47 protein-coding genes (1 of these 47 running past the window's edge) are annotated in these 57,671 nt (G+C 42.4%); 24 read left to right on the forward strand and 23 right to left on the reverse strand.

Annotated features, from left to right (window positions below):
• The first annotated feature begins 549 nt into the window (after positions 1–549).
• A complete protein-coding gene (locus CW749_RS24020) occupies positions 550–2,604 on the forward strand; it encodes a hybrid sensor histidine kinase/response regulator (RefSeq protein ID WP_180958483.1) in 2,055 nt (684 codons plus the stop codon).
• 194 nt (positions 2,605–2,798) lie between these two features.
• Here CW749_RS24020 and cqsA read toward each other — a convergent pair whose 3' ends face one another.
• Entirely contained in the window at positions 2,799–3,971 is a 1,173-nt protein-coding gene (gene cqsA / locus CW749_RS24025; protein WP_101114995.1) for an alpha-hydroxyketone-type quorum-sensing autoinducer synthase, read from the reverse strand.
• 220 nt (positions 3,972–4,191) lie between these two features.
• On the reverse strand, positions 4,192–5,157 hold the full coding sequence (locus tag CW749_RS24030) for a TDT family transporter (protein WP_237322566.1): 966 nt from the start codon (positions 5,155–5,157) through the stop codon (positions 4,192–4,194).
• Between the two features lie 746 nt (positions 5,158–5,903).
• On the opposite strand from CW749_RS24030, the gene CW749_RS24035 reads away from it, so the two are divergent.
• The gene (locus CW749_RS24035) at positions 5,904–6,908 is read left to right on the forward strand and encodes a GTP-binding protein (RefSeq protein ID WP_101114996.1); all 1,005 of its coding nucleotides are present in this window, start codon (positions 5,904–5,906) and stop codon (positions 6,906–6,908) included.
• A gap of 45 nt (positions 6,909–6,953) precedes the next feature.
• On the opposite strand, the gene CW749_RS24040 is transcribed toward CW749_RS24035, so the two are convergent.
• The 3 genes from CW749_RS24040 to CW749_RS24050 form a co-directional block, all read right to left on the reverse strand.
• Positions 6,954–7,745, reverse strand: coding sequence for an EAL domain-containing protein (locus tag CW749_RS24040; RefSeq protein WP_180958484.1), 792 nt, complete (start codon positions 7,743–7,745; stop codon positions 6,954–6,956).
• Positions 7,746–8,203: 458 nt separating this feature from the next.
• Positions 8,204–9,139, reverse strand: a complete 936-nt coding sequence (gene ylqF / locus CW749_RS24045) for a ribosome biogenesis GTPase YlqF (RefSeq protein WP_101114998.1) — start codon at positions 9,137–9,139, stop codon at positions 8,204–8,206.
• A gap of 147 nt (positions 9,140–9,286) precedes the next feature.
• Positions 9,287–10,327, reverse strand: coding sequence for a LacI family DNA-binding transcriptional regulator (locus CW749_RS24050; RefSeq protein ID WP_101114999.1), 1,041 nt, complete (start codon positions 10,325–10,327; stop codon positions 9,287–9,289).
• Positions 10,328–10,550: 223 nt separating this feature from the next.
• Between CW749_RS24050 and CW749_RS24055 the strand changes: the two genes are divergently transcribed.
• Genes CW749_RS24055 through CW749_RS24075 form a run of 5 tightly spaced genes read left to right on the forward strand, consistent with a single transcriptional unit; the run spans position 10,551 to position 16,672 of the window.
• Positions 10,551–11,855, forward strand: a complete 1,305-nt coding sequence (locus tag CW749_RS24055) for a Xaa-Pro peptidase family protein (protein WP_101115000.1) — start codon at positions 10,551–10,553, stop codon at positions 11,853–11,855.
• Positions 11,856–11,871: 16 nt separating this feature from the next.
• Entirely contained in the window at positions 11,872–12,861 is a 990-nt protein-coding gene (locus tag CW749_RS24060; protein WP_101115001.1) for a thiamine pyrophosphate-dependent dehydrogenase E1 component subunit alpha, read from the forward strand.
• On the forward strand, positions 12,849–13,829 hold the full coding sequence (locus tag CW749_RS24065) for an alpha-ketoacid dehydrogenase subunit beta (protein ID WP_101115002.1): 981 nt from the start codon (positions 12,849–12,851) through the stop codon (positions 13,827–13,829). Before CW749_RS24060 ends, CW749_RS24065 begins: the two co-directional genes overlap by 13 nt.
• Positions 13,826–15,289, forward strand: coding sequence for an NAD-dependent succinate-semialdehyde dehydrogenase (locus CW749_RS24070; protein ID WP_101115003.1), 1,464 nt, complete (start codon positions 13,826–13,828; stop codon positions 15,287–15,289). Before CW749_RS24065 ends, CW749_RS24070 begins: the two co-directional genes overlap by 4 nt.
• 9 nt (positions 15,290–15,298) lie before the next feature.
• A complete protein-coding gene (locus tag CW749_RS24075; RefSeq protein ID WP_101115004.1) occupies positions 15,299–16,672 on the forward strand; it encodes a dihydrolipoamide acetyltransferase family protein in 1,374 nt (457 codons plus the stop codon).
• A 76-nt stretch (positions 16,673–16,748) separates the two neighbouring features.
• On the opposite strand, the gene groL is transcribed toward CW749_RS24075, so the two are convergent.
• On the reverse strand, positions 16,749–18,359 hold the full coding sequence (gene groL, locus CW749_RS24080; RefSeq protein WP_101115005.1) for a chaperonin GroEL: 1,611 nt from the start codon (positions 18,357–18,359) through the stop codon (positions 16,749–16,751).
• 444 nt (positions 18,360–18,803) lie between these two features.
• On the opposite strand from groL, the gene CW749_RS24085 reads away from it, so the two are divergent.
• The 8 genes from CW749_RS24085 (at position 18,804) to CW749_RS24120 (ending at position 26,910) form a co-directional block, all read left to right on the forward strand.
• Complete coding sequence (locus CW749_RS24085) at positions 18,804–19,607, forward strand: SDR family oxidoreductase (RefSeq protein WP_101115006.1); 804 nt, start codon at positions 18,804–18,806, stop codon at positions 19,605–19,607.
• A 91-nt stretch (positions 19,608–19,698) separates the two neighbouring features.
• On the forward strand, positions 19,699–20,634 hold the full coding sequence (locus tag CW749_RS24090; RefSeq protein ID WP_101115007.1) for a sugar ABC transporter substrate-binding protein: 936 nt from the start codon (positions 19,699–19,701) through the stop codon (positions 20,632–20,634).
• A gap of 263 nt (positions 20,635–20,897) precedes the next feature.
• Positions 20,898–21,938, forward strand: a complete 1,041-nt coding sequence (locus CW749_RS24095; protein ID WP_237322568.1) for an ABC transporter permease — start codon at positions 20,898–20,900, stop codon at positions 21,936–21,938.
• A gap of 16 nt (positions 21,939–21,954) precedes the next feature.
• Positions 21,955–22,905, forward strand: a complete 951-nt coding sequence (locus tag CW749_RS24100) for an ABC transporter permease (protein WP_101115008.1) — start codon at positions 21,955–21,957, stop codon at positions 22,903–22,905.
• Positions 22,902–24,452 (forward strand): sugar ABC transporter ATP-binding protein, encoded by a 1,551-nt coding sequence (locus CW749_RS24105; protein ID WP_101115009.1) that lies wholly within the window; start codon positions 22,902–22,904, stop codon positions 24,450–24,452. The genes CW749_RS24100 and CW749_RS24105 overlap by 4 nt, the downstream gene beginning before the upstream one ends.
• Positions 24,453–24,572: 120 nt before the next feature.
• Positions 24,573–25,463: an NAD(P)-dependent oxidoreductase gene (locus CW749_RS24110; RefSeq protein WP_101115010.1), complete on the forward strand. Its 891-nt coding sequence runs from the start codon at positions 24,573–24,575 to the stop codon at positions 25,461–25,463.
• A complete protein-coding gene (locus tag CW749_RS24115; RefSeq protein ID WP_101115011.1) occupies positions 25,463–26,170 on the forward strand; it encodes a ThuA domain-containing protein in 708 nt (235 codons plus the stop codon). Before CW749_RS24110 ends, CW749_RS24115 begins: the two co-directional genes overlap by 1 nt.
• A complete protein-coding gene (locus tag CW749_RS24120; protein WP_101115012.1) occupies positions 26,167–26,910 on the forward strand; it encodes a sulfite exporter TauE/SafE family protein in 744 nt (247 codons plus the stop codon). Before CW749_RS24115 ends, CW749_RS24120 begins: the two co-directional genes overlap by 4 nt.
• A 1-nt stretch (position 26,911) precedes the next feature.
• On the opposite strand, the gene CW749_RS24125 is transcribed toward CW749_RS24120, so the two are convergent.
• The 5 genes from CW749_RS24125 to msrP all read right to left on the reverse strand — a co-directional run bounded on the left by CW749_RS24125 (position 26,912) and on the right by msrP (position 31,337).
• Complete coding sequence (locus tag CW749_RS24125; RefSeq protein ID WP_101115013.1) at positions 26,912–27,688, reverse strand: EAL domain-containing protein; 777 nt, start codon at positions 27,686–27,688, stop codon at positions 26,912–26,914.
• Positions 27,689–28,145: 457 nt separating this feature from the next.
• A complete protein-coding gene (locus CW749_RS24130; protein WP_101115014.1) occupies positions 28,146–28,937 on the reverse strand; it encodes a lipase in 792 nt (263 codons plus the stop codon).
• A 107-nt stretch (positions 28,938–29,044) separates the two neighbouring features.
• On the reverse strand, positions 29,045–29,683 hold the full coding sequence (locus CW749_RS24135; protein ID WP_101115015.1) for a hypothetical protein: 639 nt from the start codon (positions 29,681–29,683) through the stop codon (positions 29,045–29,047).
• A 38-nt stretch (positions 29,684–29,721) separates the two neighbouring features.
• Positions 29,722–30,321, reverse strand: coding sequence for a protein-methionine-sulfoxide reductase heme-binding subunit MsrQ (gene msrQ, locus CW749_RS24140; RefSeq protein ID WP_101115016.1), 600 nt, complete (start codon positions 30,319–30,321; stop codon positions 29,722–29,724).
• Positions 30,321–31,337 carry a protein-methionine-sulfoxide reductase catalytic subunit MsrP gene (gene msrP, locus CW749_RS24145; RefSeq protein ID WP_101115017.1) on the reverse strand — a complete coding sequence of 339 codons (1,017 nt, stop codon included), beginning with the start codon at positions 31,335–31,337 and terminating at the stop codon, positions 30,321–30,323. The genes msrQ and msrP overlap by 1 nt, the downstream gene beginning before the upstream one ends.
• Positions 31,338–31,472: 135 nt before the next feature.
• Between msrP and CW749_RS24150 the strand changes: the two genes are divergently transcribed.
• The 3 genes from CW749_RS24150 (at position 31,473) to CW749_RS24160 (ending at position 33,047) form a co-directional block, all read left to right on the forward strand.
• A complete protein-coding gene (locus CW749_RS24150) occupies positions 31,473–31,709 on the forward strand; it encodes a DUF2164 domain-containing protein (RefSeq protein WP_101115113.1) in 237 nt (78 codons plus the stop codon).
• Positions 31,710–31,941: 232 nt separating this feature from the next.
• Complete coding sequence (locus CW749_RS24155) at positions 31,942–32,481, forward strand: cytochrome b (protein WP_101115018.1); 540 nt, start codon at positions 31,942–31,944, stop codon at positions 32,479–32,481.
• Positions 32,478–33,047: a YceI family protein gene (locus CW749_RS24160; protein ID WP_101115019.1), complete on the forward strand. Its 570-nt coding sequence runs from the start codon at positions 32,478–32,480 to the stop codon at positions 33,045–33,047. The genes CW749_RS24155 and CW749_RS24160 overlap by 4 nt, the downstream gene beginning before the upstream one ends.
• A gap of 103 nt (positions 33,048–33,150) precedes the next feature.
• On the opposite strand, the gene focA is transcribed toward CW749_RS24160, so the two are convergent.
• Positions 33,151–34,599: a formate transporter FocA gene (focA, locus tag CW749_RS24165; protein WP_101115020.1), complete on the reverse strand. Its 1,449-nt coding sequence runs from the start codon at positions 34,597–34,599 to the stop codon at positions 33,151–33,153.
• A 252-nt stretch (positions 34,600–34,851) separates the two neighbouring features.
• On the opposite strand from focA, the gene CW749_RS24170 reads away from it, so the two are divergent.
• Entirely contained in the window at positions 34,852–35,757 is a 906-nt protein-coding gene (locus CW749_RS24170; RefSeq protein ID WP_101115021.1) for a LysR substrate-binding domain-containing protein, read from the forward strand.
• Positions 35,758–36,064: 307 nt separating this feature from the next.
• Complete coding sequence (locus CW749_RS24175) at positions 36,065–36,535, forward strand: DUF1097 domain-containing protein (protein WP_101115022.1); 471 nt, start codon at positions 36,065–36,067, stop codon at positions 36,533–36,535.
• Here CW749_RS24175 and CW749_RS24180 read toward each other — a convergent pair.
• Positions 36,532–38,166: an ATP-dependent endonuclease gene (locus CW749_RS24180; RefSeq protein ID WP_101115023.1), complete on the reverse strand. Its 1,635-nt coding sequence runs from the start codon at positions 38,164–38,166 to the stop codon at positions 36,532–36,534. The genes CW749_RS24175 and CW749_RS24180 overlap by 4 nt on opposite strands.
• A 180-nt stretch (positions 38,167–38,346) precedes the next feature.
• Between CW749_RS24180 and CW749_RS24185 the strand changes: the two genes are divergently transcribed.
• A complete protein-coding gene (locus CW749_RS24185; RefSeq protein WP_101115024.1) occupies positions 38,347–40,044 on the forward strand; it encodes a bifunctional metallophosphatase/5'-nucleotidase in 1,698 nt (565 codons plus the stop codon).
• A gap of 403 nt (positions 40,045–40,447) precedes the next feature.
• On the opposite strand, the gene CW749_RS24190 is transcribed toward CW749_RS24185, so the two are convergent.
• The 4 genes from CW749_RS24190 to CW749_RS24205 all read right to left on the reverse strand — a co-directional run bounded on the left by CW749_RS24190 (position 40,448) and on the right by CW749_RS24205 (position 46,527).
• Positions 40,448–42,106, reverse strand: coding sequence for an ABC-ATPase domain-containing protein (locus tag CW749_RS24190; RefSeq protein ID WP_101115025.1), 1,659 nt, complete (start codon positions 42,104–42,106; stop codon positions 40,448–40,450).
• 386 nt (positions 42,107–42,492) lie between these two features.
• Positions 42,493–44,400, reverse strand: coding sequence for an EAL domain-containing protein (locus tag CW749_RS24195; protein WP_101115026.1), 1,908 nt, complete (start codon positions 44,398–44,400; stop codon positions 42,493–42,495).
• Between the two features lie 297 nt (positions 44,401–44,697).
• Positions 44,698–45,828: an enoyl-ACP reductase FabV gene (gene fabV / locus CW749_RS24200; protein ID WP_101115027.1), complete on the reverse strand. Its 1,131-nt coding sequence runs from the start codon at positions 45,826–45,828 to the stop codon at positions 44,698–44,700.
• A gap of 78 nt (positions 45,829–45,906) precedes the next feature.
• Positions 45,907–46,527, reverse strand: a complete 621-nt coding sequence (locus CW749_RS24205; protein ID WP_101115028.1) for an arylesterase — start codon at positions 46,525–46,527, stop codon at positions 45,907–45,909.
• Between CW749_RS24205 and CW749_RS24210 the strand changes: the two genes are divergently transcribed.
• The 3 genes from CW749_RS24210 to CW749_RS24220 all read left to right on the forward strand — a co-directional run bounded on the left by CW749_RS24210 (position 46,526) and on the right by CW749_RS24220 (position 51,420).
• A complete protein-coding gene (locus CW749_RS24210) occupies positions 46,526–47,200 on the forward strand; it encodes an ABC transporter ATP-binding protein (protein WP_101115029.1) in 675 nt (224 codons plus the stop codon). The genes CW749_RS24205 and CW749_RS24210 overlap by 2 nt on opposite strands.
• The gene (locus CW749_RS24215) at positions 47,200–49,671 is read left to right on the forward strand and encodes an FtsX-like permease family protein (RefSeq protein WP_101115030.1); all 2,472 of its coding nucleotides are present in this window, start codon (positions 47,200–47,202) and stop codon (positions 49,669–49,671) included. Before CW749_RS24210 ends, CW749_RS24215 begins: the two co-directional genes overlap by 1 nt.
• Before the next feature lie 288 nt (positions 49,672–49,959).
• Complete coding sequence (locus CW749_RS24220; protein ID WP_101115031.1) at positions 49,960–51,420, forward strand: FAD-dependent oxidoreductase; 1,461 nt, start codon at positions 49,960–49,962, stop codon at positions 51,418–51,420.
• A 96-nt stretch (positions 51,421–51,516) separates the two neighbouring features.
• Here CW749_RS24220 and phnE (CW749_RS24225) read toward each other — a convergent pair whose 3' ends face one another.
• The 6 genes from phnE (CW749_RS24225) to CW749_RS24250 all read right to left on the reverse strand — a co-directional run.
• On the reverse strand, positions 51,517–52,320 hold the full coding sequence (phnE, locus tag CW749_RS24225) for a phosphonate ABC transporter, permease protein PhnE (RefSeq protein ID WP_101115032.1): 804 nt from the start codon (positions 52,318–52,320) through the stop codon (positions 51,517–51,519).
• Complete coding sequence (gene phnE, locus CW749_RS24230) at positions 52,320–53,105, reverse strand: phosphonate ABC transporter, permease protein PhnE (RefSeq protein ID WP_101115033.1); 786 nt, start codon at positions 53,103–53,105, stop codon at positions 52,320–52,322. The genes phnE (CW749_RS24225) and phnE (CW749_RS24230) overlap by 1 nt, the downstream gene beginning before the upstream one ends.
• Entirely contained in the window at positions 53,093–53,863 is a 771-nt protein-coding gene (gene phnC / locus CW749_RS24235) for a phosphonate ABC transporter ATP-binding protein (RefSeq protein ID WP_101115034.1), read from the reverse strand. Before phnC ends, phnE (CW749_RS24230) begins: the two co-directional genes overlap by 13 nt.
• A gap of 110 nt (positions 53,864–53,973) precedes the next feature.
• Positions 53,974–55,014 (reverse strand): phosphate/phosphite/phosphonate ABC transporter substrate-binding protein, encoded by a 1,041-nt coding sequence (phnD, locus tag CW749_RS24240; RefSeq protein ID WP_101115035.1) that lies wholly within the window; start codon positions 55,012–55,014, stop codon positions 53,974–53,976.
• 232 nt (positions 55,015–55,246) lie between these two features.
• Complete coding sequence (locus CW749_RS24245) at positions 55,247–56,458, reverse strand: glycerophosphodiester phosphodiesterase family protein (protein ID WP_101115036.1); 1,212 nt, start codon at positions 56,456–56,458, stop codon at positions 55,247–55,249.
• A 202-nt stretch (positions 56,459–56,660) separates the two neighbouring features.
• A protein-coding gene (locus CW749_RS24250) for a sigma-54 dependent transcriptional regulator (RefSeq protein ID WP_101115037.1) crosses the window boundary here: on the reverse strand, positions 56,661–57,671 show its 3' portion. Its footprint extends 348 nt past the window's final position; the window shows 1,011 of its 1,359 coding nt (coding positions 349–1,359); its start codon lies off the right edge, out of view — the gene reads right to left on this strand; it ends in the stop codon at positions 56,661–56,663.

The raw sequence follows: 57,671 nt of genomic DNA on the forward strand, positions 1-57,671 counted from the left end.
GGTTCGTCATCAATCTGAAAGCCCCTATTATTAGGGGCTTTGTTATTGGTGCCGACTTTGCTGTGATGGTTAATGAATCGATGAATAGAGTCGTTTTATATATTTGATTGAGCTCAGGTTTAACAAGTACCTACTTCAAAGTAACTTTTAGTATTTGAAGGCATGACACTGAAAACCAGTTAGGCTGAATAAGTGATGACAGGTGAATTTCGCAACGCTTTGTTTCGACAACCACGAAATGGTTGTCGATTTTGTAATGAAATTTAATCTCATTTTTGGGAACTGGCGTACAAACAACAGAGATATATGAATGAGGTTTGTATTTCGGCTCTATGGTTGGTCAATTTCCAATCGGTGGTCTCAATATTTGTAGATTATTGGTCACAGAACCTTTACTTAATTACCCAATTTAACAATGAGTTATTCAATTTTTTGAAGAAGTTTGGCGTGGATCATACTTCACTCAGTTTCAATGAATCGAGTATTATTCTGTGCTATAACTAATCCGACTATATGATAAGAATAATCGTGCTTTGGCTAGGGACACTAATGCAGTTCGATCGTGCAAAAAAGATCTATGAATACGCGGAACCTAATCTGACCATTGTGGCTTTAATGGGGATTATTGGTTTTCCAGCTTATTACTTCGTTTGGACATGGCTAGCGCCTGAAAGCTACGAGAATTTAGGCTTTCGAATTGTATGCGGACTATTACTCGTTCCTATTTTACTTCGAGATGTTTTGCCAATCTATTTAAAGCGCTACCTGCATATCTACTATGTCATTTCGTTAGGCGTGTGCATCCCTTATTTCTTTTTCTACATGCTTTTGAAAAACGATTGGTCAATGATCTGGAGCATGTCGTTAATGTCGGGGATTTTCCTTCAGATTTTGCTGATATACGACACGAGAATCGTATTCTTACAAAGCCTTACTGGCTATGCAGCAGCTTATGCGACAATATTTGTCCAAGGTGATCCTGTAACGTATTTTGAATGGACGCTGATGCCCGTATTCTTCTTTACATACGCATTTGGCACGCTCTTTTATTATCGAAACTTTACAGAAAATGAATCTAAAGTTTCGCTAGCTAAATCATTTGGAGCTGGTATTGCGCACGAAATGAGGAACCCTTTAAGTGCGGTTTACAGTTCCATTGAGGTAGTAAAACATTTGTTGCCGGAGCGCAATGCACAGCAACTATCCGATTTTTATCCTCTCGATGCCAAAAGCTTAGACGAGATTAATGGCATTCTTGACGACTCTCTTAATGTCATTGAAAGGGGCAATGAAACCATTAGCCTTTTATTGACATCCATTGATGAGCACAAACTTTCCACATCTAGTTTCCGACGACATTCATTAGGTGAAACGCTAGAAAGTTCAATTGAAGGGTTCCACTTCAATAATGCTGCGGATAGAAGTTTGATCCGACTGACATTTGACGAATCCGAACCCTATTTTGGTAGTGATGTACTGCTACGCTACGTTATCTTCAATTTGTTAAAAAATGCACTTTATTACAAACACCGAACGGATTTCCAAATTGATATCAAACTTGTCATCGGAGAAGAGTTTAATTCAATATTTGTCGAAGATACGGGACCAGGTATCGACAGTGAAAACATCGAAAACATATTCAGTGATTTCTATACTTCCGGTAAAAAAGGTGGCTTTGGGCTAGGTCTGCCGTTCTGTCGTAAAGTGATGAAAGCGTTTAAAGGAACTATCGTTTGCAAAAGTGAAGTAAACAAAGGAACACAGTTTGAGCTTAGATTCCCTAAATACGAATCTGAGCGCGTCTTTTCTTTAAAGAGTAGTGTGGTTAAAGATAAGTCTTTGCTTTACCTCGGCGGAGCAGGGGAAACACTCAATGCGCTTCAATCCCATGCTTTCTTCACTGGGTATGAACTGAGCCACAGTGAACCTACAAGCCTGGATTTGAACGCGGGCAAACTTATTCAAGATGTAATATTGGTAAATCTTTCGAGCTATCAAGAAGATAAAACACGCTTCATTTCTCTTGAGAAGGAACTTTGCAGCTTTGAAGGAAAAATTGTCTACCTTTACTCTGGAAACATACTGAATTACCTAACATTAAATCGAATACTATCCTATGAATTACTAGAGGTAACTGCGTTCACAAAAGGGTTAGCGACAAAACTCGATAAGTTATTTTTTGAAAAGGCATCGAAGGGAAGCGAGATTACAAGAGTACCTGAGGGCTATAAGGGAAATACAACCATTTTAATTGTTGACGACAACGCGTCACTTCGGCTTTATTCATCCACTCTTTTGGAAAGGCAGGGCTATAAAGTACTCCAAGCCGAGAATGGCAGAGAGGCGCTGCTTTTGCTTAACTCTAACGATGTAAATCTCATTCTAATGGATTTAGAAATGCCCGAGATGGATGGCATAGAGACCACTGTCGCCATTCGTGACCAAAAATATCAGCACAATGGGAAAGATATACCGATCATCTGCTTCACTGGTGAAAAATGCGAGAAAACGCTTAAATCTATTTCAGAAAGCGGTATGAACGACTACATATTAAAACCCGCATCCAAAGATGTGTTGATACAAAAAGTGTCTACTTGGATATAAAGTGAGCCCCAAACATAAATAGTTACAAAAGGCTTAGCTAGACCAAAAAATGTAGGGCTATAGCATCGGTAAAAAACAAAATGTTTTATAAATTACCATGCATATAGCCCTATTCATTTTATTGCTTATTTATTTATCAACTAAACCGATATACTGGATATATAAATTAACCAATTAGCTAATTAAATTTCATATTAAGCTAACAAACCTTGCTCTTTAGCTAAACTGCAAACAGTCAATACTTTGTCTAATTGTGCATCACTCACTTCACTATTTACAGATAGACGAATAACACTTTTATTTTTTGGTGTTGCAGGGCTACAAAATACCGCACCAAAAATTCCGTTTAATTCGAAGAAGTCACGCACTTTTTCTGTGTTCTCCTCGGTTCCTGTTTCTATTGCAACAATTTGTGAGTTGCTGTCTGTGCGAATATCCAAGGATTTCAACCCTGAAATAAGTTTATGAGATTTATTGAATAAATCCTCACGTCTATGGTCACTCTTTTTAATGAGCTCTAATGTTGCTTTTAGTGCTTCCATTTCATAAGGAATAATGCCTGAGCTAAAAATTGCGGGTAACGAGATAAAAGGTAGACATTCATGTACCTTGTGGTGGCACAAGATTGCGCCTGCGCGGTAGGAGAACGTCTTAGCTAGGCTAGTTGTTACGAAGTCCACCTTGTCGGTTAAACCAAGCTCAGAGAGCAAGCCAGCGCCGTCTGGGCCGTGTGTTCCAATCGAGTGAGATTCATCAACAATGATGGCACAGCCTTGCTCGTTGGCTACTTCTACAAATTCCTTAAGTGGTGCGACGGTTCCGTGTGTACTGTACACCGAATCAATAACGACGATACCAGGGCCGTATTTCTTTATTTGTTTAAGTAAATTCTTTGGTTTGTTGTGAAGGAAAGGGTGAATTTTACTGCCGGTGTTTTGTGCACCGTGCCATAAAGACATATGGGCAAAAAAGTCAATGTAAACATGGGTATCTTGGTCGGCAATGGTTTGAAGCAAGCCGACGTTCGCTGCCCACCCAGACTGAGTGATAATGCAATGGTCGAATCCTAAGAAATCTGCAAATTTCTGTTCAAAAGAGCTTTCATCTACCGTTTGGCTTTGGAATACAGCAGACATGATGGGTTCGCGAGTCGCATTACTCAGTGCGTTGATTTGCCGAGCCTTAATGAAATCGTGATTGCATATGGCCAAATAGTCGTTGCTTCTGAGTACTATCGAATCGTCGCTAGGTTGTAAGCCTTGTACTATGTGTTTACCGTTATTTCTGGAATAGATGTGCTTTTCGAGATATGTCTCGAGTTTATTCTCAATAAAAGACGGCAGTGGTTTAGCGGTAAAATTACTCATGATATTTCTCTTATGTGGATATTTGTGAGGTCAGCTGACCCTTTTATTAATATCCAGAGAAATAGATACGTCATTATGCAATATTTATGTTTTTGGCGCTTATTGCAAAAAAAGCTATCCTTTATTTATCTATTTATTATCTAAATTACCCTTTAGGGAGTGCGGCTTAAATAGATTTGTTGAAATAAACAAGCATTATTCCATTAGTTTCATCTATAAATTAATCGGGCTTAGTTAACTTTAATGATAGCTCAGGCCAGTACATTTTTAGATAATTTGCCGATACCCAAACCACCAAAACAGTCGCTATTGTAATTTCGAAGAAGCCAAACCAATGTAACCATACCCACTGAGTGTGTTGTTCTGCAAACCATGTGGTTAATCTTTGCATAGCAATTGCACTGATTACGGAAGGAAAGGTAACAGCTGCAATGGATGGCTGAAATTTTAGCCTCATCAGTTTGAAGTAGCAGAGATAGATGAGAAGAGTCATTGTGATCGCAATACCAGATAATGCCCCAGCTAAAATGGGGTCTGGATTTGGGAAATTGACGAGATAAGCGGCCAGAGAAAGGTTTACAGGTGCCGCCATGATGGCAAGGGTTGGGCGAGCAGGTCGGGGAAGTTTGCCTGCGAAAACCAAACGGTACAGAACCATAGGCAGCATAACAAAATAGATAGCAATGCATACCATCGCCATATTTTGCGAAAATACAGTGTGACCTAATGTGCTTCCGGCTAGCGTTGAACTGATCACACCTACAGGATAGAGAAACCAACTTGGAAAAATATTGGTGAACTTAAAGTTACTTATCTGAAATGAAAAGAACAACACCATCATGGTGATATGTAAAGTTAGCGCCGCAAACCAAAGTGGATGCGCAATCTTAGGGAGTAATATGGCGAGATAATCGCATAATACTAACAACGCCATGCTCATCGGAGCCATTAGGCTTCCTCGGAGCGGGTGCTTGATATCATGGAGAAACAACCTGGGAGAGGTAACATATCTAATTAGGACTGGAGCAAGGAGCAAAGAACCGACAATAGAGCAAAAGGGACGAATTACATCACCAAATAAAGGAAAATAAAGTGCCCAAGCTTGACCAAGACCAATAAATCCAAGTGCGAGCGACGCTTGTGCTGTTGGGACATGTTGGAAGTAGATAAAGCGTTTCCAGTCCAATGATGTGATTCCTTCTACTGCAAAATTCTACCGCGTGACGGATTTAGCGTGATGCATACCCTAAATGTCACCGACAAGGAGTTACATTTACTCTATTGAATGACTATTCAAAGGTGCATAAATTAAGTGCGCGTATTATACCGAAGGGCTTTTAAGATGCATTGTCTTCGAAGAAATAATGCGAAGTGTGCCGTTGTCGTACTGATTGTTTTCTCCAATTAGCTATTTGAAAAGCGAAAGTGTGACATTGGCAGGATCTTTAAACGATCTTTTTCTAGAATCGATTGCAAATTAGCCGATATGGACGATACTAAAAATGTAGAGCAAGCGTGACACTTCATTGAAGGGAGAAAATTGGCTCTACATAAAAATTTGGTAGGAAGACAAGTAAAACACAGGAAATCCTCGTAAGTTGTTAGTACCCGACTGGTAGCTAATTCGCAAACTCACGATTGAGAACGAGGTCTGAGGCGTATCACTTTATGTGGTGCGCCTTTTTAGTTTCTAGCGCTTATTTTTTCTAAAACATAGAGTTTAGATCTTTCTCTGGCTAGCGGTCTCTAAAGCCCTTAAGTTCAAGAGGTTGGCGTTTATTGAGTAATGGTTAGTTAACGACCTAAAAGATGAGTAAATCGATTTGCTGTCGAGAGAGACTCTTTTGAGAAATGATAAGTGTAATAATATAACAATATGGTTATAATGCCGCGCTGCTTAAGACTAAACAACGCTTGCCCAAAGGAAATACGATGGTTCCAACGAATATTATCACTGGCTTTTTAGGTGTAGGAAAAACAACAGCAATTCTTAACTTGTTAAAAAATAAGCCAGAGAACGAATCATGGGCTGTTTTAGTTAATGAGTTTGGAGAAATTGGCATCGATGGAGCGCTCTTGACCGACCAAGGAGCGTTGATTAAAGAAGTTCCTGGTGGTTGCATGTGCTGTACGGCAGGTGTTCCGATGTCTGTAGGAATTACGGCATTGTTACGTCAGAAACCCGATCGCTTGATCATTGAGCCGACGGGGCTAGGTCACCCTAAGCAGGTGATTTCAACATTGCTTTCCGAGCAATACGCGAATTATGTCGATTTAAAAGCCACGTTTGCTCTTGTTGATCCTCGAAACCTCCAAATCGAAAAGTATTTAGAAAACAAGAATTTTAACGACCAACTCGCTAGTGCAGATGTTGTAGTAGCAAACAAAGCAGATGAGTGTAGCGAGTCGGAATTATTGTATTTTGAAGACTGGGCTAAACGACAAGAAAGCATAAAAGTATCTATCGTTACCGAGAGAGGCATTCTGGATATTCAATCCCTAGATATTGAAAGGAAAGAGCGAGTTGAATCATCTTCCAAATCGAGTCATAACCCCTCGTCGCTCGATGCAGTGAGTGATGACCAACATGACCATGCGATAGACTTACCTGAATTCATCCTATCTCCTGATCAAACTTATGTTAGAAAGGAAAATAGAGGGCAGGGCTTTTATAGTTGTGGTTGGGTTTTTGGTTCGGAATGTATCTTCAATTTTGAACTCTTAATGAGTATGTTACGTGACTTAACGGCAGAGCGAGTAAAAGGCGTGATTAATACGGACAAGGGCTGCTACTCCATCAACAATGCCAATGGCGTCATATCTGTAAATCAGATAAGCCTAGAGGGATTTGAAACTCGTATAGAGGTTATCGACACTCAGCTTATGCCATGGGAACAGCTAGAATCTGTTCTTTTAGGGATTTGCGGGCTCAATTAAGAAAAAGCACACTGTATTAAAATGCGTCCCAATTCCAATTGGTGACTATTTTACTTTTGCAGTACACATAAGGGGTTCTGGCATTGAGAACAGATACCCTTGATAGAAGTCTATACCTAACGCTTTCATAGCGTTGTATTGGGCTTCTTCTTCAACTCCTTCAGTGATAATCTTTGCATCTATTCGTCTTGCTGCGCGTACTATATCTGTTAGTGCACTTCCGTTTCCCGACATGTAATCAAGTAATAGGGAGCGATCAATTTTTACTATTTCTGGATTAAGAAGGTTGAGACGTTCAAAGTCGGATGATTTTACACCAAAATCATCCATTGCAACTTGAAAACCAGCATTCTGCATTGAACGAGTGGCATCAAGCAGTAATTGATCGTCGAAAGCCGCACTTTCTACAATTTCCATAACAACTTGTTTTGTATCCATTCCAAGCTCAGCAATTCTCTTTTCAAGCAAGCTGGCTTTAATTGCCATAAAAGCATTGTATTCGCCAGAAACAGGGAGAACGTTTAAAAACAATTTAAGATTTGCCTTATTGGATTGAGCAAAATTTCTAACGTGAATTGCGCGAGTAAGGCGATCTAAATTGATCTTTTTGGAGATAGAAACCTGCTCTGAGTCAAATAGAATATCGGGGCGGATATTTTCTCTTGTCGTTTCACTACTGAATCTCGCGAGGGCTTCATAGGCGAAAGGCTGCATTGCCGGCGTCATGATTGCCTGAAAAGCACTCGTAATGATCAAATTGTCGTATTTTGCATAATGCTTCCCCTCATCGTCTATAAAACAATGTGCATTAAACTCTTCACGATTATTTAAAATCATAAGCAACCTAGTAAGCATTAAAGGTTAAACGGCAACCATTAACAGACATGCAATTTGAGGCTATATCCATGCTTGTGTAGCAAGTACTATAACCTCATTCACTATGCGTAACCCTAAGTACTATATCAAATTAATAGCAAGCTATCACTTTGTCTATTGGATGGTTTTATCAATAGTTCATAGTGAAGTCCCAAAAATGAAAACCATTACATTAACCAACTGCAAGAGAACAAAGAATAAAATTTTCACAAACAGAATGATTTACACTACTATAAGTTGTGGTAAATCATCGATTTGAAGGCTAACTCTCGATATAAGCATGGCAATCAAATCTAGAAACTGCCAGTAAAAACGAGAATTACGCACCTAACATAGGTATTCTTTTGGAGGAATATTCACCTCACTTTAATAAGACCGGATGATCTGCTTAAAGTGAGGTGATGAATGAGATGAAGGGATTATCGCTTGTTTTTCAGGTAACGTTTACGGCGTTCTTCTTTTTTCTTAAGCTTTTGTTCTGCCTTTCGTTCTGCTTCTTTTTCTACTTCGATGAGCTCTTGCGTAATCATTTCTGGGCGTTCCAGAGTGATCTGACCAATGGTACCGCCTCGTAGCTCATGGAGGAGAATTTCTGATGCCTTATGTAGGTCGACTCGACCACCTGAGCGAAGTGCACCACGCTTGCGACCAATTTCTTCCATTAATTCAATGTCTGAAGTGGGCAACTCATCTAATTGGTAGCGTTCTTTTAGAAGGTCAGGGTACTGCTCAGCTAAGTACTCAACGGTGTAAAAAGCAACCTCGTCATATTCCATCGCGGTATCTTTTACCGCCCCTGTAGCAGCGAGCCTGAACCCGCTGTGAGGGTTCTCTACTTTTGGCCAAAGAATTCCGGGTGTATCCGACAACACAATGCCATTTTGCAAATTTATGCGTTGTTGCCGACGCGTCACCGCTGGCTGATTACCAGTTACGGCTATGGTTCGACCCGCTAAAGTGTTAATGATTGTAGATTTACCGACGTTTGGTATGCCCATAATCATCGTGCGAATGTTTTTACCCATCTGTTCACGGTGAGGCGCTAACTTACGACACAATTCCATTATCTTATGGACTTCTTGCGGGTTAGACGTAGTGATTGCCATGGCTTTTACACCTTTCTCTTTTTCTAAGTGCTCTATCCAGTGATCAGTCATGGCAGGATCGGAAAGGTCACGTTTATTAAGGACTTTTACGCAGGGCTTGTCCTTTCGAAGTGAAGAGATCATTGGGTTTTCAGAACTGAAAGGAATTCTTGCATCCAATACTTCGATGATAACGTCGACTTGAGGAATGACTTCTTCGATCTCTTTTCGGGCTTTGTGCATGTGGCCCGGAAACCATTGAATTGACATAGAGAGAACCTAGGGAAATAAAGAGTTTGGGCTCATTGTAAAGCCAAAAAATGAAGAGTAAAGGCAGATTGTATTGCTTAAAGCCGAATACGGCGTTAACAAAGTCGTAAAGGCTTAACCCTTAGTATGAGATCAAGTCAGAAAGCTCTAGCGATTGAGCTTTCTTGTTGATTGACGAACGACAAGTTTTGGCTGTAACAGAACCTTACGAGGAGATACTTCTTCCGTTCCTGCTTTAATTTGATTCACTAACATATTGATTGCTTCATTTGCCATCTCTACATTAGGGATAGACAACGTGGTTAACGGAATTCTAAACCAGTCTAAGAATGGCATGTCGTTGATACCAGTAATAGAAATGTCATCTGGACAGTGGACACCTTGGCTTTCTCGCTCACCAATGCAACCTAACGCCAACAAGTCATTACTTGCTATTACAGCGGTTGTTTCTGGGTATTTCTCAAACAGCTCTATAGAAGCATTGTGCCCAGCTTCTTCAGAGAACGCAGAAGCTTGCACTAATGCGGGTTGAAGATCGTACATCTCGGCAGCGGCTTTGAATGCCAACCTTCGATTAAAGCCAGAAGAAATCTCGCTTGGTCCAGCAATGTGAGCGATTTTTCTGTGCCCCAATTTGTATAGGTGTGATGTGAGCTGCTGAATTCCTTCATTGTCATCAACAAGTATTTGGTCGGTGACGAGTGAATCAACTGATCGTGTAAGCAGCACAAGTGGAACATGCATTTGCTGACAATACTCAACGGTAGGGTCTTCACGAAATGCCGATGCCATTATGATTCCATCAACGTTTCGGGAAACAAGTCGCTTTAACTCTTCCATTGCAATTAAGGAGTTATTTTCCGTATAAGCAAATGTCAGTGTATATCCCAATTTATGAGCGCGTTGTTGAATTTGATTGATGAGTGGGGGAAACATCGGGTTCAAGATGTCGGGGATCATAACGCCAATTGTTTTCGTTGAGCCCTTTTTAAGTGCTGAAGCGAGAGGGTTGACGCTGTATCCCATTTCTCGACTTTTCTTAATTACCTGCTCTACAACTCGATCGGATACTAAATGCTGTTTATCGGGGCTTAAAGCACGAGAAACTGTAGATGCGTTAATATTCAAGGCATTAGCAACATCTTTGACGGTTACTCGCTTCTTATTTGTACTTCGTGAGGAGCTCAATCTTTATCCCTTACTTTATTATTCGCACTTTGGCGAATAGAGAAAATGATGTAAACATAATGTTAATTACATGATTGACAATTAATCTACTATGTGCTGCAATCGTTTGCAAGCTGAAGCCTATCCAAATGCAGCCTGTGTTATAAGACATAGGATAGTACGGATACGGCTTATTATTTGGAATTTGTTTGCAAACGTTTGCATTAATAACAAAGGAATGTCTATGGAAATTGTCAAACCCACAGAACCAAGGATAGTTCGAGAAAGTGATATAGAGCCAGGTTGGGAATGGTCTAAGAAGATTCCTGCGCCAGGGAAGATGAGCGTGGATTTTGAGCAAAGAGTAGACTTCAATCGTTTGCATCGGTATCGGGTCGGACGTGTACAGACAGTTCTTGAAAAGTCGGAATTTGGCGCGGTTCTTTGCTTTGATAACAATAATATTCGATACCTCACGAGTACGGTAATAGGAGAGTGGGCAAGAGACAAAATTGCCCGATACTCTCTTTTCACGGGAAACTCAGATCCCTATTTATGGGATTTCGGCTCTGCTGCCAAGCACCACCAGTTATATCAACCGTTAATCGATGCAGAACACTTTAAATCTGGGATGCTTGGATTACGAGGTTCGATGGGTGAGGAGGCTGGGCTCTTTAAAAAAGCTGCCCGAGAAATTAAAGATTTGCTGGTGGCAGAAGGCGTTGCAGATATGCCTGTTGGTGTTGACGTTGCAGAACTCCCAATGCTTGAAGCATTAAAAGCAGAAGGGTTAGAAATCCGCGATTGCCAACAACTCATGTTGGAAGCGAGACAAATAAAATCGATGGATGAAGTCGTTCTTTTGAATATGGCTGCGGCGATGGTTGACGGCGCTTATCACGAATTGGCGTGTGAGCTTAAGCCGGGAAAACGCGAAAATGAAAGCGTTGGACTTGTTAATAAATTCTTATACGACAACGGATCTGATGATGTCGAAGCCATCAACGCGATTTCCGGTGAGCGAGGAAATCCGCATCCTCACAACTTTACTGACCGAATGTACCGCCCTGGCGATCAAGCCTTCTTCGATATAATTCATTCATTTATGGGCTATCGAACCTGCTACTACCGCACACTCAATGTAGGCAGCGCAAGTCAGGCACAAATGGATGCATATAAAAAAGCGAGAGAGTGGATAGATGCAGCGATTGATCTTATTCGTCCAGGAATGACGACAGATAAAATTGCCGCGGTTTGGCCAAAAGCGGAAGAGTTCGGCTTTGCTAGTGAAATGGAAGCCTTTGGTTTGCAGTTTGGTCATGGAATAGGACTAGCATTGCACGAACGTCCTATTATTAGCCGCTTAGTCTCTATGGAACATCCATTTGAACTTCAAGAAGGTATGGTGTTTGCCCTTGAAACGTATTGTCCTTCGGCAGATGGCAACGGCGCAGCTCGAATCGAAGAAGAAGTTGTCGTCACAGCGACTGGTTCTGAAGTGATTACATTGTTTCCAGCGCAAGACCTATTTATTGCAAATAAATACTGATTCAAGGAAGAAACAAATGCCCCTAGAAATTACAGAGGAAATTCAATGGTCGCTGTACAAGACCATGCTCAGAGCCCGCGGGTTTGAACAACGCGCTTCTGATCTGTTTTTACAAAATTTAGTGAAGGGAACGAATCACTTAGCTATGGGTCAGGAGGCGGTAGCTGCTGGCTTTGGTGTAGCGATGAAAAAGGGCGATTATACCTTTTGCACCTATCGTGGCCATACGCACACCTTGGTTCGTGGTGCTGATATGTCGGCATTGTTTGCTGAATTAATGGGTCGCGAAGGCGGGATTCTTAGTGGTAAAGGTGGCTCTATGCATTTAACGAGTGTCGAGCATGGTGCGATGGGTTCATACGCTATTATCGGAGCGCAACTGTGTATTGCCACTGGAAGTGCATGGAAAAGCCAATACAAAGAAAGCGGTGAAGTCACGGTTGTTTTCTTTGGTGATGGCACAACCAATATTGGTGCATTCCACGAGGCACTTAACTTCGCTGTTATTTGGTCTTTGCCCGTTGTCTTTGTGTGTGAAAACAACCTTTATATGGAATACACGCCAATCGGCAATGTAACAGCGGTTAAGCATCCAGCGGCTGATCGCGCTTCAGCGTATGGCTTAGAATCCATCATTGTGGATGGAAATGATGCCGATGCAATGTTTGAAGTGGCTCAGTCGGCGATTGAAAAAGCGAGGCAAGGCGGGGGTCCTAGTTTAATCGAAGCCAAAACCTATCGTCACCAAGGGCACTCACGTGCAGACCCCGGAAAATACCGCCCTAAGGAAGAGCTAGAAAAATGGCTCGCGTATGACCCAATTGATATCTATCGAGATCGTTTGCTTCAACAAGGGGTGGATAAGAAACGAATAGAACAGCTAGAAGCTGAAGTCGAAAATGAAATTGACGAAGCCACGGAAAAGGCAAAAACATCTCCAGCTCCATCGGAGGCGTTGTGTTTTAAAGATGTGTGGGCAAATGGAGGTTGGGAATGGCGAAGTTAATCAGCTACCGAGAGGCCGTTGCTGAGGGGATTGCCCAAGAGTTACGACGTGACAATGATGTCGTATTTCTAGGGGAAGACGTAGCAGCAGCAGGAGGCGTGTTTAAAGCAACGGTTGGTCTGTATGAAGAATTTGGTCCTGAGAGAGTTAGGGATACCCCTATATCCGAACAAGCCATATTAGGTGCTGCGATGGGTGCGGCGATGACAGGGCTTAAACCCATTGCTGAAATAATGTTCTCAGATTTTTTGGCCGTTTGTTGGGATATGGTTGCTAACGAAATTGCAAAAGCTCGGTACATGACTGATGGACAAATGACGATTCCGCTTGTGATTAGAACGGCAAACGGTGCAGGTTCTCGCTTTGGGGCGCAGCATTCACAGAGTTTAGAAAATTGGGCAATGATGATACCGGGAATTAAGGTTGTTGCACCTTCTAATCCAGCGGATGCGAAAGGGTTACTCGCTGCAGCTGTTCGAGATTCTGATCCGGTCATTGTGTTTGAACACAAATCTCTTTACGCGATGAAAGGTGAAATACCAGATGGCGAGCATGTTGTCGAGCTGGGGAAAGCTAACCAAATTCGCTATGGAAGTGACGTTACAATTGTTGCCTTAGCAGCAATGGTTCCAAGAGCAGAAAAAGCGGCAAAAAAACTTAAAGAAGAGGGGATAGATTGCTCAGTTATTGATTTAAGGTGCCTCGTCCCACTTGATGTAGATACCATTCTTAATGATGTAAAGAAGACGTCTAGGTTAGTCACCGTTGAGGAAAACCCTCAGTTATGTGGTTGGGGGGCGGAAATTGCCTCTATTGTTGGGAATGAATGTTTTTTTGAACTGGATTCACCGATAACTCGCATCACAACGCCCCATATCCCTTTACCTGCCGCTGATAATTTAGAAGACCATGTCATCCCTTCCGTTGATCGGATCATTGATGAAGTAAGAAGGGTGGTGTCAATATGATTGTCGACGGTATTAAGCTGCCAACCGGTGTATTTATTGGTGGAAAGTGGTTCAACAGCCAAAGTCGCGATATCCCTGTTTATAACCCTGCAAACGAAGAGCTTCTTACGTATGTCGCTTCTGCGAACGAAAAGCATGTAGAGGCAGCCATAGACAGCGCTGAAAAGGGGCTGAAAATATGGAAGAAAACCGCGCCCAGAGAGCGAGGAGAGATTCTGAGAAAAGCGTACCAACTGATGCAAGATGAAAAAGAACTCATCGCCAAGATCATCACTTTGGAAGAGGGGAAAACACTTGCCGAATCCAAAGGAGAAGTGAACTATGCGTCTGAATTCTTTCGCTGGTTTTCAGAACAAGCGATTCAACTGAATCAAACAATGTCACCCGCCCCCAATGGTGATAAAGCAATCATGGTGTGTCAGCATGCAGTAGGGATAGCCTATCTTGTGACACCCTGGAATTTTCCCGCAGCGATGGCGACAAGAAAGATTGCCCCAGCATTGGCAGCAGGGTGCAGCGTTATCCTCAAACCTGCTACAGAAACACCATTAACTGCTTTGTATATCGCCGATCTACTAAAGCGAGTTGGCGTACCTGATGGTGTTGTTTCTGTTCTACCCTCTATCAGCGCTAGAAAAGTATCTCAAGTTATGTTTGCCGATGAGCGAATCGCTAAGCTTTCTTTCACAGGCTCAACTGAGGTAGGGAGAACATTGCTTCACAATGCAGCGGATCGTGTAGTGAATACGTCAATGGAGCTTGGAGGTAACGCGCCTGTCATTGTACTTGATGATGCAAATCTGGTGAAAGCCGTAGAACAAACGCTTTTAGCGAAAATACGAAATGCAGGTGAATCATGTATCGCAGCAAATCGAATTTACGTCGCTCGAAACCTGTACAAATCATTCTACGAACTCTTAGCTACTAAAATGGAACAACTTATTATTGGCTCTGGAACGGATGCGGATGTTGATGTTGGTCCTATGGTGAATAAACAAACGCAGTCTAAAGTGGAACGTCTAGTTCAAGATGCCGTGGAAAAAGGAGCAACACTGGTTACCGGCGGAAACACATGGAGAGGCAAAGGGTTCTTTTGCCGACCAACCGTACTTTGCGATCTTCCGAGTAACTGTGAAATATTGGAAGAAGAAATCTTTGGACCTGTAGCCGTTGTTATTCCCTTCGATTCGGAAAAAGAAGTTGTCAAACTAGCGAATGACACACCATTTGGATTAGCAGCTTATGTCATGTCTGAAAATATTCCTCGCGCAGTCAATGTAGCGAAGCAAATCGAAGCTGGCGTAGTAGGAATCAATAAAGGCGTGATATCGGACCCTGCTGCCCCGTTTGGCGGGATGAAGCAAAGTGGCATTGGTCGGGAAGGTGGTGAGATGGGGATGGGTGAGTTTTTAGAAACCCAGTACATCGCTCTTGATTGGCCTGGCTCCCCAAATTTATGAGGCAATAATATGGATATTGTAATGCCCCAACTCGGAGAAACCGTGGCAGAAGGGGAAATCATTCTTTGGTGCAAAGAAGTTGGTGACGAAGTAAAAAAAGGTGAAACACTTTTTGAAATTTCAACCGATAAAGTAACAATGGAAGTGCCGTCGGTCGAAAATGGCACTCTTGTTGAAAAGCATGCTCAAGTGGGTGAGGTTATCGATGTTGGTTTACCTGTTGCGACTTTGCAGGTCGAAGGTGAGGAGGCTCATTCTTTGTGTACCGTCGAAGAAACCAGTGAAACTGAGCCGACTGAAGGTACCTATAAAGGCTTAAAATCACCTGCCTTAAAATATTTGTGTAAGCATAATAACGTTGATTTGGATGATATTGTAGGTTCGGGTTTAGATAATCGGATAACAAAAAAAGATGTACTTCAATGGATGTCATTGGAGCAAAAGCAGGTATCGGATGCGCTATCACCCGCCGTGCGGCGATTACTCGGAGAACACAATCTTCATGCTTCTGATATTGCGGGGACAGGTAAACACAGCCGAATAACAAAGCAAGATGTCTTAGACCACTTAGATAGTACGACCGCTGAAACCGAGCCTACTATTAACAACGACTTTCATCCCGCTATTGAAACACAGGCTGAACTTTCGGTATCGAATTCGTATTCAGAAATTGAGACGGTTAAACCTTTCAACCACATGCGAAAAATGATTGCCCATCAAATGTCGAAGTCGGTTGATGAAGCCGTTCATGTTGCACAAGGTATTGATGTTTGTTTTGACGCTGTAGAGCGGACTAGGCTTCAACATAAAGAAGCATTTAAGACAAAATATGGATGCAGTCTTACACCACTTGCATTTATCGCTCGTGCTGTTTGCATAGCGTTGACCGAATTTACTGACCTTAATGGTCGTGTAGAAGATCAAAGGCTTATTACGTCGAGAGATATCCACCTAGGTATTGCTGTTGATTTAAATCATAAAGGGCTTGTTGTGCCCGTGATTAAAAATGCAGCGGATTACAATGTAACAGGGTTGGCAAAGAAGATAGCTTACTTAGCGAGAAAAGCGAGGGACAACGAGTTGAGTGCTGATGAGCTTCAGGGAGGCACTTATACACTCTCAAATAATGGTGTTTATGGCACGGCTTTCACCACACCAATCATCAATGTTCCTCAAGTAGCCATTTTATCTGTCGATGCTATTACGAGGAAACCTGCTGTATTTGAATACAATGGACAAGAATCGGTCGGTATTTCGAGCCAAGGAATGTTAACTCAATCATTTGATCACCGCGCTGTCGATGGTGGATACTCCGGAGCATTCTTAAACAGAATCTCTGAAGTATTGATTCAACACCCATGGCAAGATGAGGTGAGGGTTTAAGAAACGCTTTATAAGAATATTGATCCTCAAAACGAATAGCCCAATCAATTCTCATTGGGCTATTCTTGCTTTTCCACTAATGTTCATGGTGATGTGAAGGTACATAGTCCGGATCGGTATCACCGATTAGGGCTTCCGTAGTTAACATCAATGCAGCAATTGAACTCGCGGTTTGTAAGGACATACGAGTCACTTTAGTTGGATCAATAACGCCCATTTCAACCATATCGCCGAATTCGTTACTTGCGGCGTTTAATCCGAAATTTGTATCTTTATTGCTTACTTTTTCTAGATGCACACCGGCGTCTAGACCTGCATTAGTAATAATCTGTTGAAAAGGAACCTTCATTGCGTCTAGCGCAATGTTCATTCCTGCTTGCTCATCGGGTGAACGAGGTGTTGGAAGCTTTAAATTTTCTACGACTCTAAGCAACGCTATACCACCGCCAGGCACTACACCTTCTTCTATTGCCGCCCTTGTAGCATGAAGCGCATCTTCTACTCTGGCTTTCTTCTCTTTTACTTCTGTTTCCGTTGCTGCGCCGACTTCAATCACCGCAATACCACCAGAAAGACGGGCGCGTCTTTCCGACATTTTTTGCTGATCATAATCCGATTCAGAGTCGATGATCTCGGCATTAATTTTTCCTATGCGTTCATTTATAGCGCTTTCGGTACCATTCCCCTTAATAATGGTGAATTGGTCTTTAGTCAGTTCTAGGCGTTCACACGATCCAAAATGGGACTCTGTAATTGCTTCTGGTGTAAATCCTGTTTCCGCAGATAGGACCGTTGCACCTGTTAGTGCGGCGATATCTTGAAGGATAGCAGAACGCCTTGGTCCAAAACCGGGCGAACGAGCGGCAACCGCTGAGAGTGTTTTTTGTATATGATTGACGACAATTGTTGAAAGTGCTTCACCTTCTATCTCTTCAGCAATGATAAACAGTGGTCGATTCTTTTTGGCGCATATCTCCATAGCGGGGACTACTTGGTCATAATCGAGTAACTTGCCATCGACTAACATGATTAACGGAGTTTTATGAAGAACTTGCATTTTCCCTTGAACGTTAACGAAATGGGGAGAAACGTAGCCTCGTCCAAATTGCATTCCTTTAACAACGGATAATTCAGTATTGAAACCACGACCTTCTTCTATGGTTACGACGCCATGTTGACCAACAGAACGTATTGCATCGGCAACAATTTTGCCAATGGTAGAATCATTATTAGCGGAAATGGTGGCAACATTCTGAATGTCGCTTTCGTTATTACAAGGTATTGATAGGGCTTTTAACGCATCAACAGCAGCGGACGTGGCTTTTTCAATTCCATATTTTATATCAATGATATTGAAGTTAGCGGCCTGGGCCTTGAAACCTCGATTCAAAATAGCCTGCGCTAAAACCGTTGATGTTGTGGTTCCATCACCTGCCTCATCGTTGGCTTTTGAGGCAACAGCGCGCATTAAGGATGCGCCCATTTCTTCCATTTGACCTTTTATGGCCACTTTTTCAGCGACTGATACGCCATCTTTAGTGATGATTGGTGGCTGATCGAAGTGTCTCATAACGACATTTCGTCCGCGAGGTCCCAAAGTTACCTTGACTGCATCCGCTAATAAGTTAGCGCCAGTAAGTAATCGTTGGCGAGCTTTCTCTCCAAACTCTAAATGATCCTGATCCATAATCTCCCTCATGATTTTTGTTGCTCTGCTTAGAAATATCTTGTTCCTATTTGCAAACGTTTGCAAATAATAAATCACATATTGATAACATAAATGAAGCATAATGAACGATGCAATGTGATCAGTTAGTCATTTTGAGTATTTTTTAATCATTAATAATAACAAATAATAAGTCCATTAACTATTTGATATATATTCATTAAATGAAGCTTGCAAACAAAGGAGGAAATAACATTCTTATAATTGAGTCAAAAAAGGGGATGTAAAAAATATGTAAATAGCTATTCTGTTTGTAACTTACTAAGCAAAAAATTTTTCAAAAGTAATGCAAACGTTTGCAAAATTGATATAAAAAATAAATTTAAAGGTTTGTGTGAAGTAAGAAGCCAGAGCTTTTGGTATGACTAAGATTAAAGTTGAGTTGACACAGAAAGGAGATGAATTGTGGATATAAACAGACTCAAAGGAAAGCATGTTTTGATCACAGGTGCTGCCAGAGGCATGGGCGCTGCTATTGCTGAAAATTATGCAGCACAAGGTGCCAAAGTTTGTGTTGCTGACCTAAACATTGATGGTTGCAAAGAAGTAGTGTCGAGAATTGAGGCCGCTGGTGGTGAGGCGATTGCGGTAAAGATGGATGTCACGAAAAGAGAAGACATCGCTGCCGGTGTAGAAGCGACGGTTGAGGCATTTGGCTCAATTAACGTGATGCTCAACAATGCGGGTATCAATAAGCCGCTTATGTTTATGGATATTACTGAAGAAAACTGGCATCAGATTATGACCGTTAACGGGCTTGGGTGTCTGATGGGAATGCAGGAAGCTGCTCGCCAGATGATTAAGCAAGGACCACAGAAAGAACCCTACAAAATTGTAAATGTCGGCTCAATTGTGTCTCGTATGGCTTTTGATGACGTTGTTCCATATTCGTGCAGTAAACACGCGGTACTTGCCATGATTAATGGTGGTGCTAAAGCACTCGTTCAGCACAACATTACTGTAAACGGCTATGGTCCGGGTGTGGTGAGAACTGAATTATGGGAGCAACTAGACAAGGATCTGGTGGCGATAGGTAAATTCGAAAAAACCGGTGAATCAATGGATAAGCTTGCTGAAGACATGATCTTACTGGGCAGATATTCATACCCAGAAGATGTGCTGGGTACTGCTGCATTTTTAGCAAGTCCGGATTCAGATTACATGACCGGACAGCTGATCATGATTGATGGCGGTATGGTGATGCAATAAAACGAAGAGATAAAGAAAGTGCCTGAGGACCGAATTATTGGGATGTATGCGGTAGAAGGCACTAAATAACGTAAACAAGGAGTAGTTAACAATGAAAACGGTAAAAATAACGCTATTAGCCTCAATGGCTGCTTCAACAGCATTTGGTGTTACTGCAAAAGATCTTGTTATTGGTATTACCCAAAATAATGTTGGGGTCGATTCTTACCAAACCACTTATGAAAAAGCGTTTAAAGAAGCCGCCGCGAATACGAGTAATGTAAAGACGGTAGTTCTGGATGCAGGTGGTGATGTTGCTCGTCAAATCGCTCAGATGCAGGATCTCATACAGCAAAAAGTCGACGTGATCATCATATGGCCGACCAATGGTAAAGCCGTTGTTCCTGTCATCCGAAAAGCAAAAAAAGCCGGTATTCCCGTTGTTGTGACTAACTCAAATGTCGCAGAAGAAGGTCAGCAATTTATTGCTTCATTTTCTGGTCCAAACAATATTGTTCAAGGCGCCTATTCTGCGGAAATGATGTGTGATGCGTTAGATGGTAAAGGCAAAATCGTACAGATTTCTGGGCAACCCGGTTATACCACTGCAATCGAGAGACAATCAGGCTTTGAGGATCGATTAGCTGAGGCGTGCCCTGGAGTAATGATTATGGAAACTCAACCTGGTGATTGGAATAGAGAAAAATCCCAGCGTGTAATGGAAAACTTCTTAACTAAATACGACAACATCGATGGCGTATATTCTGGCGACGATAACATGGGAGTCGGCGCGTTAAATGCTGCTAAAGCCGCAAATCGCAAAGGGATTACATTCATTGGTGCCACCAACTTTGCTGTTGGTTATGAGGCCATGGGACGCGGTGAATATTGGGGATCGGTATATCAATCTCCTGTCGATGACGCAAAAAACGCACTAGCGACGGCTATTTCGGTAGCGAATGGTGAAGAGGTACCTAAGCAGAACTACTTTGATACGCCAAAAATCACCCAAGACAACATGTCTCAATTTACCAAACCAGTTTTCTAATTGTGCAGATGGAAGCTATATAACAAATAGAAGCTATAAAAGTAGATGGTAATGGATGTGGCTTATTGAGCGCGAGACGTTTTGAGTTCCTATAAGCCACAGATTTTCCACGGTCTCACTTTGAAAACCTATGTAGGTAAATCAAGATAACGTTAAACAAATCTTGAGGACACCTCTTTAAGAACTTAATGGTTGATGAGTTTGTATTTTAGTTCTTAAAGTATCTATTCGGACCGTATCAATTTCATTTCTAAGGCAGCGGTATGACAATGGACTCTCCACCAGCACAAACCTATAAGAAAAATGACGAAAGTAAAAAACAACCATCGGTTGATGAACCCTTATCTCAGCATTCGTTGAGTAAGCTGATGGCCAAGCACGGAATCAGTGTGGCTTTCCTTCTGTCCATCGTGGTGTTCTCTGTATTTTCTGAACGTTTCTTAAGTACCGATAATTTTATGACGGTGATTCGCCAAGCGTCCATCATAGGAACGATTGCTCTGGGCGTCACAATTGTTGTCATTGGTGGAAACCTCGACCTCTCAGTGGGATCACTTCTGTCTTTTTCGACGGTTCTCGTCGTCGATTTACATGACAAGGTTGGTCCTTCTCAAGCCATTCTATTTATGTTTTTTTTTACGCTCCTTATCGGTGCAATTAATGGTTTTCTCATTGGATATCTTAGGCTTAATTCTCTCATCGTCACACTTGGTATGCTTTCGGCAATTCAAGGCATTATTTTGGTGTATACCGGCGGTCAAAATGTCGATATTGCTAACCAAGAAGATACATGGTTTGCATTTTTTGGCAGAGGGTTCATAGGACCAATTGCGGTTCCAATTATCATCTTTGCGGTTTTAGCGATTGTGTATGAGCTTTTATTAAAGAAAACATCTTACGGAAGAAAAGTATTTTCTTTGGGTGGAAATCCTCTCGCTACAACCTATTCGGGAATTCGCCGAAGTAAATTAGTATTTACTACTTACATGCTTTCAGCGCTTTCTACTGGCGTTGCTGCGCTCATCTTAGGATCAAGAGTGATGGGGTCACAGAACAACGTTGGTCAAGGGTATGAGTTACTTGTTTTGGCGGGCATCATTTTAGGTGGTACGAGCTTGCTCGGTGGTTCTGGAAGTATTGTGAAAACGGTCATTGGGGTATTGATGCTTGGCTTCATCCAAAATGGTTTACTGCTGATGGGATACCCATATTACGCTCAGTGGCTCGTGACTTGGGCTGTGATCATTTTAGCGGTTTGGCTCGACGTGGGCTCTAAGCGCGGAAGCTTGTTTACCAAATACTGAGTAAAAAGAGGGAAGCATGAATCAGCTAAAAACATTCTTAACCGCGCAGCCGATTTGGATTTTTGTACTTGTTTCAATTTTCGTATTCAGCTTTGCGTCCGAGCACTTCTTTGATGTGACCAACTTTCAGAACATTCTGATCCAAACGTCGACGATCGGTTTCATTGCGTTAGGTATGACTTACGTAATGATCAACGGAAATATCGACCTTTCTGTTGGTGCCGTGGTTGCACTTTCGGCGAGTTTAGCCGTCGATTTACAAGGAAGCATTGGAATTCCATTTGCTGTAATTGCTGCTCTAGGTGCCGGCGCCTTGTTAGGCTTTTTAAATGGTGTTTTGGTGTGGAAAACCGGTGTCGACGCTTTCATTGTGACTTTAGGGGCAATGATTGGTGTACGCGGGCTTGTGTTTGTATACACGCAAGAGCAGTCTTTTTATGCACTCGACTTTGCGTATTCAGATTTTGGCAGTAGCGATGTTTTCGGATTCCCCACGTTGGCTCTGCTGTTTTTAGTCGCCACTCTACTTATGCATATCGTACTTAAATATACGGTTCATGGACGCAATGTATACGCCGTTGGAGGGAATAGAAAGTCTTCGATTGATTCGGGGATTCGAGTCGGTCCTCACATGGTAATTAACTTTGTGTTAGTCGGCTTCTTTGCTGCATTTGCAGGTGTGACGTTATCAACTCAAATGGGGGCAGCAACCCCAAACCTCGGGCGAGATTTTGAATTGTGGACAATCACCGCTGTTGTTTTAGGAGGCACACGGTTAACAGGTGGTGCAGGGAGTATTATTGGGACACTAGGCGGTGTACTCGCTATTGGCATATTACGTAATGGATTGAACTTGCTCCAAGTACCTGCATTTTATGTGTTAGTCATTATGGGCTCAATTTTGATTTTAGTTTTGTTTATTGACAAGAAGGTGAATCAATCTGGCAGTAAAGGGGTAACGGCATGAATACGTTAATAGAAGAAGACGCAACAACATCAGCCGTAATAACATCCGAAAAAACGCAACCTAATACACCAACGTTAGAGCTAAAGGGTGTACGTAAAGAGTTTCCGGGTGTTGTGGCATTGAATGATGTGAGCTTTGATATTCGCTCGGGTGAAGTGCATGCGTTACTTGGGGAAAATGGTGCGGGTAAATCGACGCTGATGAAAGTCCTTTCTGGGATTTATCAGGCAGAACACGGACAAGTACTGATTGATGGAAAACCTGTTGTCCTTAAAACTCCAATGGATGCGAGAAATCAGGGTATTTTAATGATTCACCAGGAGCTTTCGCTTGTCGAAGATCTTACTGTAGCAGAAAACATTTTCTTAGGCATGTTACCGCGCTTTGGGCTTGGCTTTGTCGACAGCAAAACGCTGAATCGAAGAAGTTCAGAAATATTGTCTCGACTAAATTGTGATTTTAAAGCTAACGACAAAGTAGCAGATCTGACCATTGCAAAGAAGTACATGGTTGAGATTGCTAGAGCGTTGGTGTTCACCCCCAAAATAGTCATTTTTGATGAACCTACAGCGTCGTTAACGGACTACGAAAAAGTCGTGCTGTTCGACATGATCAACGAACTTAAAAAATCAGGAGTAGGGATTGCTTACATATCGCATCGGATGGATGAGATTTTTACCCTGTCCGATAGGCTCACCGTACTTCGAGATGGCGAATACCGCGGAACGCTAGAAACAGCCAAAACAAACGAGCAAGACGTAACCGCGCTAATGATTGGCCGGGAGCTTGATAAGAGTGGCTGTATTGACCCTCAATTAGGCGGAGAGACCGTTCTTGAAGTGAATAAGTTAACTCTGAAACCTTACTACGAAGACATCAGTTTCGACTTAAAAAAGGGAACGGTAGTGGGTATGTACGGATTAGTCGGAGCGGGACGAACTGAAATCGCAGAGACATTGTTTGGATTAAGAAATCCAGAGAGTGGCTACATTACCTTTAATGGCGAGCGAATCATTATTTCTGACAGTAAAGTAGCTGTTGATACGGGGATCGCTCTGGTTCCTGAAAATAGGAAAGAACAAGGTCTTGTTCTTGAAATGAGTTGTCGCGATAACATGACGATCGCTCAAGTCGATAGGCTTTCTGTGCTTGGATGGTTACTTCAGGGAAAGGAAGGGAAAATATACGATGATTACGCACAGCAGTTATCAATAAAATCACCTGATGGTTCTTATCCCGTAAGCAACCTGAGTGGCGGTAATCAACAAAAAGTCGTTATAGGGAAATGGCTGTCTATTCAGCCGAAGGTACTCATATTAGATGAGCCTACACGCGGTATTGATGTGGGTTCAAAATCGGAAATTCATACCCTTATTCGAGAGTTAGCACGCTCAGGCTTGGCCGTACTTGTGATCTCATCTGAAATGCCTGAAGTACTCGGTGTAAGCGACCAAATACTCGCAATGTATGAAGGAAAACTGGTCAAAACATTCACCTCAGAAGAAGTCTCGGAAGGCGCGCTAGTCACTGCGATTACTGGTCAATAACTTTACTCATATCCTTGGAGCGCTCGCTAGCGCTCTAGGCTAGTTATGTCTTTAAAATAGTGAATCAAGCTTCGAAAACGATGTGTATGACTTATTGTGCCAAATTAAAGGAATGCTTACATGAAGATTGGATTTATTGGGTTAGGAAAAATGGGGCGGCTTATGGCTTCAAATCTTGTTGCCAATGGTATTTCGTTGATGGTTTATAACCGAACTGTTCAAACAAGTTTGGATTTACGAGCGCGTTTTGGTTCTGTCCAAATAGCTAAGAGTCCGGCGGAAATCGGTCGCCACTGTGACATGGTTTTCTCCATACTTTCGGATGATAAAGCAGTAGAAAGTGTGTACTTAACAAATAAAGACAGCGTCCTTTCTAGCTCCATGCGTTCTCGTTATTGGATTGAAATGAGTACCATCGGCGAACCCACCTCAAAACGATTACACCTTTCAGCGTCTGAAAATGGAGTGCATTACATTGATGCACCAGTGTCAGGCAGTTTAGATGCTGCTGAAAAAGGCGAATTGGTTTTCATGCTAGGTGCGAACGAGTTAAGAAACAGTACGCTACAAGCTTGTTTTGATTTGATGGGGAAGCAAACTTTGTTTATGGGAGGTCCTACACTTGGGCATATTGCCAAATTGCTGATCAACAGTGTTATTCACAGCCAAAACCAAATCATTGCGGAAATACTTTCACTCGCTGAACCGTTAAACGTCAAGCATGAAGCGCTGCTTGAACTTCTTAACCTCAGTGCAGCTGGCTCACCTATGATGCGATTCCGTACGCCTCTATATTTAGGAACGGACGATGTTGTGACGTTTGCTCTCGATCTTGCGAAGAAAGACATGAGGCTAGTTATTGAACTGGCCAATAAAGCTGATGTGGACGTTCCTCAAATGTCGATCAACCATCAACAATTATGTTTGGCAAGCCAAGCTGGCTATGGTGAGCAAGACATGGCAGGAATGGCAAATTATCGCAAACAACGAAACAAAAAGGAGACAAATTAATGAAGAAAGCAGCATTGTTTGTAGGTGGATGGGAGGGGCATACTCCTGAAGCATTTTGTAATTGGGCAACGAACCTTTTGAAAGAAGAAGGGTTTGAAGTGGTTGTATATAATTCGTTCTCTCCGCTACTGGAACGTGAATTAACCTCGGATATCGACTTAATCATTCCTATCTGGTCAAGCGCTAGAAGCAGCCACCAAGAAGAATTTGGAAATATTTCAAGAGAGGAAGAGCAAGGTTTATTAGCTGCGATTGCCGGAGGGTGCGGAATCGCTGGATGGCACGGTCACATGGGAGACGCATTTAGAGATCATCCAACCTATCACTTCCTTATTGGTGGGCAGTTTGTTGCTCATCCACCCGGTTGGCCCGACAATCCTATTCCTTCTGATGATTTCATCAACTATCCGATCCGGTTTCACGACTCAGAAGATGGAATTACGCACAATCTCTCAGACTTTACGATGTATGGCGAGCAATATTACATGTTGGTAGATCCAAGTAATGATGTATTAGCTTCGACTGAATTTAGTGGCGAGCACCTTCACTGGATAGAAGGTACTAAAATGCCCATTGCTTGGCGTAGACGTTGGGACCAAGGCAAGGTGTTTTATTGTTCTGTCGGTCACACAATTAGAGAGCTAGAATACCCTCAAATCGACGAGTTAATGAGGCGCGGGTTTCACTGGGCAGCAAGAGATAAATGATAGTCGACCCTTTTTTTTACTTAGTTGCCATCCCAGCAATTTTAATTTATGGAATAGGGAAAGGTGGGTTTGGTGGTGCCATTGGGAGCATTTCAGTTCCTATGATGTCGCTGACTATTTCCCCTCTTCAAGCTGCCTCAATATTGCTACCCATTCTGATCGTAATGGATATCTTTGCTGTAAAGCATCATTACAAAACTGCAAATTACTCCGTGATCCGCTCGATGCTCGCTTGGGCAATACTTGGTATCGCTGCGGCTGGTCTGCTTTTAGAAATGTTATCTATAGATTTGATTAAAGTGTTGATAGGAGGGATATCCGTTTTATTTTGCTGTTTGTATTGGTTTGGCATAAGTGACCATACGTTTTTTAAACATCCAAAATGGCGGATAATCTGGAGTTGTTTGTGTGGGTTCTCTAGTACGGCTATTCATTCGGGTGGTGGACCCGCAACCATTTACTTACTGCCTTTAAAGCTAGAGAAGGTAGTTCTTGTAAGTACTATGGCAGTTTTATTTGGGATTCTGAACGGAATAAAGCTCGTGCCTTATGGAATGTTAGGAAGTTTCTCAAAGGAAAACCTAATGACGGCATTTGTTTTAGTGCCGTTAGCCCCTATTGGTGTCTATATGGGTGTTTGGTTGCTCCACAGAGTATCAGAAAAGTTTATATATCAAGTATGTTACGTCTGCCTATTGGTATTCGGTACAAAACTGCTTCTTGAGGGGATTTTGCTTTAACTCAGTTAACGGAATACAAAGGTTCTGGATGAGCCAAATGGTAGCCTTGGAACATGTCGATGTTTAACGAGACCATGTTTTCGAATTGTTCCTTCGATTCGATACCTTCAATAACGGTTTTTGCACCGACTTCTGTGGCAACTCTAAGCGCAGAAAGGAGCGGGGATGCGATGCCACCCATAAAGTCATTCATTAGACTCTTATCGATCTTTACTATTGAAGGGTTGATGAGTTTCACTCTTTCTTTTGTGGACGCTTGCTGACCGTAGTCGTCTACGGCAATACCAAACCCATTTTGAGTCAGTAGTGAAGTGACTCGAGATAACATTTGATTGTCTTTAACTTGCAGTTCGACAAATTCAATAACAATTTGTCTGGTCCGGATTTTAAGCTCATCGAGTCTGTTAACTAAGACAGAGCGGCTCAAATCGTGGAACAGATTATGCTCCGGGTCCGGCAGGGCGTTTAAAAAGAGTTGTTTATTTCGGTGTTTGGATTGAGCAAAATTGAGTATGTGTATTGCCCTGCTTAGTGCTTCTACATCTATGCGAGTTTCGATACAAAATGTGTTGGTATGAAAAAATAAGTCAGGTCGAATGGTTTCACCTTCCTGATCAGAAATTCTAACGAGAGCTTCCACTCCCATAACTTCTTTGCCAGCATTGAAAATTGGTTGAAAAACACTTCTCAATACGAAGTTATCGTATTCTGCGTAATGCTCACCAGATTTGTCTTGCTTAAGGCACAGCGTAAAATTTTCTGAATTAGATAAGATCATACTTTCATACAAGCTCAAGGCAATACTAAGATCGATATATTAAAATAGCGAAATACTTAAAAACATCACTCTATTTTGGGCAGAATATCAATATTGTCAAGACTATTTATTTGGTATGCTAAGCCTAATTGATTTGTAATGATTTATTTGAAAGTAATTTACTTAAGTTATTGTTATGTATGGCTAATATAATAATTTCTTATAATTGCTATAAATATAAATAATAGGCGTATAGAAGAAGTTATTTTTACAAAATATAGAACTCGTCACAATATTTATAAAAGAGTCGATTGCTCAAATATCAAACGAAGCTCACATATAATTAGAAGCTGCTCTCATTTAAATTGTAACAAATACTAACTTCATTAATTAAATAAACACATTTTGTATTTAGATCAAAAAAAGCGCTGATAGTGATCTTAAGATCTATATTTGATCAAAATACTATTTGAATTATTTATCGTTCATCGAAAAAGTCTTTATTCCTAATATATTTTCTCATCAAATGGTATGAGAAGGGGCGGATCAACCAGCTTAGAATTGAACGTAAAAGTCGGATCCCAGTAGGAGTGTTTTCGTAAATTTTACCATTGTATAGCCACAAAAGTTTGCCTACGTGCCAATACATGAAAGGAAGGGGAGGCATAAATGTTACAATATCGAGGTCGCAGCATACCCTGTATGTTCTTCTTGCCAGTTTGTAATGCACTTTAAACTGATAGTTTCCAGCTGCTGGTTGACCAAAAGTGACCACGCGTTTAATGCAATTCGGATAACGGGACTCTAAATAGTCAGCCAGTACGTTACCAATCGCTCCACCCGAAGAATGGCCAGTGATGCTTATTCTCTTTCCTTGCTCGTCGACTAAAGGTTTCACTATATCTTCGACGCGCTCCATTACTGAGCGACCTAGCGTATCTTTTTTATGTGCTGGCGTACTTTCTTGACTAAGTAGGAAGTGAAAGCCGGCATGAATAGAGTAGTGAAGCCCCCAGCATTTACAGGACTTTTGCCACATTGCGCTGTTTAGAAGCCAATCCCAAATGTTGTGTGACCCTTTTATAACGATGATCACTTCATCGCTATTACGGCTCCATAGAATGCGCATCAGCACCTTTCCAAAGCGGTTGTTAATGACACGTTGTCCGTTTGGATCGAATCCGTATCGGGTTTGCTTAAAGGTACGTGGGTAGGCGAGTTCGCAAAGAACGGCGTAGCGTTCATATTGGTAACGTTTTAGTTTTTTCACAGCCAACTTAAGAGTTTTATTTCAGCTTGACTGTGCAGTGTTAAAACTTGATGACAAAAAGCAGGTGTTGTTTAGGTCGCTGGGTAAAGTTTATTTATAAATTGAGCCTAACGATGCCATTCAAGTATGGAGTAGAGGTGTATGTACTTAAGAATAGCGTCTTTGGTGTTGGGTTTTCTTAGAGGATGCGCAAAGCTAAGGTAACAAGGGCGAATAGAAAACCGTTGTTCCAGTTCTTTGTAGATCGAACTCTCAGATTTCCATAGTATGACGCCTTGTTCTTTGTACTCGCCTTCGTTCTTCGGAAGTTCAGTATTCCACCAGCTTAATATCTCACGGCTCCATTTTCCCCGAGTAAACCAGTGATCGGCAATAACAACTAATAGGTCATTCGGTTGTATGGCGTATCCATATTCAGCTTGCCATTGGTTTATGTCTCTTAGCATATTTTCCCGGCAGCTTTTACTGGCACTCATTAAATGGTGGCTATGCACCCAAACGGTCCCGATGTCTGAAGATACGCGGAAATGGAAAGGCTGATCAGGAACCGGAAGGCTTTCTATGGATTCGAAGTAGTTTGGGTGATCATATTCTGTAAACTTGCTCGCCATTCTACGAGCAAATGCTAAACCGAGATGATGCTCACTCATGCCACGATTATGCACAGTTGGGTAATGGCTTTCGCATAATTTCAGGCAGTCTTCCTGAAAATCAATCAATCCTTGAATGACTAAATCTTTTAACAAACAGAGCTCTCCTAGTGTAAGGAGAACTCAAAGACTCCTTACTTTACTAACCAACGTTTTACTTTATCTTTTCTAAATAATAGTAGTAAAAATGAAGATGTTAGATATAAAACGGGTTCTATACCTACAGATTTAACAGACCAAAGATAATGGATCGGTATAAGCAAGACTGCGATATAGACCCAATTATGCAAAGCTTGCCACCTTTTTTTTAACTTTCTTTGAGCTTGTTTCGTTGATGTAACTGTAAGAAGCAAAAGGATAATCCAGCTGAGTGCCCCAACTATGAGGTAAGGGCGAGTTATGATTTCATCGAGTATTAAAAGCCATTGATAGCCAAGATCCAACGAAACATAAGCTAAAAGATGCAATGCGGCCCACATAAAGACAAATACACCAAGTAAACGCCTTGTTCTGATTAGCTGCCCGATTTTTAACCATCGAACAAGAGGGGTAATAAGCATGGTGGCAATTAAGGTGTTCAGTGCAGCCTTGCCTGTAAAATGAATGATTTCATCTACTGGCTCTGCACCGAGGTGTCCATTCGTTGCTGCCATGAACAACCAAAGGAGTGAAAACCACTGAACAACATGAATGAGTGCTTTGGTCACAATGATGTGTGTGTTGCTCAGTGTCATTAATAGTTCCTGTTCAAGTCGAGTCCAGTATAGAGTTTGGCTACTTCATCCTCATAACCATTGAACATCAACGTATCCTGCCTTGAAGAACTAAAAATAGTGCCTTCGCCAATGAACCTTTCTGACGCTTGGCTCCAACGAGGGTGGTCCACTTGTGGATTTACATTGGCATAAAAGCCATATTCATGGGCTGCGAGTTGATTCCATGTTGTTGGGGGTTGATGTTCGGTTAATACGATTTTCACAATAGATTTAATGCTCTTAAAACCGTACTTCCAAGGTACCATTAGACGCAGCGGCGCGCCGTTTTGAGGCGCAAGGGTTTTGCCATAAAGCCCTACGGACATAATAGCCAATGGGTGCATCGCCTCTTGAATTGTTAAGCCTTCAACGTAAGGGTAGTTTATTCCCCCTCCGATGCGTCTGGACTTTTGGCCAGGCATTCTTTCTGGGTCATAAAGTGTTTGGAAAGCGACGTATTTTGCATTCCCTTTTGGTTTTGCTTTTTCAATTAACTTGCTAATCGGAAAACCAAGCCACGGAACGTTCATCGACCACGCTTCAACACAACGGAACCGGTAATACCGATCTTCGATTGCAAACTGATTTAAGATATCAGCAAAATCGATGGTGTAAGGTTCATGTACTTCACCACCGATTTCTATTTGCCAAGGATCGGTTTTGAACCCTCTGGCATTTTCTGCGGGCTGGTGTTTGGCTGTACCGAACTCGTAAAAGTTATTGTAAGTCAGAATTTTTTCTTCAGGGGTGAGCGTAAGCGTGCGATTTTTGTATTTTGATGGTACAGACTTCAGAGGTTTACGGGGATCAACGATGGGTTCTTCTTCTTTTGACTTAAACACATCAAAAATACCAGCATTAGCTGTCCCGGCTATTGGTGCTGTGGCTGCAAGAATCCCCAGTTTCTTTAAAACTTGGCGGCGATCGTCATAGACAGTTTCAGATGTAATGTCGTTGTCTTTTAACTGCCATGATTTTGCGATCCGGATTAGCATAAGGAACTCCTGATGTTGGTACAATTCGTTGCGTATTTACCCAACAAAGTTTAGAACTGATGAGGGTACTAATACTTTAGACCTTTTGTGGTAATAAAAACTTTCATTTCACAACCACCGAGAACTCATATGGCTATGTCAGAGATAAAGATTGAAAGAAAGAAGAAGAACGAACTCGTAGAAGAGCTTCAAGAGTATTTATTAAATGAGCTGGATACCGAGGCAGGGCAATTTGAAGCAGAGTTTTTACTCGATTTTTTCATTAGTAAAGCTGGACCAGCGATTTATAACCAAGCATTAACCGATGCAAGGACTGTTATTGAAAGGAAAGTTGCGGATATCGATGATGAGTTGTATGGCATTGAAAAATAATAATTAAAAGCTGGATCGTTTCGTGTTTTTACACTGTAAATTTTTTGTCGACCATCTTCATTTCTAATAGTTCACCCCAAATTGTTCAAATTTTTCGAATGAGTCAATCAGTTTGTACTACTTTTTGATAAGTACTTTTTGGTAAATACTTCGTTGTACCTAACCAAGGTTGGGTAACACAAATGCAAACATAACCCACACAGTTGGGTAAATAATGATAATGAGTAACATAATGAGCAACATTCCAAAAAACTATTCGCTTACTGCAAGAGTCGTACACTGGGTTTCTGCACTTTCAGTCTTTGGGCTGTTTGGTGTTGGTTTATGGATGGTTGACCTAACTTACTATAGTGAGTGGTATAAAACGGCACCGTATTGGCATAAATCAATTGGATTGATTTTGGCTTTGGTAACGTTGTTTCGCTTGGTTTGGAAACATTTGAGTGCCCACCCTTCTATTGAAGGCAAAGCATACGAGGTTTTGGCGGCGAAGTTAGCTCATATTGCGATGTACTTATTGTTGTTTACATTGTTTACATCAGGCTATTTGATCTCAACGGCAGATGGTCGTGGGATAGAAGTATTCGATTGGTTCGTTGTACCCTCGATGGGGGAATTATTTGCCAATCAACCTGACATTGCAGGAACGATCCATTATTACGCGGCTTTCGCTTTAATAGGATTGGTGGCAATTCACGCTGCGGCTGCACTTAAACATCACTTCATCGACAAAGATGACACGCTACGCAAAATGATAGGAGTTTCAAAATGAAAAAATCGATTTTCGCCACAGGGCTAGCTTTAGCAATGGCTTTGCCATTCGGTGCAAGCGCAGCGGATTACAATATTGATACTAAAGGTGCTCACGCCTCAGTAAACTTCAAAGTTCCGCATCTTGGTTACAGCTTTATCCAAGGTCGCTTTAACACTTTCAGCGGTGATTTTTCATACGATGCAAACAACGTTTCTGCATCTAAAGTTAACGTTGTAATCGACACTACAAGCTTAGATTCAAACCACGCGGAGCGCGATAAGCATTTACGTAGCTCTGATTTCATTAACACTGGTAAGTTTTCTCAAGCGTCTTTCAAAAGCACGAAAGTGGCGGATAAAGGCAACGGTAAAATGGCGATTGAAGGTGAATTGACACTTCACGGCGTAACAAATCCAATCACTATCGATGCTGACTTCATTGGAGAAGGTAAAGACCCGTGGGGCGGTTACCGTGCAGGTTTTGTTGGTACAACTCGCCTAGAGCTTAAAGATTTCGACATCGCGGTAATGGGTGCGTCTAGCTACGTAGATCTAGAGCTTCATGTTGAAGGCATTCGTAAGTAATTAAATCGCTTCGAATAAAATGTATGCCCCCATTAGATTAGTTGCTAATGGGGGCATTGTTTTAGGTGTTTCTTTCTATATTTCTTTCTGCGCGGATCATAATTTAAGCAATTTCTAAGCGTGATTCTTGCGTTTCCTCTCGCTCACCGTAAACCGTTCTAAGAGCTTGCATGACATCCATTCGCGTAACGGTACCTATGAATTTATCGCCTTCAAGAATAGGGTAGCACTTAGGCTTGTTCACTTTCATCGCTTTTGCACGCTCTTCCAATGAAAGGCTGCTGAAGCTGGTAGCAATACCCATACTTGTCGTTGGATAAAGCTGATTTTTATCGATACACACGTACTCTGCTACGTTAATAAGCGAATCGCTTGCGTCCAATGCGAGTACGTCTCTCGTCATCAAATCCACGATCTTTTGATCTTTAGCGGGGATGTAGTCTTGGCACCATAAATCAACCAACACATCGTGTATCGAAAAATAGCCTACGAGCCTCTCATTTTTATCTGTAACAGCAGCGCCTTGAAGACCAGAATCAAGCAGTATATCGACAGCGTCCACTGTTGGCATATCCGCTGGAAGCGAAATGGAAGGAAGGGTGATGAGTTCTTTTACTGTTACGTTACTGTTCATAGTGGAATCCTTAAGCGAAGACGTTGTTTGTGTTGTTGTAATCGGATGAATTTGGGCGGCTTTTAGCTGTGGTCTTGTGTAAATCGACCAATTTGTAAGCCCGACAAGTACCGCTCCTCCTACAATGTTGCCAAGAGTCACGGGAATTAGGTTTGCAGTGATGAATTGAACCCAATTCAAATCGGCGTAATGTCCTGGTGTAACACCCACTTGAGTCCAAAACTCCGGCGAAGCGAATGCTTTAATAGCCATACCAAGTGGCACCATAAACATGTTGGCTACGCTATGCTCAAACCCGCTGCTAACAAACATGGCAACAGGAAGAACAAGCATGGCTGCTTTTGTTGCCGCATTAGTTGCGCAAAATGAAAGCCAAATAGCCAAGCAAACCAAAAGATTACAAAGAACACCGAGAGAGAAAGCTTGTAGCGGCGTATGGTGAACTTTGTGTTGGGCAATATTCAGCGCATTAAGTCCCCATTGACCGTGGTCGAGCTGATATAAACCAGCAGCAGCAACCAATCCGAGTAAAAACATCGCGCCAAGAAAATTGCCGATGTAAACCTTTCCCCAGGTCGCAAGCATTTTACTTACTGATATTTGCTTGTTCGCTAATGCAATGGCTGACAGTACCGAGCTGGTAAACAGTTCGCCTCCACCAAGCACGATGAGTATTAATCCGAGGCTGAATGCGATTCCGCCTACTAGCCTGCTCAACCCCCAAGCAGCGCCTTCGCTACCCGTTGTCACTGTTATATAAAATAGAAAAGCCAGTCCGATGAAAGCGCCTGCCATCATGGCAAGATAAATCGTTGTGCTGGTGGACTTAGCCGTTTTGTTTAGTGCATATTTTTCCGCTTCTCCCATCATTTCTGGTGGGGTATTTATGGGTTTGTTTAAAGAGTTAGGTGCATGCATATTTGCTCCTTAGACTCGTATTCATGGCGTGTTCTCCTATATGGCTTCATGCGGTAGTTGCATGGCTCACATTCAGAATAGGGAGATTAGTTAGCAGATAAAAATTGATAATTTTCAGGATCCTTATCAGTTTTATTGATAAGAGTTTAGATGCATGTAAAATGACCAAAAAAAAGAAACCCCAGTGCCCTCTAGTTCAGAGTGCTTTCTATTGAGCTCATATGGGGTGATAAGAATTTCAAAAGGAAATCTATGCGCTATTCACTAAAACAGTTGGCAGTCTTTGATGCAGTGGCAGACACCGGAAGTGTTAGCCAAGCTGCAGATCATCTTTCATTAACCCAATCCGCAACAAGCATGTCTCTAGCTCAACTTGAAAAAATGCTCGGTCGCCCTTTGTTTGAGAGACAAGGCAAAAGAATGATGTTGACGCATTGGGGAACTTGGCTTCGTCCTAAAGCAAAAAAGCTCTTACAAGATGCGCAGCAGATAGAACTGGGCTTTTTTGACCAGCATTTATTAAGTGGTGAGGTTCGCTTGTGTGCAAGTCAAACACCTGCGGAACATCTCGTTCCAGACCTTATCAGTATTATTGATAACGATTTTCCTGAGATGCGAATATCGTTAAAAGTGAAAAGCACTCGCAGTGTTATAGAGGGCGTTTTGGATTACAAATACGACTTAGGCGTGATAGAGGGTCGTTGCGACGACAATAGAATCCATCAGGAAGTTTGGTGCCGAGATCACCTGACTGTTGTGGCTGCTGCTCATCACCCCTTTGCTCAACGAGATAAAGTCAGCCTTGCTCAACTTGAACAGGCTAAATGGGTGCTGCGAGAGCATGGGTCTGGTACTCGAAAAGTTTTTGATAGCAACATTCACAATTTAATTGCTGATTTAGACGTTTGGCGTGAATACGAACACGTCCCTGTATTGCGAAGCATGGTGGCAAATGGCCCTTACCTTACTTGTCTTCCTTATCTAGACGTTGAGCGGCTCATAGAATCCGGTCAATTGGTAGCGCTTAATGTACCAGAACTGAAGATGGAAAGAACGCTGTCCTTTGTTTGGCGAGCAGACATGGTTGATAACCCACTTCTGGATTGTATTAAGAGAGAAGGTCTTCGCATGATGAAGAATAAACCGTCATTTTTGTAGTGACGGTTCTTCAATAGCAACGTGGTAAGCCAGCGTTAAAATAAACGCTACATTATGTATATTGGTAAAGCGACCCGAGCGGTCGTTTTTCTAACTCTAACGCACCCTGGTGGTATACCACTGGTGTCGTACACCGCAAAGTCGATTTCCATATAGGTACACATGATAGCCGTCATCAATAAAATCGATTGCATTAACATTTCTATGTAATACACACCTTCCCGCTATATATAAATGTGAGTTAGATCGTATTCGATGTTGCTCGGTTTATATAACATCTCTTTTTGACTGCAATACAGGTTTTTCAATGAGTGTTCTATTTGCCATTGCACTTACAACTGGCATTCTTTCCGGTATCTGGGGTTGGCTATCTGTCGCTTTAGGTTTACTAAGTTGGGCTGGCTTTCTTGGCTGCACGAGTTACTTTGCTTCTCCACAAGACGGTGTAAAAGGTCTTGGTGCTTCTCTCCTTACAAATTTATCTGGCGTATTCTGGGCAATGGTAATTATTACCTTATCAGACTATCTGAGCTTAGAAATTATCGGTTACGCCGTCACTTCAATCGTTGCATTTTTTATGTGTATACAAGCTAAGAAAAGCTGGTTTGGTTATATTCCAGGCACGTTCATTGGCTGCTGTGCAACTTTCGCTGCAAATGGTAACTGGCAACTCGTTGTGCCATCACTCTTGTTGGGAGGAGTATTTGGCTATTTAATGAAAGCGAGCGGGGAGCGACTTCACCAATACCTAAACCTGACTAAGCAAGACGCCCACTAGCGATTACCATTTGCTAATGAAACCACTCGTTTTAAGGTCCAACGAATCAGTAATGGGACTTTATCTGTACCGTTATCTTCGCAGTAACTGACAATGGCGAGCGCCAAATCGGGTTTAGCGTATTTTTTAAGAGCACGCGCAATGACTTTTTTGGCTGGAATCTGATGATCCATCGGGATTTTTACAAGGGAACGAAAAAAGGGTTCAAACCCATTGGCGTATAGGAAATGCTCGATGTCTCTGTCGGGAAGCTCGGTTAAGCGGTGACGCTCTTGTTCGTGGTTGAGTAAGCTGCGTACTGATGCAGAGTATTTCTTGCCAGCGGCATCGCCATCGGTGACGACATGCCAATCGATATTGAACGATTGCGCAACTTTTACTAAAGATTTCAAACCAGATTGCGCGAACTCAATAATTTGAACGCCTTCGGCGGCTAAATTGTAATCGAGAAGTCGTGCTAGTTCGTTGAAAAGCCAAACCTCCGTTTCTCCTTCAACCAAAAGCCAACACCGAGCAAATAAAGCGCTTGAGCGGTGAAAGCGTATATGGAATCCGATTTTTCGAAGTTCGTCTGCAGTTAGCTTTTTATTTGAAATTGAATGTGCAACTGTTCGGTCGGAATGTCGAGTCAGGCGCCTAATCGTACTTAAAGGCACAGCGCTTAGAAGATCTCCGCTATTGGTGGTGATGATCTTTTGCATCGGCAATAGTTGAAAGATACTCCAAGCACGTATCAAGTGGGTAGGGTGTAGACGTCCTTCCGGATCTTCAATAATCAGTATGGGGCGAGCGCAACGCCTTAAATCAGCCGGACCTTTTGCTTGTAGATACGCGCTCAATAATCCCATGAGTAGTAAGCGCGTCTGTTTGTTATTGGTTTTATCTGCCAACTCCATAAGCGCGTTTTTGTCGTTTTGGCTTGTACTCCCAAAGAAAATTCTATCGCGCTGCCGCCTAGGATTCCCGCGAGTTTGCCCACGGACATTAAAATAATGTTCAACAAGGTTTTGCATGGAATTTAAACTACTGCGCATTTCTCCTTTGTTCACATGCCCAGGCATGGCCAATAAGCGTCTTGAGGTATTTTCAATCCGCTTTTCTGCTCGGGAGTTGATTTCATTTTGAGTGTTATTCGTGACTTGCCGTCTTGCGTCTTTCAAACGTATGACAGGGTGAAGAGCCATCAATTCTTGAGCAAGTTTATATGCATGGTGTAAATGCAGTTGATTGCCAGATGCGTCTAAGAACATATAGTTGGTGGTGATTTTAAAGAGATCTCGTGTGGCGCTTAATCGATATATTATTCGCTTAGTTCCTTCGTCATCGGTTATCCATACCGGTTTTATTTTACGATAGCGTCCGGCTTGTTCTTCACCAGAGAAACTGGCTTTCCAACTCAACACAATTTGCAGGTGCTGGGTCTGTTGCTCTGCAATAGAGTAGTCAACATGGAAATCTTGCATAACAAATTCATAAGGCACACAGTCACTAGGCAGCGCGATAGAGAGTGCGTCAAGGAGCGAGGATTTACCCCAAGTATTTTCCCCAACAAGCGTTGTGAGCTCATCAAACGTCAGGGATAAACGCTTAATCCCGCGAAAACCAGCTATCTCTATTCTTTCTAACTGCATACATACCAAAAGGTCTTCTTGAACTATGTTTTAAGCTTATACCATTTCGTTAAGCTTAAGCGGTAATAGGATCACAGTATTTAATAAACAAACACTTAGCGCCAACTTATCCATGATTCATTAATATGTCATTCACATGGGGCTATGATAGAATGTCAAAAAGGTCAGTAAGATAAAACAATGAAAAATCAAAATAAAAAAGCGTCGATCACGATTGCACACATCAACGATACACACTCTTATTTCGAACCCAGTACCATTCAACTTCACTTAAACATCAGCGGCAGGCAAGTTTCTCCTTTCATCAGTGTTGGCGGCTTTGCTCGCATTTCAAACCGGTTACAACAAATTAGAAAGACAGCGCTCGAAAATGATCGCCGCTTCTTGTTTCTGCATGCTGGGGATTGCTTTCAGGGCACACTTTACTTTTCTTTGTTTAAAGGAAGAGCCAATGCAGAAATGCTTAGTGCCTTAGGGCCAGACGCAATGGTGGTAGGGAATCACGAATTAGACATGGGAAATGAGCCAGTTGCTGATTTTCTCGACAATATCAATTTTCCTATGATTGCGAGTAATTGGGATTTATCCGCCGAGTGCAATAAACCTAATCAATTACGTACTAAACAAAACCTGCATTCGTACAACAAAGCAGAAAAACAAGGCAGTTGGTTAACGTTTGACGCCCACGGTGAACAAATTGCCGTATTCAGTTTATCTCTCGATAAAATGGCAGACATTTCGAACCCAGATCCAGATACCCCGTTTTTGAATGCAAAGATGGTTGCTGAGCAAACGATTGATGCGATTCGCGCATCAGGGGTCAATAAAATTATCCTGCTAAGCCATTTAGGGTATGAAGACGATAAACAGTTGGCAGAAGATGTTGACGGGATCAGCTTGATAATTGGTGGTCATTCGCATGTGCTGCAAGGAGACTTCACTGATATAGGTCTTACTAAACACGACGACTACGGGCTACTGATCAATAACACAAGAATTGTACAAGCTGGGTGTTACGCTCAATTCATGGGACACTGTGAAATCGATTTTAATGAAGATGGCACAATCGCCCGGTTTGAAGGAAAGAATGAACTTCTTGTTGGGCGCAGGTTAGCAATGGATGCCAGCTTAGATGAACTTGTAGACGATTCTGTGTACGACAGAACTCAAGCGGTAATTTATACCCACCCGAACGTTATTCGCTGTACGAAAGATCAGGCAGTGAAATCAATTCTTGACGACAAATATCGCCCACAAGTAAATGAGATTAGAGCGAGAGTGATTGGAGAAGCGTCAAAAGTTTATCGTCACGTCCGCATCCCCGACGAAGAAGGTCCCAGCGAGCTAGCGCCAATAGTTTGTCGTTCATTCTATACCGTGATGAATAACGACGGCCACAATGTCGAGTTTGCTATTCATAATGCTGGTGGAGTCAGGAATTCGTTACCAAGCGGCAAAATTACCGTGGATGAAGTGGCAGGAAAATTATTGCCGTTTGCCATACCTGTGGGCTATTACGACATAAAAGGTAAGTATCTCAAAGAGATGCTTGAAGGTGCCATCAATAACGCATTAAGTAATGGTGTGATTGGTACAGGGTCGGGTAGTTACCCATACACACATAATCTTTGTTTTGAATACGATGCGGATGCGCCAATGGGGCGCCGCATTACAAAGCTAATGATTGGTCATGATAAGGGTTGGAAAAATGTCGAAGATGAAATTATTTATCGCGGTTGTTCAACCGCTTACACGATGAAAGGTAAGGAAGGTTACGACGCTATTCTTAAGATGGAAGATCAAGGATTCGTGTCAACTCACTCTATGGCTGATTGCCTGATCGACCTCGTTCAATCTGACCCGACAGTATTTATTTGATCGAAAATTGAACAGTTGGTCTGTATTTTGCTTCTATCAATGCGAGAGATGATTCACTGCCGGCTACGAGTTAGCCATGAGCATCACTTATTTTATGCATTGGGAGAGTACCATATGTGGAGTAGAGACTGGCTAGACACCGTAATGGTGTGTGTATGGATTTTTGCTTGGTCTGCATTGGTCTATTTTATCCCGCTTACTGGGATGTAGTTGAGTATCGATATCAAAATAATTCGATAAAGATACAATTAAGGAGCCATATGGCTCCTTTGTTTTTGGCTACAACATAGACGTGTTTATGACTACGATAAAGACAAGCTAAGTGATACTCAAACAGTTCGATCAAGGCTGTTTGAGTACACACTCATTATCAAATACCAATTCAAAGTGAGTGGAACTTTGGTTACTTTGCAGCTTTAAATTGAGACTGCCTCATTCGGTTTAACGCTGCCATAACATCAATCACTCGTGGTTTTGCCAAATCACCGTGCTTAGGCATAGCATCAAACCAATTATCATTCTTAACCATGTTTGCTAGGTCTTTGGCTGGATACTTTGACCAGCTTGGAAGTTGAGCAAATTGAAACCAAACCCAGCCAATAGCGTTAATCTGACTTTCAGACTCGATTTGCTCAAGTGCTTGTAGATCCACTTGCTCTTTACCAAACCTCAAACGTGCTTTTCCTTTCGAGCCAACACGGAACTTACCTTCGGCCAAAATACCCTGCAGTGATTTTGAATTAAATGAGCGTTCAGAGAACTTAGCGAGCGCTTCAGTCGCTTCTTGAACACGCTGTGTCGGATGCAGTTTGATCACTTCTTTTGCTTTTTCAGTTACGTCTACTGCTTGGTAGTCGTGCATTTGAATGACGGTATCGGCAACGTCTAGGTAATCGCCGGAGCCGCCCATAACGATCAGGGTGGATATATCGAGCTCATCACGGATCTGACCAATACGATCCACTAACGGAGTTATGGGCTCTTCCCCTTTACGAACAAGCGCTTGCATGCGTTCATCACGGATCATGAAGTTCGTTGCAGACGTATCTTCATCAATCAGTAGAGCAGTAGCGCCAGATTCGATGGACTCTTGAAGCCAAGCTGCCTGAGAAGTTGAACCAGACGCATCTTGAGTAGAGAACTCTTCCGTACTGCGACCTTGCGGTAGGTGATTAATGTAATTCGATAAGTTTAAGTTGTGCACGCAACGGCCGTCTTCAGCACGTATTTTCATTGCGTTTTCATCAGCGACAACATATTCACGTCCATCGCCAGGGATGTGGTCATAAATAGAACGTTCGACTGCGTTCAATAGAGTAGATTTCCCGTGAAAACCACCACCAACAACGAGTGTGATGCCTTTTGGAATGCCCATACCTTTTATCTTTCCGGAATTAGGCGTATCTAACTCAATGGTGAGCGATTCTGGAGAGGAGAATTCAACCGCGTCTTGCATCGGTAAATCACTGTTACCTGCTTTACGAGGCAATACGCTGCCGTTACCGACAAATGCCATTAGGTTGTGTTCAGAAAGCTGCTTTCTTAATGCAACTTGATCTTCGATGATTTCACAGTGTTGCTTAAGGCGGTCAGTGTCGAGCTCCCTGTGAAGGGTCGCTTTACGAATAAACTTAGGTAAGTAAAACGTAAGAATATTAATCGCTTTCTTGCCGAGAATTGTGCGCCCATCGGCTGGGAGGTCAACTCTAAATCGAAGCTCGATGCCTTCTTCGGTAAAAACAACGGAAGTATGGTCCAAAACCGTTTGACCCGTTGACGCGATAAATACGTTGTTTTCTTGCGCTGCGAAGTGGGCGAAAGAGCGGGCAATAAAATCTCTGGCAGCGCGTTGGAATGCTGGTGAGGTTTCCTTTAACCACTCTAAACCAGTTAAAGACCACTGGCGGAAAGCACGAACTCGAGAAGCTGGGGCAAATGGGTCGGCTTGAGTGCTATCAATAAATAATTCAAAATCTCCGAAATCGTAACTGCCTTTAATTTTCTGGTAACTGCGGTAGTTTTGTTTTTCGATTGTTTTAAGTAATGCGATCAGTTGATCCATTCGAGAAGTCACTATTTAGATTGGAGTGGGGAGGATTATACCCAAACCATGTAAAGATGCGACCTTGAAAGGTTGTGGCTATGGTGATGTCTACTCAGCGGGTTGTTCTAGGGTCTGTTGACCTTTCGAGATGATTTTTGCAGCAATTTGTGGGTTCTTTATACAAGGCAGAGCTTATTCGGTGTAGCGCTCTACATCAATGAGCGATAACGCAGTAGAAATAAGCCACAAATGCTGCCCGAAGGGTTCGACTAGGCGTCCCCGTTCCCATGCCTTTTACTCTTTGTTGCAAGGTATTTACTTAGAATGACTAGGCGTCACACCTTGCGTCGCGATTAAAAGGCATAGAATTCGAACAAAATTTAACCGCGAAAGATCAACAGACCCTAGTGTCGCGCTGCAATTCGCTGACCATTGAATTTCTTAGTGATAAGGCTATTTTCAAACTCATGGGTATTCATGGGTTTGCCATAGAGGTACCCCTGAACATAATCGCAGCCTTCATCAAGAATGAATTGTTCTTGGTCGTGGCTTTCCACACCTTCCATAACCACTTTCAGTTTGAGCTTCTTAGCTACATGAATAATAGAACGGATGATTTCTTTATCTTGCTCACTACCGGAAATTTGATTGATAAAACTTTTATCAATTTTAATACAGTCAAATGGGTATTTCTTGAGATAACTGAATGAAGAATAGCCCGTACCAAAATCATCTAGTGACAACGTCACTCCAAGTCCATGAAGTTTGCGAAGTGTTTGACCTGCGAGAAATTCGTCGGCTATTAAGCTGGTTTCTGTCACTTCTAGCTCTAAGCATTTTGGATTAAGCTTATAGTAATCAAGCAATTGCTCAATTTGTTCGACAAAGTTTGGATCTCGCAATTGAACCGCAGAAACATTAATGGCGACACGAAAATCCTTCATGTACTTCGTCCACTCGGCGGCACGTTGAATGGCACTTCTTAGTACGTAGTTACCAACTTCAAAAATTAAGCCGTTCTTTTCTGCCAGCTGTATCAATGAATCGTTTGAAACTTGCCCCAGTACTGGGTGGTTCCAGCGAAGGAGGGCTTCTGCACCCAACCAATACCCATTCCTAGGCGATACCTTTGGTTGGAAGTAGAGCGTTAAATCATCGTTTCTCACCGCCTGCAGCAAGTAGCTCTCTAACTGGTTATTGGTGGGGGTTGTAATGTTGGAATTGGCATAGAAAGCGTATTTTTTGCCAGAATCTTTACAAGCAAGCATTGCTTCACCCGCGTGCTTAAGCATTAAGTTTGCGTTATCAGCATCGTATGATGTGGCGACACCAATAAATGCATGTAAATGAAGCGGCTGACCGTTAATAAAAAATTCCGATTGACCTATATCCACTAAGCGTTGACAGAGCGATTCAAGGTTGTGTTGCGACTCTTCAATCTCAAGCGCGAAAACGAGGTCGATAGTGGAAGTGCGAGCCGTGATGCTATGTAATACATCGATGAAACCAACGCGCTTTCGATACTCTTTAAGCACAGTATCAAACACTTCATAACCGTGCTTTGCTAACAATCGACGACCGTTTGTAAAACCAACATGAACAAAGGCGAGGGTACTGTCAGTAGATTTCATCTGACCAAGTAATGTCTGAGCCTCGTCAATCAAAGCAAGTCTATTTAGAAAACCTGTACCCAAGTCATGGGATTGTTGATACAGAACTTTTTGTTCTGCCGCTTTGCGACGGTCGATCTCTGTTCCAAGTGAAAAGTTCAAACTGGCGAGATCTTGTGTACGACTTTGAACTCGGTTACGCAATTCTTTGTTGGTTTGCTCCAATTGGTACTGTTGATAAATTAAGGCAAGTTGCGATTCTACTGACTCTCGAAATGAGTCGAGAAGTGACTTAATCGTGGGAGAAAAATGGTTTTCTTTATTATCAAGAATACAAATGGTGCCAAATGGATCGCCATTTGGCCAATTCAAAGGGATGCCGTAGTAAGCAATCATACCTAACTTAACATCAGGGTTGTTCGCCCATTTAGGATCTTTCAATGCATTTGGCACGGTGAGAGAGCGTTGCTCTTCAACAACGGTTTCGCAATATAGCTTACCGTCTAAGGGTTCACATTCTGATTCTTTATAAGGGGTGTTGGCGGAATTTGAGGTTTTATACACTTCGATAGAATGCCGATGCACTTGCATAATAAGCGCAGAGGGTACGTCGGATAACTCCGCAACCAAATTTACGATTTGTTGCCAGCTTTTTTGCATGTAAGCTGGAATTTCAATCTGACTAACGTCAATTTTTGACATGGAATCCTTTCCGTCCCCGATCTTTCTTAATCCTACCTACGATCATTATATGACGCAGGATTCACGTTCAACGTATTAGATGACGGATTGTCGCAAAATAGAGTCAGTGCACCATTTTTTCATTGCGCTTTCAGCGCAAAACAGAAGATTGGGATCAAGATCTGAGCATTTTGATTCAAATTATAGCCGAGTATAGGGCTAAAACATTAGACCAAAAACTGAACAAGCCACTCTCGGTGCAATATGGAGAATGGCTTGTAAGAAATGAATACCGCTTTTAGAAACCTTTTGAAAACCCTAGTACCCATTTAGTTCAAGGAAATCAGATTTGAAGCCTGCGTAGTCTCCGATTTGAGCGAAATTACTGGCGTTCATTTCTTTGAGTAAATCAGATACCTTTCTCTGGGTATCCGTGTCTAATTCGTACTCATCTAGCCTGATCAAACGCTCAGGGTCAACAGGGATTTTGTTAACATACAGTTTTTCCCTAAACAGTCGCTGCATCTGCTCAATGCAGCCTTCGTGCGTTTGCTTATCTTTCATTACCTTGTAAAGCGCAATGATGTATGGGCTGAACGTGGGTATGTAGACACTCGCTTTGGTAACCAATGCCTTACAAACGCAAGCGTAGGCACCGCCTTGATATTGAGATAGCTTGATATTGAGTGAGTGGCTCGTTTGATGAAGATCGACTTTAGCGTGACCCAGTGTTCCATCTAGATAGATTGGGTGGGTGACGTCTGAACCAACGTAGGAAAACGCAACGGTTTTACATCCGGTTGCGATTGAATCGGAATTAATTAGGGTATCAATCCAGTTTTCCCAATCTTCACCGCCCATAACACGAACCGTGGATTCGAGTTCTTCGTTGCTTGCAGGCTCTACGGTCTTTTCAACCCAAGAATCATCTTCTAGCAGTATTGAAGCACCTTGAACGGCTTCATTGAGTGGTTTTATTGAGGAATACCAGAAACTGTCGTTATCTTTGCGTCGTTTTGCCGCAGCAAGGCTATAAATAATGAGATCGACTTCACCTTCAAAGTAAGTCTCGATCGCTTCTATAACTTGCTCCCGAACTTCCGAAGAAAAGGCATCACCCGCGATATTAACCGCTATGCTATCTTCTTTGTTTGCCTCTTGTTCAAAGTAAACGTTGTTATGCCAACCAGCACTTCCAGTGAAATTATCCGATGGTGCGTGTTCATGCGAAACACTAATGGTATTTGCTTTTGCACCACCGAAAGTCAGTGCGATCCTTGCGGCTAACCCCAAACCGGATGAGCCGCCCAAAATTAGTACACGTTTAGGCGTAGTATTTATTGGTAATGATTTTTTAACCGTGTCAATTTGCTTGCTTACGGCAGCTTGACAACCTTCGGGGTTTGCTGAGCGGGCAACGACACCTTCAATCACTGGCTTGTTCTGCATGTCTTGGTCCTAATTATTATCGTAACCGCATAACCTTACACTAATGATGGGTATATTCAATTGAGCTAGAACAGCAAACTATTCGTTTGTGGTGTCATTTTTTAGAAAAGGTGCAATTTCTTGTGCTACAAAGTCCGAAATCCATGGTTGCGCTTCTGGCTTAGGGTGTAAACCGTCACTCATCATCCACTCAGGCTTTAAGATAACTTGCTCTAAAAAGAATGGAAGCAAAGGAATTTTATACTCTAGAGCGAGGTCTTCATAAATAGCGGCAAACATATTGCTGTAGCGCATGCCATAATTGGGTGGGACACGGATTTGCATTAGCAGTGCTTTAGCGCCAGATTGTTCGCTGATTTCAATCAGCTGTCTTAGGTTTTTAGTGATCGTTTTAGGTGGGAATCCACGTAAACCATCATTAGCCCCGAGCTCTATCAAAACCCAATCTGGGGAGTGTGTGCCTAATAAACCTGATAGTTTGGCAAGTCCATTCCCCGTTGTATCGCCAGAAACGCTGCTGTTAACGACAGTGACATTCAGGTTATGTTCACTCAACGAATGAGATAGTAGAGACGGCCAGCTTTGCTCAGCCTTCATTTGATAGCCAGCACTCAAGCTATCGCCCAAAATAAGTAAAGTTTGACTAAACGCCGTGTTAGAAAATAAAACACATAATAAGATCGAAAGGAAACGCAACATGCCATCATCCGTTATAAGAGCTGAATCAGTTTCTAAACAAGTTACTACTAATCAAGAACATTTAACAATCCTTGAAAACGTAAATTTGGAAATTAGCCGCGGCGAAAGCGTCGCCATAGTAGGCACATCTGGTGCAGGAAAGTCGACATTAATGACATTGCTCGCGGGTTTAGATACGCCATCTGAAGGGGAAATTACGTTACTTGATAAGCCTTTATCAAAACTTGACGATGAAGCTCGTGCCGCACTACGCAGCGAAACGGTCGGTTTTGTTTTTCAAAGCTTCCTTTTGATTCCAAGTCTAACGGCATTAGAAAATGTCACTTTACCCTGCCTTTTAAAAGGTGAAGATGAAGATACGGACCGAGCTCGCTCATTGTTAGAGTCTGTAGGGTTGAGCCATAGAGAGAACCATCTTCCCACTCAGCTTTCAGGTGGTGAGCAACAGCGCGTGGCTTTAGCTCGGGCCTTTATGATCAAACCGAAAATTCTGTTTGCCGACGAACCCACAGGAAACCTCGATCAACATACTGCTGCGAATATTGTCGAGCGGTTGTTTGAGATGAACAAGCAACACGGTACCACATTAGTGCTTGTCACACATGACCCTGAACTTGCAAAGCGTTGTGATAGAACATTCCACATGCAAGCAGGTCACTTGGAGGTGGCATAATGGAAGAAGTGCAAACCCCTATTGCCACACCCAAGCTTAAAATGCCTAATCGACAACTATTTCGTTGGAGCATTAGAGAAATCAGACAAGGTCAACTTTGGCCGATTTCAGCTGCACTCACACTGATCATTGCTTGTATTTTTGCCCTTAGCGCACTGGCTGATAGAATGGAGCAGGTCATCGTTAAGCAGGGAAAAGATGCTCTAACTGCTGACTCTGTATTTGTATCTGCCAATCCAATTCCTGGTCATTTGCTTGATCAAGTAGCCAAAAAAAATCTACAAACAACCAATCTAACGCGATTTGCGACAATGGCATTTAGCGAAGAAGACATGCAATTGGTGACGGTTAAAGCAGTGGGCGATGAGTACCCTTTGCGTGGAGAACTGATCTTAACGGGTGAAAACGATATTCGATCTTCTGTTCGTCCTGGTGAGTTATGGATAGAACCCCGTGTGCAAGACCAGCTTGGCGCCAAAGTGGGTGACGTTGTCACGATAGGGGACGCAGACCTAACAGTATCAGGTATCATAACTGAAGAGCCCGGTTTATCTTTTAATCCGTTCCAACAAATGCCTTCGGTAATGATTAACTCCGCCGATATTGATAAAACTGGTGCATTACAGGTTGGTAGCCGTGTTCAATTCCGGCTATTTCTCAACGGCGACGTTGCTGCAATTCAAAAAATTGTTGATGATACAGAGTTAACTCCGAGTGATAGATGGTTGACAGAGAATACTCAAAGCCGAACTTCTGACGTATTCACTCGAACCAAGCAATATCTTTCTCTAACCGTCGCTATTGTTATATTGATGGCCGCAACGACGCTCGTATTAACTTGCCAACATTATGTAGCCAACAGACGCCAGACTATTGCAATGTTAAAGAGTATTGGTGCAAGCAAAAACTGGATTGCGAGATGGCTGTGGGTTCAATTAGGTGTGTTGTTTGCCATTGGCATCACCTTCGGCATTGCCATTGGTATAGGCTTGGAAGTACTTCTCCGTTTACCGATGGGCGATCTACTCCCTGATCCATTACCTTCGTACGGATCGGCTCCTTATCTGTATTCTGTGGTGACATGTATTCTGATCAGCGTACCTGCACTTGGTATTCCGCTTTTACATTTACTCAATACTCCCGCACTAAACGTGATGCAGGAATCTACTAAGTCTATTAGTAAAAAATCGTTGTTATTGCTTTTAGTTCCTGTGATTCCAATGCTGATAGTCTACGGCGGTAACTTAATGGTGTGGATGGTGTTGGTTGGCATCGTTGTACTGTTTGTATTACTTGGAATAGTCAGTACGTTGATAACACGACTTGTCGCTAAGTTACCAATGAATACAACAATGAAGCTTGCTGTAAGCCGACTTAACCGTACCAGTGTAGCGAGTGGCGTTCAGTTTGCTGCATTGGCGTTGTCTCTGATGTTGCTTTCTATTATTTGGTTAGTAAGAACAGATTTACTTAGCGACTGGCAGCAAACACTGCCTGAAAATGCTCCTAATGTGTTTGCTTTAAACATCGCATCTACCGAAATTGGCGACTATCTTGAAACTCTTGATGGAAACGTCCAAGACCGTTCTGATGCGTATCCGATAATACGGGGACGAGTGAGTACGATTAATAATGTGCCCGCAAAAGACTATGTATTAAGTCAAAAAGGATCTGAAGAAGAGACAGATGCTCTCAGCCGAGAATTAAACTTTACCTGGGCAGATCAGATTCCTGCACATAATGAGCTATTAGAAGGAAGCTGGGTCGGAAAAGGCTCTGTTTCGGTCGAACAAGAGGTCATGACTGAGCTGGGGCTTGAGATTGGAGATACACTCAGTTTTGTGATTAACGGTGTAACGGTTGAAGCCAAGGTCGATTCTGTTCGTTTCGTAGAGTGGCGAGAGATGAAACCGAACTTTTACTTTATATTTTCACCGGACGTCTTGGCGAGTATCCCATCAACTTATCTGGTTAGTTTCAGAATTGAGGAAGAAAATAAACCTTTTTTAACGACGTTATCTCGCTCATTCCCAACGGTTAGCGTGATGGATATCAGTACAATGGGCGCTAAAATTCAGGAGCTTTTGAGCCAAATAGTATGGGCAATTACCGTTTTAGCTGGCCTTGGTGTACTGGCTGGACTGATGCTTATCTTTACGCTTCTGAGACTAAGTCTTTCGCAACGACAGCAAGAAATTCGGTTGTATCGAACACTGGGAGCCTCAAAGAAACGAATTTCAAACACTCTGTGGTGTGAATTTGGTTTGATGGCGGTAACAGCCGGTGTGATTGCAAGCTTTGGCGCTGAAGCAAGTGTCGCAAGCCTGATGAAGTGGGGCTTTGAATTAACACCTAATGCACATCCATGGCTATGGGTTCTCTTACCATTGCTCAGTTTTTTGACGTTAGGATTGGTTCTTAACACTTTGATAAAACGCTTGTTAATACCAGTGAATAAGGGCGCATATTAAGGTCTTGTGAATAAATCATGATGACTTATCCACAAAATCAGTGGATAAATAATTGGATAACTTTGGGCGAATAATCGGTATACATTCGCCCAAGCCAATGGCTAAGGAACTTCAACGCAATTTGTTATTCACAAATCCGAAATGTGTTTAATTTAAGGCAATTTCGTCAAGTTTTTTTTAAGTTTTTTTTGATCGTTCTTTATAACGAAAAGGTACAAGAAAAATGTGATTTTCTTCAAATGAATATCTGAGTAAAATACTTAGGTACTTAAAAAACGTATTAAAGACATGACCCTCATAAAAAATAAAGAGCAGAAGACATTAAGTGTTGGAATCATTGGTGGCGGCATTGCAGGTTCTACCGCCGCCCTCAAATTCTCAGAGCTAGGTTTAGATGTGACTCTGTTTGAAAAACGCGACAGCTTAGTTAATGGTCCACCTATCTGCCACCTTCATGCCGGTGGTAACTTGTATCGTGAAATCTCAGAGAAACAATGTGCAGAATTGCTTCGTCAATCTATCGATACGGTAAAGCTATTTCCCCATACTATTAACATCAGACCCACAGTAATAGTTACGCCGACCACAGATGATGGGAGTGCAGATGAGATTCTCACACGCCTTGAATTTCTTCAGAACTATTACCAATCATTAGTAGACGAGGATGAGTCGAATGCTGTTTTGGGGGACCCTCAAAACTATTACGTAACGTATGAAAAAGAGCAGCTAACGGCGCTACGTAAGAAAACGCAGCCAGAGAAGCCTGCTACATTTGATGATTGGATGATTCCTTTTGCTCGGCATACCAACCTAGATAATATTAAGTACCCAGTCGTCGCCGTACAGGAATTTGGTTGGAGTGTTTTCAGGCTTTCCTCGACTCTCGATTTGGCTTTAGCAAGCAAAATCAACTGCGATTTGCGCATGGAAACTGAAGTTGAAAAGGTTGAAAAAAGCAATGGTGGATGGTGTATCTCTCATTCTCGATTAAGCGAAGAAACTACCCAATATACTCAGGTAGATTACCTCATTAATGCAGGTGGCTTTGAAACGGGTATGGTTGACGACTGGACACAACGCCCAAAGCAAAGGTTCGTGGAATTTAAAGCCGCTTATGTTACGCGCTGGGAAGATTGCGATCAGCAATGGCCTGAAGTTATATTTCACGGGCAAAGAGGTACTCCAAACGGAATGGCACAGCTAACCCCTTATGCGGACGGCGTTTTTCAGCTACACGGGATGACGGAAGACATTACGCTATTTCATGATGGGCTAGTCACAAGCAATGACAAAAGCTCTCAGCCAGCATTACCTAACTACTTGCTTTCTAAAATCGAAGCAGGGTGGTCAGAGCCAGAACAAATGGCGCGTACTAATCGCGCGATCGAGCATATTGCTCAGTTTATTCCCTCTTTTGCTAGTGCGGAAATGGCGAGCAAACCTCTATATGGTGCACAGCAAATACCAGGTGAAGATTCTACTTTAAGAGCGTCTGACATTTCGGTAGAAGGGACTAACTATGCGCGCATGGAAATTGTGAAGGCTTCATCTGCGATAGAAGCATCGGACCAGATAGCTGCACACATGCACTCGCACCAGATGATTTCAGATAAGCAACGTTTCCAATCCTACGAATTTTTAAACGGCATCCAAGAATCAGATGTTGTCGGAAGAGCAGTAGAGCTAGCAATACAAAGAGATTACCCAGTAGAGTTAGCACTTGTTGCTGGAGTGTCTAAACCGATTTAACATCGCCTGAAAGTTGGCGAAATATAGAGCGTATTAAAAAGCCCAGAAGACAATTCTGGGCTTTTCACTTTGGTTATTTCGTTTGGCTTATCCTAATTAGATCAGCTTTTTACGAATTTGAATCACCAACGCTTCTGCTAACACGACAACCACAAAGATGCTCAATAGAATCACCGAAACTTTTTGCCATTCAAATAGATTCATGGCGTCGCTTAGAAGTACACCAACACCACCAGCACCAACCAAACCCAGAACTGCCGATTCACGTACATTAATATCCCAACGGAAAAGTACAATGGAATAAAACGCGGGCATAATTTGAGGCCAATACCCTTTAATCAAAATGCTTGCTGTTGAAGCACCTGTTGCTCTTAGCGCTTCAATAGTGCCCATGTTGACTTCGGTAATCGCCTCTGCAAGCAACTTACCAACGAATCCGATGCTTCGAATTGCAATCGCCATGATACCTGCAATAACCCCGGGACCAAAGAACGCGATAAATAGCAGTGCCCAAACCAAAGAGTTGATGGAGCGAGACGATACTAGAAAGAACTGCGCAATCCAGTTGATGGATTTGTACGGTGTAATGTTAGGGGCATTTAACAACGCTAATGGCACGGCGAAAATTAGTGTAAACAATGTACCCAGTGTCGCGATATGTAATGTCTCAATAAGCGCTTCATGAACACTCTCTGGGTAAAAACCATATTCAAGTGGAACCATTCGCTTAAACATATCTGCAAACTGGGCGGGAGCGTCATATAAAAACTCAGGAATGACTTCGACAGTTTGCCAAGACCAAACCAGTGCCATAACGAAACAAAAGTAAGCGGCATATCGCATCAGTTTTTCTGATGTCGTAAATCGTTCCCAGTGATGATCAATATTTGCAGTCGTCATCAGAAAATCCTCCGAACGATGTTAGATAAGAATTCACCAATTAAGATCAAGGTAATGATAGTAATTAGGATCGCTGCAACAAAGTCATAATCGAACCTTTGGAATGCAGAAAAAAGAGTGCCACCAAGACCACCAGCACCTACAATTCCGACCATAGTCGAGTTACGTAGATTTGAGTCCAATTGATAGCTTGAAAATCCGATAAATCGAGAAAACACTTGAGGCATTACGGCGAACAAGACGACGCTGATAAAACTGGCACCTGTTGCTCGAATCGCTTCAACTTGTTTGAAAGAAATTTCCTCTATCGCTTCAGCAAAAAGCTTTGCAATGAACCCAATGGAAGCTACAACGAGTGTAAGAATCCCCGCTAGCGCTCCAAAACCCACAGCTTTAACAAACAGGATTGCGATGATCACTGGGTGGAATGAACGACAAAGAGCAATGAGCCCACGCACAGGCGTATTGACAACAAGAGGCATCATATTTCGAGCTGCAAGTAACCCTAAAACCAGTGATATAACAATGCCGAAAAAGCTCGAGATGATCGCTATTTGCAGGCTTTCTGCAAGCCCATCAAGGAGCAAATTGCTTCTAGAGAAATCTGGCGGAAACATACGAGAAAGGAGACGCTCACTCTCTCCAATACCGATTATAATCCGGTCTAGGCTTAGCCCTAATGACGAGAAACTGTAAACCAAATACGCAACGACACCTACCCAAATGAGCTTATTAGACCAGTGAGCTTTGAATGGGTTTTGTTGATTGGCGGTTAATCCAGCCATGATTCACCTCCGTAGATAACCTTGAGATCGTCTTCGGTAATACCATCAGGGTGCCCGTCATAATGAACTGAACCGCCACACATGCCGATGATTCGCTTTGCAAAACGTTTAGCTAGGTTAACGTCATGAATGTTAACTAACACTGGGATCTGGTTCTTTTCTGCCAGCTGTTCCATCAGTTCCATAATTTCGACTGCGGTTTTAGGGTCGAGGGAAGAGGTCGGTTCGTCTGCTAGAAGAATGTAAGGGTCTTGCATAACAGCGCGTGCAATTCCTACACGTTGCCTTTGACCACCAGACAAGCTATCGGCTCTTTGATTGGCAAAATCGGATAAGCCGACAAAGTTGAGTAGCTCAAATGCTTTATTGATGTCTTCTTGTGAATAGTTACGACGCCATGCGTTCCAAGCGCTCATGTATCCCAGTCGACCAGTGAGCACATTTTCAATCACCGTTAACCGTTCAACCAGATTGTATTCCTGAAATACCATCCCTATGTGACGGCGTAACATGCGGAGCTGTGTACCTTGTAATTTCGTTAAGTCTTCGCCATTAAAAAGAATTTCACCAGATGTAGGATCGTTTAGCCGGTTAATGCAACGGAGGAGAGTACTTTTACCTGTACCAGAAGGACCTATGATCGCAACGATACCTGGCTCCTGAATGTCGACATCTATACCTTTAAGAATCGGTTTTCCTGGGACGTAAGAATGCTGTAACTGATTGATGGCAATGCCACGAGGACGAGTACTTGTCATCGTTTATTCCTTGTATTCGAAAAAGCCTATGCCCTACCCAAAGGAGGGCATAGGAAAGTGATGAGTGTTTAAATTAGATTTATTTTCTAGGGTCAACAGACCCTAAGGGGTTACTGGTTTTTGGCTTGTTTAGCGAGTTCCGCCGCTTTCTTCTTAGCTCGTTTAGCGGCTTCTTTTTCTGCTAACTTTTTAAGCCCTGTTTTGGTGTAAGCAGTACCAGTAGCGTGTGCGATGTTTCGGATTACCGCCCAATCTTCTTTGTAAGTAATAGGAGCAAAGCGATCGGCGCCTTTGAAAGTCGCGCTCATTTCTGGCGTAAAGCGATAAGTCGAAAACGCTTCTTTGATTTTTTCGACTAATTCAGGGTTGAGATCATGAGAGTAGCCAAAAGCAGAGGTTGGGAATCTAGGGCTACGGTAAATGATCTTAAGCGCACTTTCATCGACTCGACCTGCTGCGACCATTCGGTCATAAACATCCGATGCGACGGGTGCAGCGTCATAGTCACCATTAAATACGCCAAGAATAGATTGATCGTGTTTGCCTGAGTAAAGAACTTTGTAATCTTTGTCTGGAACTATCCCTTTATTTGGAAAGAGTGCTCTTGGCGCTAGGTTACCAGAGTTTGATGAAGCTGATGTGTGAGCAACACGCTTGCCTTTCAAATCGTCCATGGTGTTGATGCCGCTATCTTTTCGAACGATCGTAACTAAGTTATAGCCTTGGAAACCGTTTTCGTTGCCTTTTACAGCAATAGGCACGTAACCCGCAAGGTTTACAGCATAGCCTGTTGGACCTGTTGAAAATCCAGCAACGTGCAGTCTGCCTGAACGCATGGCTTCAACTTGTGCTGAGTTTGAGTGTACTGTGTAGTAAATGACGCGCTTGCCAGTAATTTTAGTCAGGTGTGCCTGAAAGTCGGCGAACGCATCTTTGTATATAGCTGGGTCTTCAACAGGAGTATATGTAAAGACCAATGTACTTGGGTCGCGCCAGTCGTCTTTGTTTTTTGGTGTGTCAGCAACAAGATCATTGTTTTCATCACAATACCTGTCATCCAATACACCTCTGTTTTCACACGTCTGCGCAAATGCTAATGAAGGCAAAAGCAGGGAGGTAGCAATAAGTAATCCTTTAGGTGCTAATTTCATCTTGAAACCTTTTTGTTGATTTAATGTAAAGGGTCGAGTTTGTTATTGCTAGGAGTGTGCCATGTTAAATAACCCAATAAAAACAACCAGATAAAAAGTTGGTTTTGTTTTTATTTTACAAATGTGTCACATCTGTCCTTTGTTTTTTCATTGTTTGGGTCAAATGTGTCCAAACTGTTTCTGTGAAAAATAAAGAGCCGCATTTTTAGCGACTCTTTCACTAACTTATCTATTATAGTTTCATGCAGTTAGCGTAATAAGTAACGGTTGAAGGCCAATCACTGAATACACCTAAAACACCAACTTTTTGTGCCAAAGCATCTAGCATCATCATGGCATCACCATCGTTATTGATGCTGTCTTTAACACTTTGATAATACCAACCACCACCGTTGTTTAGTGGTCCAGAGCGCTCTAATGTCCATGTGATAATATCAAGACCAGCTTCTTTCGCTAGCTTGGCATAATCTGAAGGCACAATGCTTCCTTCACTGTCCAAAGTAACCAAGGCGTACATAGGAGGTGCAATAATGTTAACGCCTGATTCGGCTAAAGATTTCATATTCTCTAGTGTGGGTTTAAAGTTTTCATCGTTGTAGACTCGATCGTCTAAGTAAACAGCTTGCTGACCAAACTTAGGCTCTTTTGCTAGCCAGTATTTTACATCGTTCAAGTTAAACGATTGTACGTAGGCATCCTTCGCTTTAATCCCGCCAGCTTTTAGTTCATCAATCAGTTTTTGCGCATAATCTTCTTGCGAAAAACCGTTGTAAGGCATATCAACAGCAGGGGACTTAAGCTCTGGAGTGACTTTTACACCGTGTTCTTTAAACAAAGTGACGCTTTCAGCATGAGTCATTAACGTTCCCGACGTAGAGTAGAGATCGGTCCGCCAGCCTGGTGTTCCATTCATGTACTCTTCAGGTGTTTGAGCCATTGGGTTAGCTCCATCCATTTTTCCTTTAAGCGTTTTGAATTCCGCCAAAGTAAAGTCAGACGTGCGACATTCCGCTTGTGCTTTTTCTCCTGTTTCCAAATTGGCGGGCTTGAAAGGAACAGTACATTTTTTGGCAAGCTCAGGGATGGCGAGTACGTTGGTTGTTGTATGCAGATCGCTTTGCGAATGACGACATACCAGTTCTTTGTCTTTCGTGAACGTAACGTCACACTCGAGTACCCCAGCGCCTGTGCGAATTGCCGCTAAGTAAGATTCTTTTGTGTGTTCAGGAAACTGCATTGCTGCACCGCGGTGACCGATGGAAAAATCGCTTCGATGAAAAGGACCGGCTTCACAAGCTTGAAGCTTAGTTTTTAGTGCGCTTTCGTCCATATTGTCGACAAGATACATAGGGCGGGGACCCAAATCTGCCGAAACATTGGCGAAGGCAATCCCTGACGTTAGCCCTAGGCAAATGAGCGTCGTACCCACAAGTGTTTGTTTCATGTTATTTCTCCATTTTATAGAATGCACTTTAATGTGCAAAAGGAGAATTGCATGCTACATGCCAATTATTATTTTAAACAAAAACAATGGGATAAGATTGGTGGTTTTGATTATGAGTCATTTTTGTCCTCCTTAGCAACGCCAAGACGAAGAGATGCCTTGACGTTTGGTAAGTTACCTTAGCGCTGGTTAAGTAAGAAGTTTAAGAGCGTTTTAATACTTTAAAACTGTCTTTGTCTAACTGATGTTTTTTCATCTTTCGGTACAAGGTTTTTCGTGGCAGGTTTAGTGTTTCTGATACCTGATTAATATTTCCGCTACTGTCAGAAAGTGCTGTTATGAGTAAATTCTTTTCGTACTGATCAATTTGTTCCTCAAAACCCAGTGTCTTAGCCGTTTTATCTACTTCAATAGGCGCTTCGAGATCAAATCCATCTCCTACGATGCCAAGTACAAAACGTTCTGCCACGTTTTTTAGCTCGCGAACATTGCCGACCCAAGTGTGTTTGTGTAATTGCTGAATATGCTCTTGATACAGAGAAGGGGCGCGAGTGCTGTATTTTTCACACGCTTGAAGGACAAAAAATCGAAACAGACTTTGCAGATCTTCTTTGCGATCGCGAAGCGGTGGTAAATGAATACTGGCTATATTTAATCGATAAAAGAGGTCGCTCCGAAATTGTCCTTGCTCACTTAGCGCCGACAAGTCTGCTTTGCTCGCTGCAATAATCGTAATATTAACCTTGATAAGCTCGTTGCTGCCTACTCGTTCAATAACACGCTCTTGGATAAAACGAAGTAACTTTATTTGAATGGCAATGGGCATGGTTTCAATTTCATCGAGAAATAGGGTACCTCCATTTGCTTGCTCAATCTTACCTATTCGTTTGCGATTCGCACTTGTGAATGCTCCAGCTTCATGCCCGAATAGCTCGCTTTCAATAATACTTTCACTCATTCCGCCGCAGTTAATAGCGACGAACGGTTTTGATTTTCGTTTACTAAACTGGTGCAAGGCTCTGGCTATGACTTCTTTACCTGTCCCAGTTTCGCCGTTGATGATGGTGTCTACATTTGATTTAGCAAGAGCTAGGACTTGAGTGCGGATCTTCTCCATCTTGCTGGAGTCACCAATGATGACGTCTTCTATACTGGTACTGCTGGGTAAAGGGTGTTTTTCTAGCTGCATGAGCCGAGTCTGACACGCCATTGT

Source organism: Vibrio sp. vnigr-6D03, from assembly GCF_002835515.1.
GTDB lineage: Bacteria > Pseudomonadota > Gammaproteobacteria > Enterobacterales > Vibrionaceae > Vibrio > Vibrio penaeicida.

Coding starts and splice junctions, on each gene's coding strand:
- CW749_RS24090 (WP_101115007.1), top strand. CDS start 19,699: ATGAAAACGGTAAAAATAACGCTATTAGCCTCAATGGCTGCTTCAACA.
- CW749_RS24245 (WP_101115036.1), bottom strand. CDS start 56,458: ATGAAACAAACACTTGTGGGTACGACGCTCATTTGCCTAGGGCTAACG.
- CW749_RS24180 (WP_101115023.1), bottom strand. CDS start 38,166: ATGCAGTTAGAAAGAATAGAGATAGCTGGTTTTCGCGGGATTAAGCGT.
- cqsA (WP_101114995.1), bottom strand. CDS start 3,971: ATGAGTAATTTTACCGCTAAACCACTGCCGTCTTTTATTGAGAATAAA.
- CW749_RS24205 (WP_101115028.1), bottom strand. CDS start 46,527: ATGTTGCGTTTCCTTTCGATCTTATTATGTGTTTTATTTTCTAACACG.
- phnE (WP_101115033.1), bottom strand. CDS start 53,105: ATGGCTGGATTAACCGCCAATCAACAAAACCCATTCAAAGCTCACTGG.
- groL (WP_101115005.1), bottom strand. CDS start 18,359: ATGGATCAGGATCATTTAGAGTTTGGAGAGAAAGCTCGCCAACGATTA.
- ylqF (WP_101114998.1), bottom strand. CDS start 9,139: ATGTCAATTCAATGGTTTCCGGGCCACATGCACAAAGCCCGAAAAGAG.
- CW749_RS24035 (WP_101114996.1), top strand. CDS start 5,904: ATGGTTCCAACGAATATTATCACTGGCTTTTTAGGTGTAGGAAAAACA.
- CW749_RS24150 (WP_101115113.1), top strand. CDS start 31,473: ATGTCAGAGATAAAGATTGAAAGAAAGAAGAAGAACGAACTCGTAGAA.
- CW749_RS24115 (WP_101115011.1), top strand. CDS start 25,463: ATGAAGAAAGCAGCATTGTTTGTAGGTGGATGGGAGGGGCATACTCCT.
- CW749_RS24175 (WP_101115022.1), top strand. CDS start 36,065: ATGAGTGTTCTATTTGCCATTGCACTTACAACTGGCATTCTTTCCGGT.
- CW749_RS24095 (WP_237322568.1), top strand. CDS start 20,898: ATGACAATGGACTCTCCACCAGCACAAACCTATAAGAAAAATGACGAA.
- CW749_RS24100 (WP_101115008.1), top strand. CDS start 21,955: ATGAATCAGCTAAAAACATTCTTAACCGCGCAGCCGATTTGGATTTTT.
- phnC (WP_101115034.1), bottom strand. CDS start 53,863: ATGACAAGTACTCGTCCTCGTGGCATTGCCATCAATCAGTTACAGCAT.
- CW749_RS24215 (WP_101115030.1), top strand. CDS start 47,200: ATGGAAGAAGTGCAAACCCCTATTGCCACACCCAAGCTTAAAATGCCT.
- CW749_RS24070 (WP_101115003.1), top strand. CDS start 13,826: ATGATTGTCGACGGTATTAAGCTGCCAACCGGTGTATTTATTGGTGGA.
- CW749_RS24055 (WP_101115000.1), top strand. CDS start 10,551: ATGGAAATTGTCAAACCCACAGAACCAAGGATAGTTCGAGAAAGTGAT.
- CW749_RS24195 (WP_101115026.1), bottom strand. CDS start 44,400: ATGTCAAAAATTGACGTTAGTCAGATTGAAATTCCAGCTTACATGCAA.
- phnD (WP_101115035.1), bottom strand. CDS start 55,014: ATGAAATTAGCACCTAAAGGATTACTTATTGCTACCTCCCTGCTTTTG.
- CW749_RS24125 (WP_101115013.1), bottom strand. CDS start 27,688: ATGATCTTATCTAATTCAGAAAATTTTACGCTGTGCCTTAAGCAAGAC.
- CW749_RS24120 (WP_101115012.1), top strand. CDS start 26,167: ATGATAGTCGACCCTTTTTTTTACTTAGTTGCCATCCCAGCAATTTTA.
- CW749_RS24040 (WP_180958484.1), bottom strand. CDS start 7,745: ATGATTTTAAATAATCGTGAAGAGTTTAATGCACATTGTTTTATAGAC.
- CW749_RS24160 (WP_101115019.1), top strand. CDS start 32,478: ATGAAAAAATCGATTTTCGCCACAGGGCTAGCTTTAGCAATGGCTTTG.
- CW749_RS24155 (WP_101115018.1), top strand. CDS start 31,942: ATGAGCAACATTCCAAAAAACTATTCGCTTACTGCAAGAGTCGTACAC.
- fabV (WP_101115027.1), bottom strand. CDS start 45,828: ATGCAGAACAAGCCAGTGATTGAAGGTGTCGTTGCCCGCTCAGCAAAC.
- CW749_RS24220 (WP_101115031.1), top strand. CDS start 49,960: ATGACCCTCATAAAAAATAAAGAGCAGAAGACATTAAGTGTTGGAATC.
- phnE (WP_101115032.1), bottom strand. CDS start 52,320: ATGACGACTGCAAATATTGATCATCACTGGGAACGATTTACGACATCA.
- CW749_RS24210 (WP_101115029.1), top strand. CDS start 46,526: ATGCCATCATCCGTTATAAGAGCTGAATCAGTTTCTAAACAAGTTACT.
- CW749_RS24075 (WP_101115004.1), top strand. CDS start 15,299: ATGGATATTGTAATGCCCCAACTCGGAGAAACCGTGGCAGAAGGGGAA.
- CW749_RS24020 (WP_180958483.1), top strand. CDS start 550: ATGCAGTTCGATCGTGCAAAAAAGATCTATGAATACGCGGAACCTAAT.
- CW749_RS24190 (WP_101115025.1), bottom strand. CDS start 42,106: ATGGATCAACTGATCGCATTACTTAAAACAATCGAAAAACAAAACTAC.
- msrQ (WP_101115016.1), bottom strand. CDS start 30,321: ATGACACTGAGCAACACACACATCATTGTGACCAAAGCACTCATTCAT.
- CW749_RS24110 (WP_101115010.1), top strand. CDS start 24,573: ATGAAGATTGGATTTATTGGGTTAGGAAAAATGGGGCGGCTTATGGCT.
- msrP (WP_101115017.1), bottom strand. CDS start 31,337: ATGCTAATCCGGATCGCAAAATCATGGCAGTTAAAAGACAACGACATT.
- focA (WP_101115020.1), bottom strand. CDS start 34,599: ATGCATGCACCTAACTCTTTAAACAAACCCATAAATACCCCACCAGAA.
- CW749_RS24105 (WP_101115009.1), top strand. CDS start 22,902: ATGAATACGTTAATAGAAGAAGACGCAACAACATCAGCCGTAATAACA.
- CW749_RS24065 (WP_101115002.1), top strand. CDS start 12,849: ATGGCGAAGTTAATCAGCTACCGAGAGGCCGTTGCTGAGGGGATTGCC.
- CW749_RS24170 (WP_101115021.1), top strand. CDS start 34,852: ATGCGCTATTCACTAAAACAGTTGGCAGTCTTTGATGCAGTGGCAGAC.
- CW749_RS24185 (WP_101115024.1), top strand. CDS start 38,347: ATGAAAAATCAAAATAAAAAAGCGTCGATCACGATTGCACACATCAAC.
- CW749_RS24060 (WP_101115001.1), top strand. CDS start 11,872: ATGCCCCTAGAAATTACAGAGGAAATTCAATGGTCGCTGTACAAGACC.